At 73.3% G+C, this 53,750-nt stretch carries 55 protein-coding genes; 22 read left to right on the top strand and 33 right to left on the bottom strand.

Translation table 11 applies throughout. The features are described 5' to 3' along the window. Positions 1–83 precede the first annotated feature (83 nt). On the bottom strand, positions 84–1,325 hold the full coding sequence (locus tag ACFRMQ_RS03625; protein WP_380726492.1) for a CynX/NimT family MFS transporter: 1,242 nt from the start codon (positions 1,323–1,325) through the stop codon (positions 84–86). 64 nt (positions 1,326–1,389) lie between these two features. Then, positions 1,390–2,112 carry a FadR/GntR family transcriptional regulator gene (locus tag ACFRMQ_RS03620; RefSeq protein ID WP_380726490.1) on the bottom strand — a complete coding sequence of 241 codons (723 nt, stop codon included), beginning with the start codon at positions 2,110–2,112 and terminating at the stop codon, positions 1,390–1,392. A gap of 298 nt (positions 2,113–2,410) precedes the next feature. Here ACFRMQ_RS03620 and ACFRMQ_RS03615 point away from each other — a divergent pair, with 298 nt between their 5' ends. Genes ACFRMQ_RS03615 through ACFRMQ_RS03595 form a run of 5 tightly spaced genes read left to right on the top strand, consistent with a single transcriptional unit; the run spans position 2,411 to position 7,872 of the window. Beyond that, entirely contained in the window at positions 2,411–4,108 is a 1,698-nt protein-coding gene (locus tag ACFRMQ_RS03615) for a hypothetical protein (RefSeq protein WP_380726488.1), read from the top strand. Next, complete coding sequence (locus ACFRMQ_RS03610) at positions 4,105–4,476, top strand: hypothetical protein (RefSeq protein WP_380726486.1); 372 nt, start codon at positions 4,105–4,107, stop codon at positions 4,474–4,476. The genes ACFRMQ_RS03615 and ACFRMQ_RS03610 overlap by 4 nt, the downstream gene beginning before the upstream one ends. A gap of 50 nt (positions 4,477–4,526) precedes the next feature. After that, a complete protein-coding gene (locus ACFRMQ_RS03605) occupies positions 4,527–5,210 on the top strand; it encodes a hypothetical protein (RefSeq protein WP_380726484.1) in 684 nt (227 codons plus the stop codon). Continuing rightward, on the top strand, positions 5,207–6,136 hold the full coding sequence (locus ACFRMQ_RS03600; RefSeq protein WP_380726482.1) for a protein phosphatase 2C domain-containing protein: 930 nt from the start codon (positions 5,207–5,209) through the stop codon (positions 6,134–6,136). The genes ACFRMQ_RS03605 and ACFRMQ_RS03600 overlap by 4 nt, the downstream gene beginning before the upstream one ends. Next, positions 6,133–7,872: a lipopolysaccharide kinase InaA family protein gene (locus ACFRMQ_RS03595; protein WP_380726480.1), complete on the top strand. Its 1,740-nt coding sequence runs from the start codon at positions 6,133–6,135 to the stop codon at positions 7,870–7,872. Before ACFRMQ_RS03600 ends, ACFRMQ_RS03595 begins: the two co-directional genes overlap by 4 nt. Here the strand turns inward: ACFRMQ_RS03595 and ACFRMQ_RS03590 are convergent. From ACFRMQ_RS03590 to ACFRMQ_RS03550, 9 genes are all read right to left on the bottom strand, one after another. Next, positions 7,860–8,711 carry an HAD family hydrolase gene (locus tag ACFRMQ_RS03590; protein ID WP_380726478.1) on the bottom strand — a complete coding sequence of 284 codons (852 nt, stop codon included), beginning with the start codon at positions 8,709–8,711 and terminating at the stop codon, positions 7,860–7,862. The two genes, ACFRMQ_RS03595 and ACFRMQ_RS03590, sit on opposite strands and share 13 nt — an antisense overlap. A 63-nt stretch (positions 8,712–8,774) precedes the next feature. After that, positions 8,775–10,049 carry a serine--tRNA ligase gene (gene serS / locus ACFRMQ_RS03585; RefSeq protein WP_380726476.1) on the bottom strand — a complete coding sequence of 425 codons (1,275 nt, stop codon included), beginning with the start codon at positions 10,047–10,049 and terminating at the stop codon, positions 8,775–8,777. A 507-nt stretch (positions 10,050–10,556) separates the two neighbouring features. Continuing rightward, entirely contained in the window at positions 10,557–11,492 is a 936-nt protein-coding gene (gene pheA, locus ACFRMQ_RS03580) for a prephenate dehydratase (protein WP_380726474.1), read from the bottom strand. A gap of 116 nt (positions 11,493–11,608) precedes the next feature. Then, positions 11,609–12,892: an iron uptake transporter deferrochelatase/peroxidase subunit gene (gene efeB, locus ACFRMQ_RS03575; protein ID WP_380726472.1), complete on the bottom strand. Its 1,284-nt coding sequence runs from the start codon at positions 12,890–12,892 to the stop codon at positions 11,609–11,611. Positions 12,893–12,906: 14 nt separating this feature from the next. Beyond that, positions 12,907–14,913, bottom strand: a complete 2,007-nt coding sequence (locus tag ACFRMQ_RS03570; RefSeq protein ID WP_380726470.1) for a copper resistance protein CopC — start codon at positions 14,911–14,913, stop codon at positions 12,907–12,909. Between the two features lie 13 nt (positions 14,914–14,926). Next, positions 14,927–15,442, bottom strand: a complete 516-nt coding sequence (locus ACFRMQ_RS03565) for a copper chaperone PCu(A)C (RefSeq protein ID WP_380726468.1) — start codon at positions 15,440–15,442, stop codon at positions 14,927–14,929. After that, on the bottom strand, positions 15,439–16,098 hold the full coding sequence (locus ACFRMQ_RS03560) for an SCO family protein (protein WP_380726466.1): 660 nt from the start codon (positions 16,096–16,098) through the stop codon (positions 15,439–15,441). The genes ACFRMQ_RS03565 and ACFRMQ_RS03560 overlap by 4 nt, the downstream gene beginning before the upstream one ends. Before the next feature lie 78 nt (positions 16,099–16,176). After that, entirely contained in the window at positions 16,177–16,917 is a 741-nt protein-coding gene (locus ACFRMQ_RS03555) for a YcnI family protein (protein WP_380726464.1), read from the bottom strand. 180 nt (positions 16,918–17,097) lie between these two features. Further along, positions 17,098–17,913, bottom strand: a complete 816-nt coding sequence (locus ACFRMQ_RS03550) for a hypothetical protein (RefSeq protein ID WP_380726462.1) — start codon at positions 17,911–17,913, stop codon at positions 17,098–17,100. A 230-nt stretch (positions 17,914–18,143) separates the two neighbouring features. Between ACFRMQ_RS03550 and ACFRMQ_RS03545 the strand changes: the two genes are divergently transcribed. After that, positions 18,144–18,797 (top strand): ATP-binding protein, encoded by a 654-nt coding sequence (locus tag ACFRMQ_RS03545; protein WP_380726460.1) that lies wholly within the window; start codon positions 18,144–18,146, stop codon positions 18,795–18,797. 16 nt (positions 18,798–18,813) lie between these two features. On the opposite strand, the gene ACFRMQ_RS03540 is transcribed toward ACFRMQ_RS03545, so the two are convergent. The 7 genes from ACFRMQ_RS03540 to ACFRMQ_RS03510 all read right to left on the bottom strand — a co-directional run bounded on the left by ACFRMQ_RS03540 (position 18,814) and on the right by ACFRMQ_RS03510 (position 24,589). Beyond that, positions 18,814–20,076 carry an ABC transporter permease gene (locus tag ACFRMQ_RS03540; RefSeq protein WP_380726494.1) on the bottom strand — a complete coding sequence of 421 codons (1,263 nt, stop codon included), beginning with the start codon at positions 20,074–20,076 and terminating at the stop codon, positions 18,814–18,816. 5 nt (positions 20,077–20,081) lie between these two features. After that, entirely contained in the window at positions 20,082–20,804 is a 723-nt protein-coding gene (locus tag ACFRMQ_RS03535) for an ABC transporter ATP-binding protein (protein ID WP_380726458.1), read from the bottom strand. Further along, the gene (locus ACFRMQ_RS03530) at positions 20,801–22,300 is read right to left on the bottom strand and encodes a peptidoglycan-binding protein (RefSeq protein WP_380726456.1); all 1,500 of its coding nucleotides are present in this window, start codon (positions 22,298–22,300) and stop codon (positions 20,801–20,803) included. Before ACFRMQ_RS03530 ends, ACFRMQ_RS03535 begins: the two co-directional genes overlap by 4 nt. A 47-nt stretch (positions 22,301–22,347) precedes the next feature. Next, positions 22,348–22,926 carry a hypothetical protein gene (locus ACFRMQ_RS03525; protein ID WP_380726454.1) on the bottom strand — a complete coding sequence of 193 codons (579 nt, stop codon included), beginning with the start codon at positions 22,924–22,926 and terminating at the stop codon, positions 22,348–22,350. Beyond that, complete coding sequence (locus tag ACFRMQ_RS03520; protein WP_380726452.1) at positions 22,923–23,843, bottom strand: hypothetical protein; 921 nt, start codon at positions 23,841–23,843, stop codon at positions 22,923–22,925. Before ACFRMQ_RS03520 ends, ACFRMQ_RS03525 begins: the two co-directional genes overlap by 4 nt. A gap of 97 nt (positions 23,844–23,940) precedes the next feature. Beyond that, on the bottom strand, positions 23,941–24,267 hold the full coding sequence (locus ACFRMQ_RS03515; RefSeq protein ID WP_380726450.1) for a hypothetical protein: 327 nt from the start codon (positions 24,265–24,267) through the stop codon (positions 23,941–23,943). A gap of 97 nt (positions 24,268–24,364) precedes the next feature. Beyond that, positions 24,365–24,589 carry a LuxR C-terminal-related transcriptional regulator gene (locus tag ACFRMQ_RS03510; RefSeq protein ID WP_380726448.1) on the bottom strand — a complete coding sequence of 75 codons (225 nt, stop codon included), beginning with the start codon at positions 24,587–24,589 and terminating at the stop codon, positions 24,365–24,367. 245 nt (positions 24,590–24,834) lie between these two features. On the opposite strand from ACFRMQ_RS03510, the gene ACFRMQ_RS03505 reads away from it, so the two are divergent. Together ACFRMQ_RS03505 and ACFRMQ_RS03500 are read left to right on the top strand one after the other, a co-directional pair. Beyond that, positions 24,835–25,065: a hypothetical protein gene (locus ACFRMQ_RS03505; protein WP_380726446.1), complete on the top strand. Its 231-nt coding sequence runs from the start codon at positions 24,835–24,837 to the stop codon at positions 25,063–25,065. Between the two features lie 20 nt (positions 25,066–25,085). Next, on the top strand, positions 25,086–26,429 hold the full coding sequence (locus tag ACFRMQ_RS03500; protein WP_380726444.1) for an amidase: 1,344 nt from the start codon (positions 25,086–25,088) through the stop codon (positions 26,427–26,429). Here ACFRMQ_RS03500 and ACFRMQ_RS03495 read toward each other — a convergent pair. Then, positions 26,426–26,587: a hypothetical protein gene (locus ACFRMQ_RS03495; RefSeq protein ID WP_380726442.1), complete on the bottom strand. Its 162-nt coding sequence runs from the start codon at positions 26,585–26,587 to the stop codon at positions 26,426–26,428. The two genes, ACFRMQ_RS03500 and ACFRMQ_RS03495, sit on opposite strands and share 4 nt — an antisense overlap. Positions 26,588–26,788: 201 nt before the next feature. Here ACFRMQ_RS03495 and ACFRMQ_RS03490 point away from each other — a divergent pair, with 201 nt between their 5' ends. Next, positions 26,789–27,610 (top strand): protein phosphatase 2C domain-containing protein, encoded by an 822-nt coding sequence (locus ACFRMQ_RS03490; RefSeq protein WP_380726440.1) that lies wholly within the window; start codon positions 26,789–26,791, stop codon positions 27,608–27,610. A gap of 91 nt (positions 27,611–27,701) precedes the next feature. Here the strand turns inward: ACFRMQ_RS03490 and ACFRMQ_RS03485 are convergent, their stop codons facing one another. Further along, the gene (locus ACFRMQ_RS03485; protein WP_380726438.1) at positions 27,702–28,661 is read right to left on the bottom strand and encodes a pirin family protein; all 960 of its coding nucleotides are present in this window, start codon (positions 28,659–28,661) and stop codon (positions 27,702–27,704) included. Positions 28,662–28,789: 128 nt separating this feature from the next. Beyond that, complete coding sequence (locus tag ACFRMQ_RS03480; protein WP_380694023.1) at positions 28,790–29,293, bottom strand: SseB family protein; 504 nt, start codon at positions 29,291–29,293, stop codon at positions 28,790–28,792. Positions 29,294–29,506: 213 nt separating this feature from the next. On the opposite strand from ACFRMQ_RS03480, the gene ACFRMQ_RS03475 reads away from it, so the two are divergent. Together ACFRMQ_RS03475 and ACFRMQ_RS03470 are read left to right on the top strand one after the other, a co-directional pair. Further along, the gene (locus ACFRMQ_RS03475; protein ID WP_380726436.1) at positions 29,507–31,336 is read left to right on the top strand and encodes an acyl-CoA dehydrogenase; all 1,830 of its coding nucleotides are present in this window, start codon (positions 29,507–29,509) and stop codon (positions 31,334–31,336) included. A 268-nt stretch (positions 31,337–31,604) separates the two neighbouring features. Continuing rightward, on the top strand, positions 31,605–32,912 hold the full coding sequence (locus ACFRMQ_RS03470; protein ID WP_380726434.1) for a M18 family aminopeptidase: 1,308 nt from the start codon (positions 31,605–31,607) through the stop codon (positions 32,910–32,912). Positions 32,913–32,970: 58 nt separating this feature from the next. On the opposite strand, the gene ACFRMQ_RS03465 is transcribed toward ACFRMQ_RS03470, so the two are convergent. Genes ACFRMQ_RS03465 through ACFRMQ_RS03455 form a run of 3 tightly spaced genes read right to left on the bottom strand, consistent with a single transcriptional unit; the run spans position 32,971 to position 36,287 of the window. Further along, a complete protein-coding gene (locus ACFRMQ_RS03465; protein ID WP_380726432.1) occupies positions 32,971–34,800 on the bottom strand; it encodes an NHL domain-containing thioredoxin family protein in 1,830 nt (609 codons plus the stop codon). A 60-nt stretch (positions 34,801–34,860) separates the two neighbouring features. Next, complete coding sequence (locus ACFRMQ_RS03460) at positions 34,861–35,643, bottom strand: hypothetical protein (protein WP_380726430.1); 783 nt, start codon at positions 35,641–35,643, stop codon at positions 34,861–34,863. Further along, positions 35,634–36,287, bottom strand: a complete 654-nt coding sequence (locus tag ACFRMQ_RS03455) for a GNAT family N-acetyltransferase (RefSeq protein ID WP_380726428.1) — start codon at positions 36,285–36,287, stop codon at positions 35,634–35,636. Before ACFRMQ_RS03455 ends, ACFRMQ_RS03460 begins: the two co-directional genes overlap by 10 nt. Before the next feature lie 188 nt (positions 36,288–36,475). On the opposite strand from ACFRMQ_RS03455, the gene ACFRMQ_RS03450 reads away from it, so the two are divergent. Both ACFRMQ_RS03450 and ACFRMQ_RS03445 read left to right on the top strand, forming a co-directional pair. Further along, positions 36,476–36,964, top strand: coding sequence for an LURP-one-related/scramblase family protein (locus tag ACFRMQ_RS03450; protein ID WP_380726426.1), 489 nt, complete (start codon positions 36,476–36,478; stop codon positions 36,962–36,964). A gap of 149 nt (positions 36,965–37,113) precedes the next feature. Next, positions 37,114–37,536 carry a DUF350 domain-containing protein gene (locus tag ACFRMQ_RS03445; protein WP_380726423.1) on the top strand — a complete coding sequence of 141 codons (423 nt, stop codon included), beginning with the start codon at positions 37,114–37,116 and terminating at the stop codon, positions 37,534–37,536. A gap of 32 nt (positions 37,537–37,568) precedes the next feature. Here ACFRMQ_RS03445 and ACFRMQ_RS03440 read toward each other — a convergent pair whose 3' ends face one another. Then, positions 37,569–37,916 (bottom strand): winged helix-turn-helix transcriptional regulator, encoded by a 348-nt coding sequence (locus ACFRMQ_RS03440; protein ID WP_380726421.1) that lies wholly within the window; start codon positions 37,914–37,916, stop codon positions 37,569–37,571. A gap of 105 nt (positions 37,917–38,021) precedes the next feature. Between ACFRMQ_RS03440 and ACFRMQ_RS03435 the strand changes: the two genes are divergently transcribed. Together ACFRMQ_RS03435 and ACFRMQ_RS03430 are read left to right on the top strand one after the other, a co-directional pair. Further along, on the top strand, positions 38,022–38,912 hold the full coding sequence (locus tag ACFRMQ_RS03435) for an NAD(P)-dependent oxidoreductase (RefSeq protein WP_380726419.1): 891 nt from the start codon (positions 38,022–38,024) through the stop codon (positions 38,910–38,912). A 59-nt stretch (positions 38,913–38,971) separates the two neighbouring features. Further along, positions 38,972–39,541 carry a GNAT family N-acetyltransferase gene (locus ACFRMQ_RS03430; RefSeq protein WP_380726417.1) on the top strand — a complete coding sequence of 190 codons (570 nt, stop codon included), beginning with the start codon at positions 38,972–38,974 and terminating at the stop codon, positions 39,539–39,541. A gap of 107 nt (positions 39,542–39,648) precedes the next feature. Here the strand turns inward: ACFRMQ_RS03430 and ACFRMQ_RS03425 are convergent, their stop codons facing one another. Beyond that, positions 39,649–40,704: an aldo/keto reductase gene (locus tag ACFRMQ_RS03425; protein WP_380726415.1), complete on the bottom strand. Its 1,056-nt coding sequence runs from the start codon at positions 40,702–40,704 to the stop codon at positions 39,649–39,651. Positions 40,705–40,915: 211 nt separating this feature from the next. On the opposite strand from ACFRMQ_RS03425, the gene ACFRMQ_RS03420 reads away from it, so the two are divergent. Further along, on the top strand, positions 40,916–41,941 hold the full coding sequence (locus tag ACFRMQ_RS03420) for an NAD(P)/FAD-dependent oxidoreductase (protein WP_380726413.1): 1,026 nt from the start codon (positions 40,916–40,918) through the stop codon (positions 41,939–41,941). A 39-nt stretch (positions 41,942–41,980) separates the two neighbouring features. Then, complete coding sequence (locus ACFRMQ_RS03415; protein WP_380726411.1) at positions 41,981–42,904, top strand: methyltransferase domain-containing protein; 924 nt, start codon at positions 41,981–41,983, stop codon at positions 42,902–42,904. Positions 42,905–42,927: 23 nt separating this feature from the next. On the opposite strand, the gene ACFRMQ_RS03410 is transcribed toward ACFRMQ_RS03415, so the two are convergent. Then, entirely contained in the window at positions 42,928–43,092 is a 165-nt protein-coding gene (locus tag ACFRMQ_RS03410; protein ID WP_380726409.1) for a hypothetical protein, read from the bottom strand. Here ACFRMQ_RS03410 and cutA point away from each other — a divergent pair. Continuing rightward, a complete protein-coding gene (cutA, locus tag ACFRMQ_RS03405) occupies positions 43,091–43,441 on the top strand; it encodes a divalent-cation tolerance protein CutA (protein WP_380726407.1) in 351 nt (116 codons plus the stop codon). The two genes, ACFRMQ_RS03410 and cutA, sit on opposite strands and share 2 nt — an antisense overlap. Before the next feature lie 72 nt (positions 43,442–43,513). On the opposite strand, the gene metG is transcribed toward cutA, so the two are convergent. The 3 genes from metG to ACFRMQ_RS03390 all read right to left on the bottom strand — a co-directional run bounded on the left by metG (position 43,514) and on the right by ACFRMQ_RS03390 (position 46,404). After that, on the bottom strand, positions 43,514–45,247 hold the full coding sequence (gene metG / locus ACFRMQ_RS03400; protein WP_380726405.1) for a methionine--tRNA ligase: 1,734 nt from the start codon (positions 45,245–45,247) through the stop codon (positions 43,514–43,516). Between the two features lie 111 nt (positions 45,248–45,358). Further along, positions 45,359–45,559, bottom strand: a complete 201-nt coding sequence (locus ACFRMQ_RS03395; protein WP_380726403.1) for a DUF397 domain-containing protein — start codon at positions 45,557–45,559, stop codon at positions 45,359–45,361. After that, positions 45,556–46,404 (bottom strand): helix-turn-helix domain-containing protein, encoded by an 849-nt coding sequence (locus ACFRMQ_RS03390; protein ID WP_380726401.1) that lies wholly within the window; start codon positions 46,402–46,404, stop codon positions 45,556–45,558. The genes ACFRMQ_RS03395 and ACFRMQ_RS03390 overlap by 4 nt, the downstream gene beginning before the upstream one ends. 324 nt (positions 46,405–46,728) lie before the next feature. Here ACFRMQ_RS03390 and ACFRMQ_RS03385 point away from each other — a divergent pair, with 324 nt between their 5' ends. Beyond that, positions 46,729–46,884, top strand: coding sequence for a hypothetical protein (locus ACFRMQ_RS03385; RefSeq protein WP_380726399.1), 156 nt, complete (start codon positions 46,729–46,731; stop codon positions 46,882–46,884). A gap of 24 nt (positions 46,885–46,908) precedes the next feature. On the opposite strand, the gene ACFRMQ_RS03380 is transcribed toward ACFRMQ_RS03385, so the two are convergent. Beyond that, positions 46,909–47,511, bottom strand: coding sequence for a GNAT family N-acetyltransferase (locus ACFRMQ_RS03380; protein ID WP_380726397.1), 603 nt, complete (start codon positions 47,509–47,511; stop codon positions 46,909–46,911). A gap of 134 nt (positions 47,512–47,645) precedes the next feature. Further along, on the bottom strand, positions 47,646–48,929 hold the full coding sequence (locus ACFRMQ_RS03375; protein ID WP_380726395.1) for an adenylosuccinate synthase: 1,284 nt from the start codon (positions 48,927–48,929) through the stop codon (positions 47,646–47,648). Between the two features lie 126 nt (positions 48,930–49,055). On the opposite strand from ACFRMQ_RS03375, the gene ACFRMQ_RS03370 reads away from it, so the two are divergent. From ACFRMQ_RS03370 to purM, 3 genes are all read left to right on the top strand, one after another. Continuing rightward, positions 49,056–49,901: a diacylglycerol kinase gene (locus tag ACFRMQ_RS03370; RefSeq protein ID WP_380726393.1), complete on the top strand. Its 846-nt coding sequence runs from the start codon at positions 49,056–49,058 to the stop codon at positions 49,899–49,901. Between the two features lie 315 nt (positions 49,902–50,216). Beyond that, positions 50,217–51,800: an amidophosphoribosyltransferase gene (gene purF, locus ACFRMQ_RS03365; RefSeq protein WP_380694076.1), complete on the top strand. Its 1,584-nt coding sequence runs from the start codon at positions 50,217–50,219 to the stop codon at positions 51,798–51,800. A gap of 79 nt (positions 51,801–51,879) precedes the next feature. Beyond that, positions 51,880–52,965 carry a phosphoribosylformylglycinamidine cyclo-ligase gene (purM, locus tag ACFRMQ_RS03360; protein WP_380726391.1) on the top strand — a complete coding sequence of 362 codons (1,086 nt, stop codon included), beginning with the start codon at positions 51,880–51,882 and terminating at the stop codon, positions 52,963–52,965. Between the two features lie 172 nt (positions 52,966–53,137). Here the strand turns inward: purM and ACFRMQ_RS03355 are convergent, their stop codons facing one another. Continuing rightward, positions 53,138–53,395, bottom strand: a complete 258-nt coding sequence (locus ACFRMQ_RS03355) for a DUF3073 domain-containing protein (RefSeq protein ID WP_380694080.1) — start codon at positions 53,393–53,395, stop codon at positions 53,138–53,140. Positions 53,396–53,750: the final 355 nt, after the last annotated feature.

Raw genomic sequence — 53,750 nt, 5'->3', positions numbered from 1 at the left:
GTGCCCCGGAGCCGTAACGGCCCCGGGGCACCGCGCCTCCGTCGCTTCCGTCGCTTTCCTCGCGAGCGGTTCGGAGGGTGCGTTCAGAGGGTGCGGTTGCGGCCCGCGCCCCAGCCGGCCGCGCCGACCACGACGACCAGCACCAGCATCAGCACCAGGGTGGTCTCCCAGCCGCCGGTCAGCTGGCGCAGCGCACCGCCGCCGACCGGGCCGGCCGCCGCCACCAGGAAGCCGACCGCCTGCGACATCCCGCCCAGCTGCGCGGCTCCGGCCGCGGTACGGGTGCGCAGCACGATGAACGCCAGGCCCAGGCCCAGCGAGCCGCCCTGGGCCACGCCCAGGATGGTCGCCGACACCCACGCGGCGGAGACCGGCGCGGCCAGCAGCAGGGCGATGCCGAGCCCGTTCAGCGAGGCCATGGTCACCGCCAGCGCGCGCTGGTTGGTCATCCGGCCGGCCATCAGCGGCACCAGGAAGGCACCGGCCACCTGCACCAGGTTGGAGAAGGCGAAGACCAGTCCGGCCTGGCCGCGGTCCATGCCGTGCTCGGCCAGCATGGTCGGCATCCAGGCGACCAGGGTGTAGACCAGCAGCGACGAGATGCCCATGAAGAGGCTGATCTGCCAGGCCAGCGGGGCCTTCCAGATGCCCTCGATCGGCTTGCCCGGCTGCTGGACGGCCGCGGCCACCGCCGCCTTCTCCTGCCGGGAGCGCAGCACCTGCGGCAGCCAGGCCACCGCCGCGACCAGCGCGAGCAGCGACCAGGCGCCGAGTGAGGCCTGCCAGCCGCCGCCGAGCGCGTGCTCCAGCGGGACGGAGGTGCCGGCCGCGAGGGTGGCGCCGACCAGCATGGTGGTCGAGTAGACGCCGGTCATGGTGGCCGCGCGGTCCGGGAACTCGCGCTTGACCAGGCCGGGCATCGACACGTTCAGCACCGCGATGGCGACGCCGATCACCACGCAGCCCGCGTACAGGGCCGCCACCGAGGGCAGCACCCGCAGCAGCACGCCCGCGCCCAGTACCAGCACCGCGCCGAGCACCACCCGCTCGACGCCGAAGCGCCGGGTCAGCCGGGGGGTGAGCGGGGCGCCGACGCCCTGGAACAGCACCGGGACGGTGGTGATCAGCCCGGCCGCGGTGGCCGACAGGCCGAAGGTCCGCTGGATCTCGCCGACCATCGGGGAGACCGCTGCCAGACAGGCGCGCATGTTCAGCGAGACCAGCACGATGCCGGCCAGCAGCAGGAGCGGATGGGCCAGCCGGGCGCGGGCGGGGAGCGGGGCAGGAGTGGTGGCGACCGGCTGCTGGGCACGGGTGACGGCCATGGGCGTGCTGTTCTTTCGTGAATGTGCGTGGATGCGGACGGCGGAAGGGGAGGCTCGCGCCGTCCTACTTCCGGGCCGCGATGGCCGCGAGCAGCTGCTCGACGGCCGCGATGGGCTCGGCGAGCAGCGCACGGGACGCCGTCTCGGCCCGGTCCGGGTCGCCGCTCTCGATCGCGTCGACCAGTGCCTCGTGGGTGGCCACGACCGCTTCGGGCATCTCGTGGTCACCGAAGGCGGAGGTCATCGTCTCGCGCACGGAGGCGCTGAAGTAGCGGTACACCTCGGTCAGCGCCGGGTTGTGCGCCGCCTCGACGACGGCGGTGTGGAACTCCAGGTCGTGCTCGACGGTGGCCTCGCGGCTCGCCCGCTCGGGGTGCGTCGCGAACACCTCGGCCTCGCGGGCCAGTGCGGCCCGCATCCGCCGGACGTCCTCGGGGGTGTGTCGCAGCGCGGCCAGCCGGGAGGCCTCGGTCTCCAGCGCCGCGCGGACCTCCAGGACGTCCCGGATGCCCGAGCGCTGGACGCCGCGCAGCACCGACGCCGGGTCGCTGGTGGAGCGGACGAACGTCCCCTCGCCCTGTCGGGAGACCAGCATTCCGGCGTGCACCAGCACCCGGATCGCCTCCCGCACGGTGTTCCGCCCGACCCGCATCCGCTCGGCCAGCTCGTGCTCGGTGGGAATCCGCGACCCGACCGGCCACACCCCGCCCGCGAGCTGTTCCCGCAGCTGCTCGATCGCGGTGTCCACCAGGGAACGCCGCCCGGCCGCCTGCAGACCGCCGCTCATGCCGGACCTCCCTTCCACACCGCGTACGCCATCACCGGTCATCGGTCATCCTACAACCGCTTGCCCGGTCATCCTACAACTGCCTCGGTCCCGCCGGAGGCGGGGTGCGGGGTGCGGGGTGCGGGGTGCGGGGTGCGGGAGGGAGAGGAGGGGCGGGAGGGCTCTCGGTGCCCCGCCGTCCCGGCCGGCGGACTCCCGGATTCCGGCAGTCCGGAAAATCCACAAGCTGATGACAGGTCAGATTTCGCCCCAGGGCGGGTAGTTACGTCACACGAAGATTCACGAAGGGCGATCGACCATGAGCACCTTCGACACCTGGAACTGCCCGAACTGCGGCCTGGTGAACCCCCCGGGCGTGCCCTGCTCCGGCTGCGGGGCCCCCGTCGCCACCACCAAGACCGGCCCCGTCGCCACGACCAGGACCGGCCCCGTCCCGGCCCCCCGCGGCCGGCCCCCCCGGTCCGCGGCGCCGCCGCGCACCACGGACGCCACCCGCTACCTGTGCGCGGCCGTGCAGATGGACAGCACCCTCGCCCGCCGCGCGATCGACTCCGTCCTCGGCGAGCCGCGCCGGGCCGTCGCGTCCTCGCCCGACGTCGACCTGGCCTGCGTGCTGCGCTACGCCGTCTTCGCCCGTACCCGCCACACCACCGCCAGGGTGCTGCTCGCGCTCATCGCGGCCTGCATCGTGGCCTCCTTCTTCCTCCACCCCTTCGAACAGACCGAAGCGCCCGCCCCGCCCACGGGCTACGGCTACCCCGACGCGTCCGCCGCCTCCGCGTCGGAGACCTCGCTGCCCTTCCTCGGCCTGCCGATCGTCGTGCTCCCGCTCCTGGTGGTGGCCTGGGCCGTCGTCCTCATCGAGCAGCTCACCGCCTACTTCGGCGTGATCAAGCCCCGGTTGAGCCGGGGCGTGTTCGACCCCGCCCGGGCGCCGGTCGCCACCCGGCCCGAGGAGGAGGCCCGGCTGCGGGAGCTGGCCGGACTGGACCACACCGGCAACGTCACGGTCTTCTCCGGCTTCGAGCCCTTCCTCGGGTACGGGCGGCTGCTCAACACCTGGAACTTCACCATCCCGGTGGACCGGCCCGGCGAGCACTACGACCGGGTCCTGCCGTTCTCCATCGCCGACCTGACCGCCGAGACCGCCAGGGCGGTGGAGTCGCTGGGGCTGCCCGAGGTGAGCGTCGCCGAGCGGATCTTCGTCAGCGGCGCGGACCTGTCGCTGGGCGTCGATCCGGCCGTCCGGGCCGTCCTGCTGCCCCGGCCGACCGACCGGCCGACCCGCGAGCTGCCCGCCCACATCGTCGACCGGCTGCGCGAGGACGGCACCTCCCGGGCCCGGCCCTACCTGGTCACGACGGTGTCGGGCTGGGGCAGCGAGGTGGTGACCACCAGCACCGTCCGGTTCGGCCTCAGCCCCGCCAAGGACCTGCTCTTCGTCGAGGGCGCCTCCTCGATGCTCCCCCCGGTCAAGGAGGCCTACCACCTGGTCGACCACCTGCTCGACCGGCCGACCTGGCGCCAGCTCGCCACCCTGGCCGGGACGTCCCTCAAGAGCATGCCCGGCCGGTTGGTGCGCGGCGCCGGCTTCCTGCTGGCCCTGCCCTTCGCGCCCGTCGTCGCCTGGTTCACCAAGGGCGACCAGCTGCGCCAGATCCGGTTCAGCGCCTTCAACTACGGGGCCCTGAGCAGCATCCGGCAGCTGGCGGCCGACTCCAAGTTCCACCGTTACTACCAGCAGATCGACCACCAGATGTACACCAAGGTCGTCGAGCGGCGGACCCTGGACACCCTGATCGACTTCCTGGAGGACCACCGGGTCGACGTCTCCGAGGTCCGGGAGCGCCGGAACGTCATCTACAACGGGGGCATCTTCACCTCCGGCAACGCCAGTATCAGCTTCGTCAACTCCCCGGTCGCCGCCGGGGCGGGCAGCCGGGTGCGGAACATGATCCCGTCCCGCGACCCGGAGGGAAGGAAGGCCAGGTCATGAGCGAGGGACGCAACAACTCCGGCGGGTTCCACATCAGCGGCAGCGGGCCGGTCAACTTCACCAACTCGCCCGTGGCCGCGGGCCGGAACTCCTCGGTCACGGTCAACTCCGGTGCGGGGGAGGTGGACGAGGAGGCGATCGCCCGGCGGGTGCTGGCGCTCGCCGAGCAACTGCGCCGGGAGAGCGAGCCGGACAGCCGCCAGGCGCAGGCCGCCGAGGACCTCCAGGCCGAGATCGACTCCCCGGCCCGGCGCTGGGACCAGGTGCTGCGCTTCCTCGGCAGGGCCCGGGCCGGCGTCGTCGCCACCACCGCGGTCGCGGCCGAGATCCAGAACCTGGACGAGGCGGTCCGGTCGATGCTCCAGTAGCCGCACCGTCGGCCGGCCCCAGGGAACCCACACGACAGGAAGGGGGTGCGGTGGCCGAGACCAAGGGTGTCCTGCTGCCCGCCTACGTACTGGCCGACGAGTCGGCCTCGATGGAACCGTACCTGGCCGAACTCTCCGGCGGGCTGGTCTCGTTGTGCGAGGGGCTGCGGGCCGAGCCGATGATCGCCGCCAAACTGCGGCTCGCCGTCCTCGGCTTCTCCGACGACGTGGAGATCCGCCTCGCGGTCACCGACATGCGGACCGAGACCAGACTGCCCCAGGTCGTCATCCGCGCGCTGACCAACTACCGGGCGGTCTTCGATGACCTGCTGGACCGCATCCCCACCGACGTCCAGTGGCTGCGCGGCCAGGGGTACAAGGTGCACCGGCCGGTGGTGTTCCTGCTCAGCGACGGCCAGCCGACCGACGGCGACGACTGGCGGGACGCGCACGCCCTCCTCACCGACCGCCGACGGACCCCGACCGCCCCCAACATCATCGCCTGCGGCATCGGCGAGGCCGATCCCCGGACCATGCTCGCGGTGGCGACCCGCCCGGAGTTCGCCTTCGTGGCCCGGTCCGGCATCGACCTCGGCCGGGCCATCGGCGAGTTCTTCCACGCGCTCACCACCAGCCTGGTCGCCTCCGGCCAGGCCCTGGGCTCCGCCAACCCCCACCTCGTGGTCAACCGTCCGGACCAGTTCGTCCTCGCCATCGACGAGGTCGGGCAGTGACGCGGCACGGTCCCGGCCCCGAGCGGGGCCCCGGGCCGGCCGCCGGCCCCTGGCAGCGGATCGCCGTGGGCACGCCCGGGATCGAGTTCGAACCGAGGCCGCCGCGCCAGCCCGCCTACGACTTCCCCGACACCGAGTGCGACGGCTGGTCCACCGACGCGCTGACCGTGCGCTTCGCCTCCGTCCGCGGGGCCGAGCACCGCTACTACGGCCGCCCGCGTCAGGACGCCGCGCGCGTCGCCCTGCACCAGCCCACCGGCGCGGTCGCCTTCGCCGTCGCGGACGGCGTCTCGGCCGCGACCAGCGCCGAACTCGGTGCCATCGAGGCCTGCCGGGCCGCCCTCGCGCACACGCTCCACCTGCTCTCCGCGAGCCCGGGACCGGTGGACTTCCAGGACGTCGCCCGGCACGCCGCCCGACGGCTGCGGCAGGTCGCCCGCTGGCGGCTGGGCGGCCGGGAACCGGACCCGGCCGAGGTCTCCCGGCTGTACGCGACCACCCTGGTCACCGGGGTGGTCCACCCCGATCCGGCCGGCCCCGTCGTCGAGCTCTGCCGGATCGGGGACTCCGGCGCCTGGGTGCTCGACCTGCCGTACGGCCGCTACCACCCGCTCTTCGGCCCGAAGTCCGCCGACGACACCCCGCTGATCGGCACCGAGGTGACCCCGCTGCCCGCCGTGCCCGACCCGATCGAGCGCACCGGTGTCCGGCTCGCCCCGGGACTCGCCCTGCTGATCGGCACCGACGGCTTCGGCGACCCGCTCGGCGACGGGGACGGCCAGGTCGGCGAGCTGTTCGCGGGCGCCCTCGCCGACCCGCCCACCCCGCTCTGGCTCGCCCACCTGCTCGACTTCTCCCGCGAGACCTTCGACGACGACCGGACCCTCCTGGTCGTCTGGCCGCACCCCGTCCAGGAGACGAGATGACGGACGACCGCGCCGTTCCGACAGTCGACCACGACAGCCTGGTCCTGGTCCGCCGCCTCGGGCAGGGCGGCCAGGGCACCGTCCACGAGGTCGCCCGGCAGACCGACGGCCACGCCCTCGTCTACAAGGAGTACCGCCCGGAGACCCTCTCCGGACTCGACACCGGCGCGCTGGCCGCCATCGTCGCGCTGCTCGCCGAACTCGACGGAGCCGAGGCCCACTGGCTCGACGAGCGGGCCGCCTGGCCCACCGCCCTGGTCCGCCGGCAGGGCCGCGTCAGCGGCTTCCTGATGCGGGCCGCCCCCGAGCGCTTCCACTTCGAGCTGCACGCCCTCGGCGGCGGCACGGCGGCCACCCGGCGGCTGGCCACCCTGGAGTTCCTGCTCAACGACGACGACTACGTGGCCCGGATCGGCCTCACCGTCAGCGACCGCGACCGTCTGGCCCTGCTCGCCGACCTCGCCACCACGCTGTCCCGGCTGCACCGCCTCGGCATCGCGGTGGGCGACCTCTCCCCGAAGAACCTGCTCTTCGCCACCGACGGCGGCAGGGCCCGCTGCTTCCTCATCGACTGCGACGCCGTGCGGCTGCGCGGCGCCACCGTCCTGCCGCAGGTCGAGACCCCGGACTGGCAGCTGCCGCACGGCGAGGAACGCGGGACGGCGGCGGGCGACGCCCACAAGCTGGCGCTGCTGGCCGTGCGGCTCTTCGCCCGGGACCAGAACACCACCGACCCGGCGGCGCTCGCCGCGCTCAGCCCGGCCCTCGGCGAACTGGCCCGCTCCGGACTCGACCCGGACCCGTCGCGCCGGCCCGCCCCGGCGCTCTGGGCGGAGCACCTCACGGCGGCCGCCGCCACCGCCTCCACCGCCCCGGCGGCGGCCCGCCTGTCCGCCCCGTCCGCCCCGTCCGCCCCGTCCGCCCCGGCCGCACCGCGGCCGCCCACCCCGGTCGGCTCGGCGGCCGGTCCGGGCACGTCGACTCCGCCGGCCAGGACGCCGTTCGTGGCCGGAATCGGCATCGCCGCGGTCGTCGCGGCCGTCGTCCTCGCGGTGGTGCTGGGAGTCGCCCACCACAAGTCCGGTTCCTCACCGGAGGCGGATCCGTACACACCCGCGCCCGCCCACACGCCGGCCCACACGCCCGCGTACACCTACACGCCCACGTACCGGCCCGTCCCCACCCCGACGTTCGACCCCGCCTCGCTCGACGACGAACTGACCGACCGCACCCCGCTGACCGCCTCCGCACTGCTCCCCGAGTCGTTCACCGACGCCAAGCAGGTGCGCTACCAACGTGCCAGCGGTGGGCGGCACGACTGCGTGACCTCGGGCATGAGCAACGACGTCCGGACGGCGCTGAGCGACGGCGGCTGCGTGAACCAGGTCGTCGGGACCTACCTGGACGCCAAGAACACGATCATGGTGATCATCCTGGTCAAACCCATGAAGAACGCCCAGGCAGCCGAGACCGCCTACAAGGCGCTCTCCGACGCGAACATCTCCGACTGGGACTTCTGGTGCCCCAGCAGCGGGCCCGGTTCCGAGCTGTGCTCCGGCGGCACGAACACCACCCGGGCCACCCAGACCGGCCGGAAGACCACCGACCACCGGTACCTGATCCACGCCCAGGCCATCTACGTCAACCTGGGCGAGGACGACAGCCTGGAACCGTGGACGGACGCGGCCACCCGCGGCGCGCTCCTGGCCGCGGGCCCGGACAACTACACCCGGTAGAGCCGCTCCAGGACCGCGGCGACGCCGTCCTCGTCGTTGCTGGTGGTGACGGTGTCGGCCACGGCGAGGAGTTCCTCGTGGGCGTTGGCCATGGCGACGCCGTGGGCGGCCCAGCCGAACATCGGGACGTCGTTGGGCATGTCGCCGAAGGCGATGGTGTCGGCGGCGCGCACGCCCAGGCGGCGGGCGGCGACGGCCAGGCCGGTGGCCTTGGAGAGGCCGAGCGGGAGCAGCTCGACCACGCCGGCGCCGGCCATCACCACGCCGACCAGGTCGCCGGCGGCGCGCCGGGCGGCCTCGGCGAGGGCGTCGTCGGTGAGGGCGTGGTGCTGGATGTAGAGCTTGCTGAGCGGGGCGTCGAGCAGTCCGCCGCGCTCGACCCGGACGACCGGCAGGTCGGAGCCGATCAGCAGCTCGTACCCGGGGCCGGCCAGCACCTGGCCGTCGAGGCCGTCCTGGTTGGCGGCGATGGCCAGCGGGCCGGTCTCGGCCTCGATCTTCTCGATCGCGAGCGCGGCCAGCCGCCGGTCCAGGGTGAGCGAGGTGAGCAGTTTGTGCGCGCCGGCGTCGTACACCTGGGCGCCCTGGCCGCAGACGGCTATCCCGGTGTAGCCGATCTCGTCGAAGACCGGGCGGGCCCAGACCGCCGAGCGCCCGGTGACGATGATGTGCAGCGCGCCCGCGCCGGTGGCCGCGGCCAGGGCGGCGCGGGTGCGCTCGGAGACGGTCTCCTCGGTGGTGAGCAGGGTGCCGTCGAGGTCGGTGGCGACCAGCCGGTAGGGCAGGTCGCCACCTCCGGTGGCTCCGGGGGAGGCGGGGCTGGGGCTGATGGTGCTCATGGGCCGTACGTCTCCCGGGAGTCGCGGGTGGTGCTGGGTGGTGCGGGCCGGTCGCGGGACCGGCTACTTGACCGGTTCGAGGACCGTCCGCCCGCCGAGGTACGGCCGCAGCGCCTCGGGAACGACGACCGAGCCGTCGGCCTGCTGGTGGTTCTCCAGGATCGCCACGATGGTGCGCGGGATGGCGACCAGGGTGCCGTTCAGGGTGGCGAGCGGGCGGGTCTTGCCCTCCTCGCGCATCCGGATCGACAGCCGGCGGGCCTGGTACTCGGTGGTGTTGGAGGTCGAGGTGACCTCGCGGTACTTGCCCTGGGTGGGGATCCACGCCTCGATGTCGAACTTGCGCGCGGCCGAGGCGCCGAGGTCGCCGGAGGCGACGTCGATCACCCGGTAGGGCAGCTCCAGGGCGTTGAGGAAGTCCTTCTCCCACTGGAGCAGCCGGCGGTGCTCGTTCTCCGCGTCCTCGGGAGTGGTGTAGACGAACATCTCCACCTTCTCGAACTGGTGGACGCGGATGATGCCGCGGGTGTCCTTGCCGTAGGTGCCGGCCTCGCGGCGGAAGCAGGAGGAGTACCCGGCGTAGCGCAGCGGCAGCTTGTCGGCGTCGAGGATCTCGTCCATGTGGTACGCCGCGAGCGGGACCTCGCTGGTGCCGACCAGGTACCGGTCGTCCTCGGCGAGGTGGTACACGTTCTCGGCCGCCTGGCCGAGGAAGCCGGTGCCGTCCATGGCGGCCGGGCGGACCAGGGTCGGGGTGATCATCGGGATGAAGCCGGCCGCGGTGGCCTGGGCGATCGCCATGTTGACCAGGGCGAGCTCCAGCAGCGCGCCGACGCCGGTCAGGTAGTACGAGCGAGCACCGGCGACCTTGGCGCCGCGCTCGGTGTCGATGGCGCCCAGGATCTGGCCGAGCTCGACGTGGTCGCGCGGCTCGAAGCCCTCGGCGGAGAAGTCGCGCGGGGTGCCGATCTCCTCCAGGGTGACGAAGTCCTCCTCGCCGCCGACCGGGGCGGCCGGGTCGATGAGGTTCGCCAGCGAGCGGAGCAGGCGGTCGGCCTCCTCCTTGGCAGCGCCCTGTTCGGCGTCCGCGGCCTTGACCTCGGCGGCCAGGTCCTTGGTGCGCTGGAGCAGGGCGGCCTTCTCCTCGCCCTTGGCCTGGGCGACCTGCTTCCCGAGCACCCGCTGCTCGCTGCGCAGTTCGTCGAAGCGGCTGCCCGAGGACCGGCGCCGCTCGTCGGCGGAGAGGAGGGCGTCGACCAGGTCGACGTCCTCGCCACGGACGCGCTGCGAGGCGCGCACTCGGTCAGGGTCCTCACGGAGCAGGCGAAGGTCAATCACAGGGCCAAGCGTACCGGGCGACCGTTCCTCCGCCGGTACGGCTTTTTCCCTGGGGATAACTCGGCCCGGCCTGTGGATAACTCCCGTGGGGAACTCTCCGCCGTCGAGTTATCCACAGGCTGGGGCCTGGGCCTGTGGATCAAAGGGGAGGATCGTCTTCCGCGTGAACGAACCAGGGAATTGAGGTTTCAAACCTCAATGAACCTTCTCGAGTGAGGGAATTGAAGCACTCGGACGGGTGATTTGCTGGCAACCGGGTGACTCTGGTCCGATTGGTCATCTCTGCGACGCAAACCGATGGTCCGACCAGGTCTGGGCAATGGCTATACCGGTTTGTCGACTCATCCCCAGGCCTGTGGATAACTCCGGGCTGTGGACAGCCGTCGGGCCTGTGGACAGCGGGCACGGCCCCGGACCGCCTGTGGATGACGGGTGGGGCCGCCCGACCTCGCCTGATCGGACCGGTCCGAAACGGTCGGAAAAGGTCCGAAGGACAAAAAGTGGATCTCAGATGTCGCCGCGGCCGTCGAGCGCGCGGGAGAGCCAGTCCGCCGCCGAGGTGAAATCCCCGTCCGAGGTGCCCGGCCGCCGGTGGGTCGACTCCTGCCGGTCGGCGCGCGGATAGGAGCCGAGGTACCGCACCTGCGGGCAGATCCGCTTGAGCCCCATCATCGCCTCGCCCACCCGGCGGTCGGAGAGGTGGCCCTCGCAGTCGATCAGGAAGCAGTAGCTGCCCATGCCCTCGCCGGTCGGCCGGGACTCGATCCGCATCAGGTTGACCCCGCGCACCGCGAACTCCTGGAGCAGCTCCAGCAGCGCACCCGGGTGGTCCGCCGGCAGCCAGACCACCATCGAGGTCTTGTCCGCGCCGGTCGGCGAGGAGACCCGCCCGGGCCGGCCGACCAGGACGAACCGGGTGGCCGCGCTCTTCGCGTCCGCGATCTCCTTGACCAGCGGTTCCAGCCCGTAGATCGGCGCCGCGAACTCCCCGGCGAAGGCGCCGTCGTAACGGCCCTCGGCGACCAGCCGGGCGCCGTCCGCGTTGGAGGCGGCCGACTCCCACTTCGCCTCCGGCAGGTTGGCCGCCAGCCAGCGCCGCACCTGGGGCTGGGCCACCGGGTGGCTGGTCACCGTCTTGATCCCGGACAGTTCGGTGCCGGGCCGCACCAGCAGCGCGAAGGTGATCGGCAGCAGCACCTCACGGTAGATCATCAGCGGTGCGCCGGCGGCCAGTTCGTCGTTGGTCGCGGTGACCGCGCCCTCCACCGAGTTCTCGATCGGGACGAACGCCCCGGCCGCCTCCCCGCCGCGCACCGCGTCCAGCGCCAGCGCCACCGAGGACAGTGGCACCAGCTCCCGGGTCGCCGCCTCGGGCAGGGTGTGCAGGGCCGCCTCGGTGAACGTGCCGGCCGGTCCGAGGTAGGTGTAGCGGGTGGCCGACATGACGCCTCCGTGAGGTCTCGGTGGTGCGGGCGGGTGTGCCGAAGCAGTCACCCTAACGACTCCGCGGTCCCGGCCGGACCGTGTTCCGGTGGCCGGGACCGCGCTGGGCCGGACCGTCAGCGCGCTTCCAGCAACTGCTGTCCGAGGTAGCCGCCGAGCGGCGCCGACGGCGGCACCGCGTACATGCCGCTCGCCTCGTGCCGCAGGAACCGGGCGAGGCTGTCGGCCCGGGAGAGGTTGCGCTGCACCGGGATGAAGCCCTCGCGGGGGTCGCCCTGGAAGGCGATGAAGAGCAGCCCGGCGTCCGGCGAACCGTCCGGCAGCAGCCCGTCGTGGTACGAGAAGCTCCGCCGCAGCATCGCCGCGCCGCTGTTGGAGGCGGGGGCGGCGACCCGGATGTGCGCGTCGGCGGGGATCTTCAGGCTGCCGTCCGGGTTCTGCGCGGCGAGGTCGACCTTGGTCCGCTCGCCGGAGTCGGCGGCCGCGCTGAGCGGGGAGCCGGTCGACTTGCGCCGCCCGATCACCCGCTCCTGCCGGTCCACCGGCAGCGCCTCCCAGTTGTCCAGCAGCATCCGGATCCGGCGGTACACCAGGAACGAGCCGCCGCCCAGCCAGGGCTGCGGGTCGTTGCTGCCGCCGCCGTAGTAGACCTTGTTGAAGTTCTCCTCGCCCGGCCTGGGGTTGTTGGTCCCGTCGACCTGGCCCATCAGGTTGCGCGCGGTGATCTTCCGCGAGGCGGCCCCGGGGGTGCGGGAGAAGCCCGCCGCCTGCCAGCGCAGCGTCGCCGTGCCCGTCGCCAGCCGCTGGAGCACCCGCAGGGCGTGCACCGTGACCAGGGCGTCGTCCGCGCATATCTGGACGATCAGGTCGCCGTCACCGCGGGCCGGGTCGAGCGCGTCGCCGGGGAAGGCGGGCAGCGGTTCGAGCGCCGCCGGCCGGCGGTCGGCCAGCCCGGCCTTGTCGAACATCGTGGCGCCGAACCCGACGGTGACGGTGAGCGAGCAGGGCCCGAGGTCCAGCGCGATCTGGTTGTCGGACTCCTCGGCCGGCTGCCCGGCGGTCAGCCGCTCGGCCGCCCACGTCCAGCGCTGCAACAGGCTGCGCAGCCCGTCCCGGCCGACGCCCCCGGCCAGGTCGAAGGCGGCCAGCTGGACCCTGGCCTGCGGCGGGTCGGTGATCCCGGACTGGTGATCGCCGCGGAACGGCAGCCGGGTCGAGCCCAGCACGCCGGTCACGGGCCGGTCGTCGCCGCCGGCCCCGGCGTAGGCGACGCCCGCACCGGCGACGCCCACACCGGCGCCGACCAGCAGCCCGGCCCCGGCGGTGCCGAGCAGCGTCCGCCGGGTGAAGTTCCCGGCGTCGGCCGGGCCCTGGTCCGTCGAGTCCTGACTCGTCGACATCTCCGTCATCTCGCTCATCCGATCTTGAACTGCTGGGTCGGGGTGGTCTGGTCAATGTCGGAGGAGCGGATCTGCACCGACACCACCCAGGTCCCCGCCAGCGGGAGCTGGGCCGTGCCGCTCCAGCGGCCGACGCCCTCCGGGGTCAGCGCGACCGGCAGGGGGCCGAGGTCGCGGTCCGGCAGGGTGAAGGCTAGCTGTACTTCGGGAACGTCCACCGGTTGCCCGTCCACACCGTCCAGTGCGAGCTTCACCTCGTTCGGTCCGGTCCCGGCCGGGTTGAGGGTGACGGTCGCGGTGCCCTTGGCGTTCGGCGTCCGGCCCTTGGTGTCGTACGGGAGCTTGAGGGCGACGGTGCGGCCCGGCTCGGTCCGCGGCGCCGCCGCGGCCCCGTCGGCGACCGGAGCGGCGGCCCCGGCCCTGACCTCGCCCGCCACCCGCCCGGGCGGGGAGTTGGTCAGCATCGTGGTGACCACCAGCACCGCCACCGCGACCAGCGCCTCGACCAGCACCGAGCGGCGCAGCCCGGCCCGGGTCGGGGTCAGCCCGCGGTCGCGTCCGGCGCTGCGCAGGGCGGCCCGCTGGCGCTCCAGCTGCGCCCGCCGGACCGGGTCCTCGCCGTGCGCCGCGACCGCGACCGGCTCCGGCAGCTCGACCGGTGCGGCCTCGGCCGGCTCGACCTCCGCCGCCTCGGCCGGGGTCGAGCGCAGCTTGGCCAGCCAGGCGCGGGACATCCAGGCGACGCCGAGCATCACGAGCACGCAGCCGCTCTTCACCAGCAGCAGCCGCCCGTACTCGGTGCCGGTCAGCGCCCCCCAGCCGCCCAGGCCCCGCCAGGACTGGTAGACCCCGGTCACGGCCAGCACGGCCACCGACCCGAACGCGATCTTCGAGAAGCGGTCCACCACCCCGGCCCCGACGCCCTCGCGCAGCGCGACCAGCAGCGCGGCCAGCCCGCCCAGCCAGAGCGCCATCGCGATCAGGTGCAGCACGCCGAGCGGCAGCGCCAGCCAGACCTGGATGCCCACCGAGGCGTGGTCGGCGCCGACCCAGGTCGCCGAGAGGGCGACCGCCAGCACCAGCCCGGCCACCCCGAGGCCGAGCCGGACCTCGCGCTGCGGCCGCGTGGCGGCCCGCCGCTCCAGCTCGCGCAGTTCGACGGCCTCGGCGTCGTCCCCGTCCGGCTCCGCCGCCGCGGGGAGCGGCTTCGGCGGCTGCCCCAGCTGCCCGACCAGCAGCGACAGGAACACCCCGCTCGCCGCGAGCAGCAGCAGCCGGGCGGCCAGCGCGGTGCCGATCCGCTCGTCCAGCGTCGCCCGTACCAGTGACAGGTCGAAGGCCTGTCCGATGCCCGAACCGCGCTCGTACGGGCCGCGCAGCATCAGCACCGCGACGGTGGAGACCAGCAGCGCCGTCCAGCCGGTCATCAGCAGCCGCTGCACCCGGCGCCGGGCGGTGCCGGCCGGCCAGCACACCAGCACGAAGGCGGCGACGCCGACCAGCAGCGCGAAGGCCGCGTAGGCGACGGTGCGCCCGGTGCCGTACAGGGCGGCGACCAGGCCGTCGGCCTTGGCGCCCTGGAGCGCGGTGGCCGACACCGAGGTGTCCGAGGGCGCGCCGATGGAGAAGGTGAACGCCCCGCCGACCGGGTGCGAGTCATCCGACACGGCCCGCCACGCCACCGTGTACGTGCCGTTGGCGAGGCCTCCCTTCAGCCCGACCCGGGCGGTGTTGCCCTTGCCGTCGGCGTGCGCCGGGTCGCCGGTGTCCACCGGCTTGCCGGCCGGGTCGAGCACCCGGACGGAGTCGCCGGAGAGCGAGACGGACTCGCTGAAGGTCAGCGTGACCGCTTGCGGGGCGGTGGCGACCACCGAGTTCTGCCGGGGGTCGGTGGAATCCAGGGTGGCGTGCGCGGAGGCCGGCCCGGCGCCCGCGAGCATCAGCGCGAGCAACGCGCCGAGTACCGCGAACACCCCGGCGATCCGACGGTGGGTGGCCTTCTCCAGGCCGGCCGACTGCATGGTGGCGGGTTCCCTAACTCTGGCCGGGGCGGTAGGTGAGCTCCTTGACCGGCACCTTCACGGAGATGGTGCCGGACTTGGCGAAGGTGAGGTCGAGCTCCAGCTCGTCACCGAGGGCGGGGGCCTTCTGCCACCCCATGATCATGAGGTGGTTGCCGCCGCGGGCGAGCCGCAGGTCGCCGTGCGCGGGGACGTCCAGGCTGTCCACCTGCTCCATCGTCGACTCGGTCGAGCGGTGCATGGTGACCGACCGGGCGGCCGGGCTGCTCACCTTGAGCAGTTCGTCGTGGCCGCCGTCGTTGCGGACGGTCAGGTAGCCGGCCGCCATGCCGCCGGCCGGGGGCAGCGGGATGTAGGAGTCGGCGACGCTGATCCTGGCCGGGCCGCTGGAGGCGGCGTCCGGGCCGGCGGTGCCGTCGCCGCTCCCGCAGGCCGCCAGGACGGCGCTGCCGCCCAGCGCCGTGGCGACGACGGCGCCGAGCAGGGCGGTGCGGCGGAAGCGGCGGGTTCCGGTGGTCACCGAGGTCACGCCGCGACCCCCTTGGCGAGCAGCGGCAGGTCGTGCTCGTAGGTCTTCTCCTCGGTGCCGCTCATGTAGAGCACGTGCGCCTTGTCGTCCGAGGGGAGGAAGGCCAGCACCTGCGCGCCGTGGGTCGAGGTGACCGTGCCGTCGGCGTTGACCACCGGGTCCTCGATCATGATGCCGAGCGACCTGGCCGCGGTCTTCACCTTGGCCAGGTCCCCGGTGAGGCCTATGAAGTCGCTGCCCATCGAGTCCAGCCAGGTGCGCAGCACCTTCGGGTTGTCGCGCTCCGGGTCGGTGGAGACGAAGACGACGTTGATCTTCTGCCGTTCGGCCTCGGGGAGCGCCTTCATCGCGACGCCGATGTCGCCCATGGTGGTCGGGCAGACGTCCGGGCAGCTGGTGTAGCCGAAGAACAGCAGGGTGGCCTTGCCGTTGGTCTGCTGACGCAGGTCGAAGGGCTGCCCGGAGGTGTCGGTCAGCTGGAGGTCCGGCTTCTCGAAGTTCTTGGCGAGCTTGGTGCCCTGGTACGGGGTGTTCTCCTTCTGCTGGGTGACCTTGGCGGCGGAGGAGCCGCTGCCGGAGGAGCCGCAGGCGGAGAGGGTCAGGGCGGCGGCCAGCGCGAGGGCGGCGGCGCCGGCCAGACGGGTGGTGCGGTGCATGGGAGTTCCGATCGTGCGCGGTGGACCGCCGGCGGGGCCGCACCGGTGGGTGGGGTACGGCCCCGCCGGCGCGGGGGGTCAGGAAGCGGAGCCGCTCTTGCGGCGCAGACCGAGCACGCCGACGGCGGTGCCGATCACGCCGACCACGATGCCGACCACGCCCAGGGTGCGGGCGGTGGAGTCGCTGGACCCGGCGTCGCCGGAGGCCGCGGCGTGGTCCGAGCTGCCCGCGGTCGCGGCCGGGGAGGCGGTGACGCCGTGGCCGTCGCCCTCGGCGGCCTTGGTGAGCTTCAGGACGGGCGCGGGCTTGGCCGGCTCGGGCTGGCCGTCCTTGGTCTCGTCGATCCAGCGGGAGATGTCGCCGTTGTCGTAGGTCTGGAGGGTCTTGAAGACCAGGTTGTCGGTGTCGGTCGGCAGCGGGCCGAGCGAGACCCGGAACTCCTGGAACTGGCCGGGGGCGATCTTGGCGCCGGCGTCGGCGGTCCAGGTGATCTTGGAGACGGCCTCGGTCACGTCGTTGCCGTGCACCTTGATCGGCTTGTCGAGCTTGGCCTTCTCGACCGCGGCGGTCCAGCCCGGCAGCGGCAGGGTCCGGACCGAGGCCAGCGGGTGGTCCAGCGGGAGGTTGACCTCCAGCTTCACCGTGCTCGCCGTGTCGCTCTCGTTCGGCACCCGGAAGTCGACGGCCGTGTAACCGCCCTGGGCGGCCGCGCCCGGGTTCACGGTGACGTGCGCGAACGCGGGGCCGGCCAGCGCCACCACGGAGGCGGCGGCGGTGAGGGCGACGGCGGCGATGCGACGGGTGGGAAGGGAACGCATGATGCGGGTCTCCGATCGGAGCTCGGCGGCACCGGGACCGGGCGACGGACGTGAACCGTGCCTCGGCGGGCCGCGCGTGGGGACGTGGGGGCTGTGCCTCGGACCGCCCCGGTACACGGGGAACGGCCGGACGGTGCGCACACCGCGAACCCGGGTCCGCACGGGCACCAGGAACGTCGGTCAGTACGCGAGGGCCCCGCACGGCGGGCCGCGCCGCACCACGCTGTGCCGCAGCACCGCACCCGCCGGGAGCAGGTCCTCGCCGTCCCGGGCCCCGAACCGGCGGGCCGGACCGGCCGCGCCGAACAGACCGCGCAGCAGCGCGGCCACCAGCGCGAACACCGTCCGCAACGGCGCCGTCCAGTGCTCCCGGGCCGCCGCGGCGGCCACCCGCAGCAGCCGCCACAGCGCCGCCTCGCCGCGCCGCAGCCACCAGCCCGCGACCAGCGCGGCGGCCAGGTGCCCGGCCAGCATCGACGGCGTCATCCCGAACACGCCGGCCTGCCACCAGGACACGGTGGCGTACGCCTGCGGGTCCAGACCCGCGGAGGAGACCAGCTGCTCCGGGGACGGGCCGCCGGGCAGGCCGAGCAGCGTGCCGGGCCGGGCCTCGTTGCAGATCAGCCGGCCGGCCACCTGCGGCACCGTCAGCGGGCCGGAGCCGCCGTGGTGCATGCCGGGCATGGCGGAGTGGAAACCGTGGAAGAGGCAGTGCAGCACGAGCTGCCCGGCCCCCAGCGCCCCGGCGATGGCCGGCAGCGAACGCTCCCGTCCGCCGCAGACCGACGCGAAGGCGAGGATCACGGCGAAGCCCGCCGCCAGCGCGGTCGGCGGCACGTTCCCGCCGCCCGCCAGGGCGTGCCCGGCGGCCGCTATCAGGGTGCACACCAGCGCGAACGGGACCGCCCGGGCAAGCCGCAGGTCCCAGGCGGCGGCCCCCACCGGCTGGGCCGGTCCGGAGGCGCCCGGGCGGGGGGCGGCGGCGAGGGCAGTCATGGCCGGGCCATCCTCTCATTGCGTACGCCGCTGAGACGGGCAGGGTGGGAAATCCCTACGAATGCCCCTTTCGGCCGCGGCGTGCGAGGGGGCGTACGCCCCGCCCGGCACAGACCCCGGCCCCCAGTCCATCCGCCGAACGGGCGGTAGCCGGCCTCGGGCACGGTTCACCCGGGAATCGTTCGGAGATACCTAGTTGTATGTGGAGCCGCAGCCAGGAGGGACCTCCCGTGGACATCTGGTGGACTCTGCACCTCAAGCGCGACCCGGCCAGCGTCCCGCTGGCCCGGCGCATCCTGCTCGGTGCGATGGCGACGGCGGGCGTCGACCCGCAGATCGCGGACGACCTCGGCGTCGCCCTCAGCGAGGCCTGCGCCAACGCCGTCGAGCACGGCGCCACCGGGCGGCCGGACGACGGGTTCCAGGTCACCGCCTCGATCAGCGGGGACCGGCTGCGGATCGAGGTCACCGACTCCGGCCCCGGCCTGCCCGGACCCGCGGCGCCCGTGTCACCCGCCGTGCCCGCCCGCCGTCCGGTCGGCTCCGCCCCGGTCGGCTCCGCCCCGGTCCGGCCGGCCGCGCGCGGCCGCTCCCGCCGCGGCCGCGCCACCGTTCCGGCCCGCGTGCTCGCCGCCCACCGGCCCCGCCACGACGGCCACCCGTACGACACCCACGTCCTGCCCGGCCGCCCCACCGCCCCCACGCTGCGCCCGGTCGACCTGGACACCCTCCCCGACCTCACCGCCGAGTCCGGGCGCGGGCTGTTCCTCATCCACGCCCTCACCGACCACGTGCAGCTGCGCAACCATCCGCTGCGGGGGGCGATCGTGAGCTTCGACAAGATCCTCAAGTGGCAGGACGGGGCGCTGCTGCGGGCTTCCTGAGGGCGGGCGGGGCGGGTCAGCGGCGGAGGGCTTCGGCGGGTTCCACGGTGGCGGCGCGCAGCGCCGGGTAGAGGCCGGCCAGCAGGCCGACGAGGCTGCCGGCGAGCGGAGCGGGCAGCACCGTCCAGGGCTGGAGCAGCGCGGTCCAGTCCCGGGCCAGGGCGACCAGGACGACGACGGCGACGCCGACGGCCGTGCCGATCAGTCCGCCGAGCGTGCCGAGGACGGTGGACTCGGTGAGGAACTGCGCGGCGATGTGCCGGGGGCGGGCGCCGAGGGCGCGGCGCAGGCCGATCTCGCCGGTGCGTTCCAGGACCGCCACCAGGGTGGTGTTGGCGATGCCGACGGCGCCGATCACCAGGCAGATGGCGGCCAGCAGCAGGAACAGCCCGGTCAGGTCGGTGGAGACGGAGTCCCGCAGGGTGTGCGGGTCGGGCGGGGCGAGGGCCTCGAAGCTCCTGGGCGTCTCGGGCCGCAGCGCGGTCGGGGCCTGGGAGGCGACCAGGCCGGCCGCGCCGGTCCGGGTGCGGACCACCATCCGGGCGCGGCCGTTCTCCCCGCTCTGCGGGTTGCCCCAGAGCGTCCGGGCGGTGGTGGCGGGCACCATGACGTCGAGTGCCGTCTCGGGCAGCCGTTCGCTGCCGTCGATGACGCCGATGACGGTGAACCCGACGCCGTTGACGAACACCGCCGGGTGGGCGTCGAGGCGGCTGATGCCGAGCCGTCCGGCGGCGGCCGAGCCCAGGACGGCGACGCGCAGGCCGCGTTCGCTGTGGAAGGCGTTGTAGACGGTGCCGGCGGAGACCCGGGCCTCGATCGCCTCGAACCCGCCGGGGGAGAGCGCCAGGACGTTCAGTCCGCTGCCGGAGCCGGGGCCGGGCACCGGGGAGGTGGAGATCCTCGGCTCGGTGAGCGGCGCGTTCCAGTAGACCCCGGCCGCGATCGCGCCGTTGAGCCGGCCCACCCGCTGGTCGGCGTCCTCGGGGAAGTCCATGGGGGCCCGGTGCTGCCCGTTGGCGAGGACCACGTCCGGTCCGCTGCCGACCAGGGTGACGGTGGTGTTCTGCAGGGACGAGAACCGCTTGCCGATCTGGCCGGTGGCACTGGAGGTCAACCCGAGGACGGCGACGAAGGCGCCGACGCCGAGGACGGTGCCCAGCAGGGTGAGCACCGAGCGGCCCGGGCGCTGCACCATGCCGGACAGCGCTTCGCTCAGCAGGTCGAGCGACTTCAGCCGGGAGAGCGGTACGTCGGCGTCGCCGGGGCCGCGTCGGGGCAGCAGTCTCACCGCTCGACCGCCGCCGTGGACGCGGTGAGCCGGCCGTCCCGGATGGTGATGGTCCGCCGGGCCCGGTCGGCGACCTCGCGGTCGTGGGTGATCACCAGCAGGGTCAGCCCGCCCTCGTGCAGTTCCTCGAACAGCTCCATGACCCGCAGGGCGGTGGCCGAGTCCAGGTTGCCGGTCGGTTCGTCGCACAGCAGCAGCGACGGCCGGTTCACCAGGGCGCGGGCGACGGCGACCCGCTGCCGTTCGCCGCCGGACATCCGGGAGGGCAGCGCCTCGGTCCGGTGGCCGAGGCCGACCCGGTCCAGCACCCGCCGGGCGGCGTCGGCCCGGCCCGCGCGGGGCGAGCCGGTGTAGACCTGGGCGAGCATCACGTTCTCCATGGCGGTGCGGTACGGCAGCAGGTGGAAGGACTGGAAGACGAAGCCGATCCGCAGGCCGCGCAGCGCGGTGCGGCGGGCTTCGGAGAGGGCGCCGGTGTCGATGCCGTCGAGTTCGTAGGTGCCGCCGCTGGGGCGGTCGAGCAGCCCGAGCAGGTTGAGGAAGGTGGACTTGCCGGAACCCGAGGGGCCGACCACGGCGACGTACTCGCCGGCGGCGATCTCCAGGTCGTGCGGGTGCAGGGCGGTGACCGGCGGCGGACCGGGGAAGGTGCGGGAGACCCCGCGCAGCCGGATGACCGGCGGGGTTCCGGGCTCCGGGGCCGGACGGTCCTCGCTCACCGGCCCACCACGACCTGCTCGCCGGGCTTGAGTTCGGCCCCGGCGGCGGCCTTGACCTCGACGAACCCGTCCGCGGCGACGCCCGCCGTCACCTCCACGGTGCGCCGGGTGCCGTCGGCGCCCGCGACGGACACCGAGGTGCGGCCGTCGACACCCGAGCTGATGGCCGAGGAGGGCACGGCCAGCACCTCGCCCTGGGTGGAGGCGGCGACGACGGTGATCCGGACGTCCTGGCCCTCCAGCGCCGGATCCCAGGGCGCGTCCGGCGTGACGACCAGCGGGACGTACGGGTCGGTGCCGGCCCCCGGTGCCGCCGCCGGCGCGCTGGCGCCGCCGCCTGCGGCGGGGCTTCCGGGGGTGACGAGCGCGCCCACCGAGCCGACCTTGGCGGGCAGTTGGACACCCGTGGTCTCGGACAGCACGGTGACGGCCATGCCGGGCTTGACCAGCGGGGCGTCGCCGGGGAGCAGGTGGCCGGTGAGGTTGAGGCCGCCGGCGGTGAGGGTGAGGACCGGGGCGGTCACCTTGTCGCCGACCTTGGCGCCGACGGAGCCCACCCGGGCCGGCAGCGCGGGCAGGAACACCACTTCGGCGGCGGGCAGTTGGGGGCCGTCCTTGGCCTGGGCGCGGGCCAGTTCCTGCTGCTTGGCGGTGAGGTCGGCGCGGGCGCGGCCGAGCGCGGCGGCACCACCGGCGGGCGCGCCGGCCGCCGCGGTTCCCGTGGCCGGCGCGCCGGGCTTGCCGGCCGCCGCGGTCGGCTCGCTGCCGCGGGCGGGCTGGCTCTCCAGGTCCTGGACGGCCTGCTTGGCCTGGTCCACGGCCTGCTGGGCGGTCCGGACGGCGGTGGCGGTCTGGTCGCCGGTGGTCGGCACCGGGTAGCCGAGCTTCTGGTAGAGCTTGGTCACGGCCGTCTTGGTGGCGGCGCCGAAGTAGCCCTTCTCGTCGCCGCCGGAGTAGTGCCCCATGCCCCGGAGCACGTCCTGCAACTGGCCTATGTCGCCGCCGCTCTCGCCCGGTGCCATGTCGCGGTAGGCGGGCGTCGCGCCGGGCAGGGCGATCACCGGGCGCCCCGACACCTCGGCCAGCACCTGCCCGGAGTCCACGGAGGCCCCGCCGTCGACCTTCAGCGCCGTGACGATCGGAGGGCTGCCGCCCGGGCCGCCGGCACTGGCCGAGACCGCGCCCGGCTGTACCGGGAAGGACTGGCCGGCCGTGAACACCCCGCGCAGCACGGTGGTGTTGGACAGCACCCGCTGCACCACCGGCGCCGTGAGCACCGAGGCGGGCGGCGCCTTGGTGTCGGCGGCCGCCTGCTCCGGCGAGCGGATCAGGGTGGCGGCCCACATCCCGCCCCCGGCGGTGACCGCCGCGACCAGGGCGATCACGACGATCAGTCGCCGGCGCCGACGCGCGGTGGACCCGGCCGGGACGGCGGGTTCCGCTGCGGCGGCCGCTGCGGGTTCGGTCGCGGCGGTCTCGGGATCGGGTGTCTCCACGGCTTCCAACTCCGGTGCTTCGTTCGATGCTTCGCGCTCGGGCAAGGTCAGCTGCGGGGCGAGGGTCCGGTGGTGGCGCCCGGGCACGGCAGCGGGTTCTGGATGTCCGTGACCTTCCAGACCCCATTGATCTGACGCATCGTCATGACGCTGAGTTGCTCAGGTCGTTCACCGACTTGTTCGATCTCCTGTCCGGTGCCCGTGTCGACGATCTTCCAGGCGTTCAGGTCCACGCAGTCGTAGATCCGGCGGGCCTCGCCGTCGACCCGCATGCCGAGCAGCCGGTGCTTCACCTCACCGGCCATGCGGCGGTTGTCCTGGTGCATCTGGCCGACCGAGGCGCGCAGGATCGAGAGGTTGGGTTCGTCGGCGTGGGCGTCGAGCGGGGCGGCCCGGTCGTCGGCGGCTCGGGCGACCTTCGTCCACTCGTCCCAGTAGCTGAGGTACGGCTGCCGGAGGTCGGTGTCGACCGCGATCAGCGGTTCGCCGTACGGGCCGGTGGCGGTCGCGCCGTCCGGGGAGGCCGAGGAGGTGCCGGAGCAGCCCGTGGCGGCCAGGAGGGCGGCGCCGGCGGCCAGGGCGGCGACCGACGCCCGTAGCGGGCGGGCGGGCCGGTGGCGGCTCACTGGCCGTGCTCCCGCAGCACCGCCGCCGCCTTGTCGATCTGGGCCTGGATGGCGGCGCGGTAGGCCTTCAACTCGCTGTCGTGCTGCTCGATCAGCTGCTTCTGGATGGCGCTCTGCACGCCGAAGGCGATGCCGGAGAGGTTGGTCTGCTTGGTGCAGGCGACGTCGGCCTTGGCGGTGTCGATCTCCCGCTGGGTCACCGTGGGCCCCCAGGACTCGGTGCTGAGGCTCTCCGGGGTGCTGTAGGCGTAGCCCTTCTGCTTCATGCAGGTGGCCCACTCGGCGATGGCGGCGGTGACCCGGGCGTCCGACTTGGTGCGGTTCATGGACTGGCCGGTGAGGTCACCGTAGACGTCGCCGCTGGGCGCCTTGTCGTTCTTGAGCTTGCGGTCGGCCTCGCCCGTGCAGCCGCCGGGCGGGGTGTCGCCGCCGGCGGGCTCGCCCCCGGTCGGGGACTTCAGCCCGGACAGCGCGGTGAACTCGGCCGGGTTCAGCGTGCCGCCTCCGGCCTTGGTCGCCCCGGCGGCGCCGGGTGCGTGGAAGCCGTACTGGGCGGCCTGTGCCTCGTTGAGGAACCCGTACGGGGTGGGCATGTCGTCCTTGCCGACCTTGGTGAGGTCGGCGTTGTTCGGCTGCCAGGAGCCGAAGCCGAGCCGCTTCATGCAGTCCTGGGTGAGCAGGCCCTGCGCCCTCGCGATGCCGGTCAGCTCCTGGGGGGTCGCCGAGAAGGCCCGCAGCGGGAGCTGCTGGGTGTCGGCCACGGTCGTCGGGGTCGGCGTCGCGGTCAGGGCCGGTGCCGCGGCCTGGCCGCCGGAGCCGCCGGGGGCCGGGCTGGCGCTCTTGCCGGAGGAGCAGCCGGTGATCAGGGCGAGCCCGGCGGCAGCGACGAGCAGGGCGGTGCGGCGGTGGGACCTCAAGAGTGGACCTCGTTGCTCGGGCGGGCCGGTAGTCTCGGACGGTGCCCTCTTCGCCCCATTAGCGGTGGGGCGAAGAGGGCGTGACGCGGTGGTGCGATCAGCAGTGGGTCAGCTGGTTCGCGCGGGCGCCGGCGATGTAGTCCTCGTGGGTGTAGCCCCAGACGTTGGTGGACCTGTCGGTGTTGCTGTCCCAGGCGTAGTAGCCGTTGACCGCCGAACCGGGGGTCCAGCACCAGTCGTTGGTGCCGTGGCCCGGGTAGCCGACGCCGTTGATGGTGGCGCCCGTGTCGGCGGCGCCCCGGATGTTGGCGGCGGTGGTGTAGTCGGTGACGTAGAGGGCGTTGGCGGCGCCGGTGCCGAGCGTCAGCGTGGCGACGGCGGCGACCGCCACGGAGGCCACACGGCTCACACGGGACTTGAGCATGGTGATTTCCCATCTCTCGTGACACGGAAGGTGGTTGTCGATGCCCCGATCGGGGCAAGGCCATCTCAGCACCGGGCCCCAAGGCCCACCAGTGTCCTCAGGTACAGTCCTCCAAGCGGACCAGCAGCGCCGCCTGGGCCAGTTGGATGCGTGAGTGGACGCCGAGCTGTTCGAACAGCGCGGCGGTGTGTGCCTTGACCGTCCGTTCCTCGATCCGCAGTGCGGCGGCGATCTCCTGGTTGGAGCAGTCGGTTCCGATGAGTGCGAGGACTTCGGCGCGGCGCCGGGACAGTCCCCTGACCCGGACGGCAGCCGCTCGCATTCTGGACAGATGATCAGGCGTCAACTGCGTTGCTTCGCCCATCGGTTCCCCCCGTAGGCTGAGTCTGGAGCGTACGCACCGTCAGTTTCGACCGGCCGATTGGTCCAGTCAACCTGGATGTCACAGTGCGAGAAGGTTCGTATGTGCACGGTGAGGTGGGCGGGACTGGTGGTACGGGCCATCGGCCGGATCGGCCGGTTCCGGTTCCGGTTGCCGGGTGCGCGGGGCCGCCGGACGATGGGGGCATGATGCACCAGATGCGAGCCGAGTACGGCGCCGGCGACGCGGCCGGCGGGGTACGGCTGTGGCACGTGGTCCGGGGTGAGGAGAGCGTCGCGATGTGCGGGCGGGAGCTCGACCCGGCGGCGGCGGTGCGGTCGGCGGTGGACTGGGGGAAGACCCCCGAGCTGTGCTGCCACACCTGCGGGGCGTACTTCCTGCGCGAGGCTCCGTACCTGGCGGCCGAGCACCCGTAAGCGGCACTACCGTGCTCGGTATGGAGGAACCTCTGGTCCGGCCGCGGTCGCTGACCCGGGAGGCGGCCGGGCTGCGTGCCGGTGTGCCCGAACTGCCCGAGTACGTCGACCGGTTGTGCGCGCTGGTCGAGCGGGTGGATCCACTGGTCCACGCGTTCGTGCCCGAGCCCGGGCGGCACGACAGGCTGCACGCGCGGGCACGGGAACTGGCCGCGAGGTACCCGGAGCCGGGCGGCCGGCCGCCGCTGTACGGGGTGGCGGTGGGCGTCAAGGACATCGTGCACGTGGACGGCCTTCCCACGCACGGTGGTTCGGCGCTGCCGCCCGGGGTGCTGGCCGGACCGCAGGCCGTGGTGGTGGACCGGCTGCTGGCGGCGGGGGCGCTGGTCGCGGGCAAGACGGTGACCGCCGAGTTCGCCGCGAGCGCCCCGGGCCCGACCCGCAATCCGCACCATCCGGGGCACACCCCGGGAGGCTCCAGCAGCGGTTCGGCGGCGGCGGTCGCGGCCGGGCTGGTGCCGCTGGCGATCGGCACCCAGACGGTGGGCTCGGTGATCCGCCCGGCCGCGTACTGCGGGGTGGTGGGCTTCCGGCCGACCCACGGGCGCATTCCGATGGCGGGGGTGATCCCGAACGCGCCGAGCTTCGACACCCTCGGGGTGTTCACCGCGGACCTGGCGGGCGCGGCGCTGGCGGCCTCGCTGCTCTGCGACGACTGGTGGGGCGGTGCCGGGGAACAGCCGTCCGGCGGGCCGGCCGCACCGGTGCTCGGGGTGCCGGACGGGACGTACCTGGAGTGCGCCGAGCCGGGCGCGCTGCGGGCCTTCGAGGACCGGCTGGACCGGCTGGCGAGGGCCGGGCTGGCCGTGCGACGGGTCGAGCTGTTCCCGGAGTTCGCCGAGGTGAGGCGGCAGTCACAGCTGATCAACCGGTTCGAACTGGCCCGTGGCCACGCCGACTGGTTCGCTCGTTTCGGCGGGCTCTACCGGCCGGAGACGGCGGCGAGCATCCGGGCCGGCCGGGGCGTCGAGGCCGGGGACCGGGCGGCCGCCCTGCGGTTCCGCGAGCGGCTGCGCGAGCGGGTGGCCGCGGCGGAGGCGGCGGCCGGGGTGGACCTGTGGCTGGCGCCCTCGGCGACCGGTGGGGCGCCGGAGGGCCTGCACGGCACGGGGGACGCGGTGATGTCGCTGCCGTGGAGCTTCCTCGGGCGGCCCGCGCTGAGCCTGCCGGCCGGGCGGACCCCGCAGGGGCTGCCGCTGGGGCTCCAGGTGATCGGCGCGGCGGGCGAGGACGAGCACCTGCTGGCCCGATCGGCCCTGCTGGAAGCGGTGTCGGCGGAGGTCCAGGAGGTCCGGAAACCCTAGGACAGCCTGGAGGCCCCGGCGCCGCGGGCCCCGGTACCGGGGCGCCGCTCGGGCCCGCGCCGCTCGTCGGGGAAGCGCGGCCCGCCGATCAGGAAGAACAGTGCGGCGGTCGGGAAGCCGAGCGAGGCGGCCAGCACCACGATGAACTGCCAGAACATCTCCCGCTCCTCGTCACTCGAGGGCCGCCCGGACACCCGGATGTGTCCCAAACCCGACCCGCTCCGATTGGCCGAATCCTCCGGTCACTGTCCGACGGTATGGCCGAATCACCTCGGCTGCCACCGGGCACCGCGCCCCGGCCCGCGCCACACCGGCGCACGGGTCTGGGCGTGGGCCGGTGTGGCGGCCACACTGTCGGGATGCAGCTACAGCTCGCAGGGGAAGCGCGGCGGCCCGACCGCGAGAGCGAGGACTTCGCCGCGGCCTCGCCGGAGGCGCTGGTCCTGCTGGACGGCGCGGGTTCGCCGGCCGGCCTGGAGTCCGGATGCCGGCACGGAACGGCCTGGTACGTGCGCCGGCTGGGCGTCCACCTGCTCGCCCGGCTCACCGACCGGGCGGACCGCTCGATCGCCGAGTGCCTGGCCGACGCCATCGTGGAGACGGCCGCGCTGCACGGCGGCCGCTGCGACCTGGCCCACCCCAACACCCCCGCCGCGATGGTCGTCGCGGCCCGGCGGCACGGCCGGTCGCTGGAGTACCTGGTGCTCGGCGACTCGCTGCTGGTGCTGGACTTCAAGGACGGCCCGCCGAAGGTGATCGGGGACAACCAGCGCTTCCCCGGCGGGGAGGAACTGCGCCGCCAGGTCTGGGAGACCGTCCCCGGCTCGGCCGAACGGGTCGCGCTGCACCTGGAGTACGCGCTGGCCGTGCGCGCCGCCCGCAACCGGGGCAACGGCCCGTGGATCGCCGCCGCCAGCCCGCGCGCGGCCGAGCACGCCGAGACCGGCTTCGTCCCGCTGGACCGGCTGTACGCGCTGGCCGCCTTCACCGACGGTGCCTCGCGCTACACCGAGCGCTTCGGGCTGGGCAGTTGGGGCGACGTGTTGCGGCTGCTCGCCGAGTCCGGCCCGGCCGAGCTGATCTCCCAGGTCCGGGCGGCGGAGCGGGCCGACGCCACCTGCGAGCGCTGGCCGCGCGGCAAGATCCACGACGACGCCTCGGCGCTCTACGCGCTGCTGTGACCACGTGACGGAGCGCCGCGCATGACGGAGCGCCGCACGTGACGGAGCGGCGGACCGGAGACCGGTCCGCCGCTCCGCCGTGCGGGCGGGCTCAGTGGCCGTCGGCGGGGATGGTGCCGAGGCGGCCGGCCTGGAAGTCCTCCATGGCCTGCTGGAGTTCGCGGTGGCTGTTCATGACGAACGGGCCGTAGTGGGCGACGGGTTCGCGGATCGGGAGGCCGCCGAGGAGGACGACCTCGAAGTTGTTGTCGCGGGAGTCCTGCTTCTCGTCGGCGCGCAGGGTGATGGAGTCGCCGTCGCCGAAGACGACGGCCTGGCCCCGGTGGAAGGGGCGGTGCTCGGTGCCGGCCGAGCCGTTGCCGGCGAGGCCGTAGGCGAGGGCGTTGAAGTCGGCGCGCCAGGGCAGGGTGATCTGGGCGCCGGGGTTGATCGACGCGTGGATCATGGTGATCGGGGTGTGGGTGGCGCCGGGGCCCTGGTGGCCGTCCAGCTCGCCGGCGATGACGCGCAGGAGCGCGCCGCCGTCCTCGGTGCTGAGCAGCTTGACGCTGCCGCCGCGGATGTCCTGGTACTTCGGGGTGATCATCTTGTCCGAGGCGGGCAGGTTCACCCAGAGCTGGAGGCCGTGGAAGAGGCCGCCGGACTGCACCAGGGACTCCGGCGGGGTCTCGATGTGCAGGAGGCCGGAGCCGGCGGTCATCCACTGGGTGTCGCCGTCGGTGATGGTGCCGCCACCGCCGTGCGAGTCCCGGTGGATGAACGTTCCGTCAATGATGTACGTGACGGTCTCGAAGCCGCGGTGCGGGTGCCAGGGGGTGCCCTTGGGCTCGCCGGCCGCGTAATCCACCTCGCCCATCTGGTCCATCATGATGAACGGGTCGAGGTACTTCTGGTTGATCCTGGCGAAGGCGCGGCGGACGGGGAAGCCCTCGCCCTCGTAGCCCTCGGGGGCGGTGGCCACGGTCAGGACCGGCCGGGCGCTCGTGACGGCGGGGTCCGGCGTGGTGACGCGCGGAAGGGTCAGCGGGTTGTCGACGGTCACGGCGGGCATGTCGGCCTCCTTCTGGGGAGTGGCTTCGGCCTGATGTCCCTCAGGTTAGTTCAATTCTCAACAACAAGCAAGTTGAAAGTTGAACTATGTAGTGACGGAGGAGCGCGGGGCTCCTCTTCCAGGATGGGTCAGCCGTACATCCGGCGCATCGTGAAATCGACCATCTGCTCGACGGCCTTGGCGTCGAACACCATCCGGTGCTCGCCCTCCATGTCCAGCGCGAAGCCGTAGCCGGTCGGCAGCAGGTCCAGGACCTCGGCGCCGGTGACGGTGAAGTGCTTGGAGTCCTTGCCGGCGTAGCGGCGCAACTCCTTCAGCGAGCTGAACATCGGGATCACCGGCGTCGGGGTGTTGTGCAGCGCCAGGAAGCCGGGGCGGTCGCCGCGGGGGCAGTGCACCTTCGAGGTGATGAAGATCGCCTGGAAGTCCTCGACCGCCATCGAGCCGGTGGTGAAGGCCCGGACCGCGTCCGCGAGTGAGGGAGGCGAGGGTTCCGGGTAGAGGGACTGCTGGGGGGTCTGCGACTGCCCGCCGTAGGCGTCGGGTCCGGGCATGCCGTTCATGCCCGGCTGCGGCCCCGCCTGCTGCTGGTAGGGATCGCCCGGGTATGTGTTCTGGTCATATCCGTACACACGGACAGGCTAGCGGGAGCGCACCCTCCTGTGCTGGCATCGATCCTGACAAGGAGTGGCCGTTCCGGCTGTGGGACGTGACCACGTTCATAGCGGTGGATCGGCCGGCGGGGGCTTGCCCAAGTTACCGCTGGGTAGCATCATGATGCCTACTGGTGGGTACGGGGCGCCGGAAGGCGGTCTCCCGGAAGCGACGAACCGGAGATAACGGCGATGGGTCACTACAAGTCCAACCTGCGGGACGTGGAGTTCAACCTCTTCGAGGTGTTCGGCCGCGAGCAGGTGTACGGCACCGGACCGTTCGCGGACATGGACGTCGAGACCGCGAAGAACATCCTGAGCGAGATCTCGCGCCTCGCCGAGAACGACCTCGCGGCGTCCTTCGCCGACACCGACCGCAACCCGCCGGTCTTCGACCCGGAGACCAGCACCGCGCCGGTCCCGGCCACCTTCAAGAAGAGCTACCAGACCTTCATGGACGCCGAGTGGTGGCGCCTGGGCATCCCGGAGTCGATCGGCGGCCAGGTCACCCCGAACTCGCTGATCTGGGCCTTCGCCGAGCAGATCCTGGGCTCCAACCCGGCCATCTGGATGTACTCCTCCGGCCCGGCCTTCGCCGGCGTCATCGCCGACGAGGGCACCGAGGAGCAGCTGGAGATCGCCAAGCGGATGACCGACCGCCTGTGGGGCTCCACCATGGTCCTCACCGAGCCCGACGCGGGCTCCGACGTCGGCGCCGGCCGCACCAAGGCGATCCAGCAGGAGGACGGCTCCTGGCACATCGAGGGCGTGAAGCGCTTCATCACCTCGGGTGAGCACGACATGTCCGAGAACATCGTCCACATGGTGCTGGCCCGCCCCGAGGGCGGCAAGCCGGGCACCAAGGGCCTGGGCCTGTTCATCGTCCCCAAGTTCGACTTCGACTGGGAGACCGGCGAGCTGGGCGAGCGCAACGGCGTCTACGCCACCAACGTCGAGCACAAGATGGGCCTCAAGGCCTCGAACACCTGCGAGATGACCTTCGGTGCCAAGCACCCGGCCAAGGGCTGGCTGCTCGGCGAGAAGGTCGACGGCATCCGCCAGATGTTCAAGATCATCGAGTTCGCCCGCATGATGGTCGGCACGAAGGCCATCGCCACCCTCTCCACCGGCTACCTGAACGCCCTGGAGTACGCCAAGGAGCGCGTGCAGGGCGCCGACATCTCGCAGTTCCTGGACAAGACCGCCCCGCGCGTCACCATCACCCACCACCCGGACGTGCGCCGCTCGCTGCTGACCCAGAAGGCCTACGCCGAGGGCATGCGCGCGCTGGTCCTGTTCACCGCCTCCGTCCAGGACGACATGACGGCCGCCAAGCTGCGCGGCGAGCACGACGAGGCCGCCGAGCGCCTGAACGACCTGCTGCTGCCGATCGTCAAGGGCTACGGCTCGGAGAAGTCCTACGAGCAGCTCGCCCAGTCGCTCCAGACCTTCGGCGGCTCCGGGTACCTCCAGGAGTACCCGATCGAGCAGTACATCCGGGACGCCAAGATCGACACCCTGTACGAGGGCACCACGGCGATCCAGGGCCAGGACTTCTTCTTCCGCAAGATCGTCAAGGACGGCGGCCAGGCGCTCACCGTGCTGTCCGAGCAGATCCGGAAGTTCGTCGACTCCGCCGAGGGCGGCGAGGCCCTGGCCGCCGAGCGCACCCTGCTCGGCAAGGCCGCCGACGACCTGGCGGCCATCGTCGGCAAGCTGATCGCCGACCTGACCTCGGTCGAGCAGGACGTCAAGAACATGTACAAGGTGGGCCTCAACACCACCCGCCTGCTGATGGTCTCCGGCGACGTCGTGGTCGGCTGGCTGCTGCTGCGCCAGGCCGCGGTGGCCCTGGCCAAGCTGGAGGCCGGCGCCTCGGAGAAGGACGTCCCCTTCTACCAGGGCAAGGTCGCGGCGGCCCGCTTCTTCGCCAAGAACGTCCTGCCGACCATCGCCCCGCAGCGCGCGATCGCCGAGGGCATCGACAACGAGATCATGGAGCTGGCGGAGGAGGCCTTCTAGGCCCACCCCCACGACTGCCTGACACCCACCCTCACACCGAAGGGCCCGGCTGCCACCGGGCCCTTCGGTGTGTCCGGAGCCGGAACGGTCCCGGCGCGTGGGGCCGGGAACGGCCGCGGAACCCGCCGGTCGGGCGGGGCGGACACGGTTGTGTCCTGGTTGCGCATCGGATGGGATGCTCCGAGTGCCCTGTCCGTGTACCGGCATATGCTCGGGTGCGAAGCCGCTTCCCCATCCGGCTTCGGCCCTCACTCGACCCAGGAGCAGCATGTCGACCGCCGCCCGCCAGGCATTCTTCGACCGGACGCACAGCGACGATCTGATCGCGTTCCTCGGCACCTCGCCGTCCCCGTACCACGCGGTGGCGAGCGCCGCCGAGCGGCTGGAGAAGGCGGGCTTCCGGCAGGTCGCCGAGACCGAGGCGTGGGACGGCGCGGCGGGCGGGCGCTACCTGATCCGCGGCGGCGCGCTGATCGCCTGGTACCTGCCGGAGGGCGCGGGCCCCGAGACCCCGTTCCGGATCGTCGGCACCCACACCGACTCGCCCAACCTGCGGGTCAAGCCGGTGCCGGACACCGGCTCGGAGGGCTGGCGGCAGGTCGCGGTGGAGATCTACGGGGGCGTCCCGCTGAACACCTGGCTGGACCGCGACCTCGGCCTCTCCGGCCGGCTCGCGCTCAAGGACGGCACCTCCCGGCTGGTCCAGCTGGACGAGCCGCTGCTGCGGGTGCCGCAGCTGGCCATCCACCTGGACCGCCAGGTCAACGAGGGCATGAAGCTCGACAAGCAGCGCCACCTCACCCCGATCTGGGGCCTCGGCCCGGTCGACGAGGGCTCGCTGATCTCCTACGTCGCCCGGCGGGCCGGTCTGGACGCCGCCGACGTGGCCGGCTGGGACCTCATGACGCACGACGTCCAGCCCGCCTCCTACCTGGGCCGCGACCGCGAGCTGCTGGCCGGCCCGCGCCTGGACAACCTGCTCTCGGTGCACGCGGCCACCGCCGCGCTCGCCGCCGTCGCCACCGGCGAGGGCGCCGCCCGTCTGCCGTACATCCCGGTGCTGGCCGCCTTCGACCACGAGGAGACCGGCAGCGAGTCCGACACCGGCGCGCAGAGCCCGCTGCTCGGCAACGTGCTGGACCGGACGATCCACGCGCGCGGCGGCCACACCGAGGACCGGGCCCGGGCGCTCGCCGGCACCGTCTGCCTCTCCTCGGACATGGGCCACGCCGTCCACCCGAACTACAGCGAGCGGCACGAGCCGGGCCACCACCCGATGCCGAACGGCGGGCCGATCCTCAAGGTCAACGTCAACAACCGCTACGCGACCGACGGCATCGGGCGGGCGGTGTTCGCGGCCGCCTGTGAGAAGGCGGGCGTGCCGTGGCAGACCTTCGTGTCCAACAACGCCATGCCCTGCGGTACGACGATCGGCCCGATCACGGCGGCGCGGCTGGGCATCAAGACGGTGGACTGCGGCATCGCGGCGCTGTCCATGCACTCGGCGCGCGAGCTGTGCGGCGCGGAGGACCCGTACCTGCTGGCGAGCGCGATCAAGGCCTTCCTGGAGGGCTGAGGACGGTGGCGGACGGGGCCCGGCGACCGTTCGCCGGGCCCCGTCGCGTTCGCCCGTCCTACTCCATCCCGGCGAGGACCAGCGGAAGGCGGCGAGCGCCGTCGGCGACCAGCTTCACCGGCACGCCCCAGTCCTGCTGGTGCACGTGGCAGGCCGGGTACTCGATCTCCGGGTCGTCGTCGCAGGAGGCGGCCATCGCCGAGACGTGCAGCACGCCCTCGGCGACGTCGTCGGAGAGCACCAGCTCGCGGGAGAGGTCGCTGTCCGCGCCCGCGCCGGAGACCAGCAGCTCGGGCGGGGTCGCGCTGACCAGCAGCCGGGTGGACGGACCGTAGCGCTCGTCCAGCTTCTGGCCGTTCGGCGCCTCGAAGACGACGTCCAGCCGGAAGGCGCCCGGGGCGACCTCGGTGGCCGCGCGCCGGGTGCGGTGCGCCACCGCCTCGACCCGCACCGCCTCCTCGGGCAGCCGCAGCCTGGTCAGCCGGTGCCGGGCCGACTCGACCACCACGATGTCGCCGTCCGCCAGCACCGCCCCGGAGGGCTCGCGCAGGTCGGTGGCCAGCGTGCTGACCTCGCCGCTCGCCGGGTCGTAGCGGCGCAGCGCGTGGTTGTAGGTGTCGGCGACGGCCACCGAGCCGTCCGGCAGCACGGTGACGCCCAGCGGGTGCTGGAACAGGGCCTGCCCGGCGGCGCCGTCGCGGTGTCCGAAGTCGAACAGGCCGGTGCCGACGGCGGTCCGGACCGTCTTGGTTTCACGTGAAACCGAACGCAGTGCCGAGGTCTCGGAGTCGGCGACCCAGAGCCGCTCGCCGTCCGCCGAGACCGCGAGGCCGGACGGCTGGGCGAACCAGGCCTCGGCGGCAGGCCCGTCCACCAGGCCCTCGTTGGTGGTGCCGGCCGCGACCGCGACCGTGCCGGCCGCCGGGTCGTACGACCACAGCTGGTGCACGCCGGCCATCGCGATCCACACCTCGCCGTCGAACCAGGCGACGTCCCACGGCGAGGACAGGTCCACCTCGCGGGCCGGGCCCTCGGTGGCCGAGCCCTGCCACCACTGGCGGCCGGTGCCGGCCAGGGTGGTCACGCTGCCGTCGGCGAGGCGGACGCCGCGCAGGGCGTGGTTGACGGTGTCGGCGACCACCACGTCGTACGCGTGGCCCTCCGGGAGCAGCGCGAGGCCCTGCGGCTCACTGAACCGCGGGCCGACGCCGTCCGCGCCGTCGCCGTCCACCAGGCCGCGCTGCCCGTCGCCGATCCGGCGCACCACCGTCTCGCCGTCCTCGGCCAGCTCGACCAGCGAGTGGTGGCCGGAGTCGGCGACCAGGAAGTTGCCGTTCGGCAGCCGGACCGCCTTGCCGGGGAACGAGAGGACCCCGGCGCTCGGCTCCGGCGCCACGTACGGGCCGTCGCCGCGGCGCAGCGTGCCCTTCGCGGCGTGCTCGGCCTCCAGCTCCTCGACCAGCCGGGCCAGCGCGTGGGCGTGCCCCTCACCGGCGTGCTGGGCGACCACGTACCCCTCCGGGTCGATCACCACCAGCGTCGGCCAGGCCCGCACGGCGTACTGCTTCCAGGTGGCCAGCGCCGGGTCGTCCAGCACCGGGTGGTGCACCTCGTAGCGGGCCACGGCGTCGACCACGGCCTGGTGGTCGGCCTCGTGCACGAACTTCGGCGAGTGCACCCCGACGATCACCACGGTGTCGCGGTGCTTCTCCTCCAACTCCCGCAGCTCGTCCAGGACGTGCAGGCAGTTGATACAGCAGAAGGTCCAGAAGTCCAGGATGGTGATCTTGCCCCGGAAGTCGGCGAGCGCGAGCTCCTTGCCGCCGGTGTTCAGCCAACCGCCTGCCCCGACCAGCTCGGGGGCGCGTACACGTGCACGAGATGCCATGCCTGTATCCAACCGCATGGCCCGCGGGAGGAATTCCGGGCGGACGTGCCGTGACGGCGGTCAGCAGACCCGGAGGTCGGTCACGGGCTGGACGGCGACCTCGTGGCGGCACAGCCGGCCGTCGACCCACAGGGCCACGTCGATCCGCTCGCCGGGCCTGGTCAGTTCGGCGACGAGGCGGTCGGAGAAGGCGTCGAGCTCCCCGGGGTCGCCCGGCCGGCCGGTGAACCGGGCCGTGTGCCGGACGGGCAGTTCCTCGGCGCGGTAGGCGAGGGCCCACAGGAGGCCGGTGGCCTCGGCGAGCGGGGGGACGAGCCGGGTGGTCCGGGCCGGGTCGGCGGGGGCCCGGCGCAGGTTCGGGGTGGGGGCGGCCGGGAGCTCGGCGGCGGTGGGGGCTTCGGCGGCCCACCAGACGTCCAGCTCGACGGCCGCGGGCGACGCGGGGCCGAGGGCCGACCGGATGTCGGTCCAGAAGCCGGCCGGGCCGTCGGCGTCGATGTCGAAGGCGCCCTCCACCAGCCCGGTGCGGCGCAGCCGGGCGATGAGCTCCCGGCACTGGGCGCGGAGCACGGCGAAGGTGTCCTCGGGGTGGGGCGGGGACTTGGCGGGGGAGAGGTGGAGCCAGTGGTCGTAGGCGTGCCCCGGTGCGGGGGAGGGGTCGACGCGGTCGCCCGGGGCGGTGGCGACGCGGATCCACATCCGGCTGCGGCCGTCGGCCGAGACGGTCGCCCCCCAGGGACCCGACCCGTCCCGGTACGTGATGCCGAGCAGGGCGGCCAGCTCCTCGGCGGACGGCGCCCGGCCTTCGGGCCAGCGCAGGTACAGGCCGGCGTCTACGGACACGAGGTGTTCCTCGGGGGTTCGGGGCGGTGTCGGGCGGCGCTCGGTTCGACGGTCTCGCGGGCGGTCGGCCGGGTGGGCGGGGTGGCCCGGGTGGCCCGCTCGGCCGTGAGGCCGTGGAGGTCCGGGCGGGGGCGGGGCCGGGTGAGGTCGGCGTGCCAGCGGGTCTCGCCGTCCAGGGTGTGGGCGGTGGGGCACAGGCCGAGGGCGCGGGCGATCGCGGCGGAGGCGCGGTGGTCGGGGTGGATGTGGGCGACGGCCTCGGTGACGCCGGCGGCGGTGAGGTGGGCGAGCAGGGTGCGGGCGGCCTCGGTGGCCAGGCCGCGGCGCTGCCAGGGGGTGCCGATCACCCAGGCGAGTTCGGCGGCCCCGGTGCGGACGGTGGTCTGCACGTAGCCGACGAGGGCGCCGTCGGCGCGCAGCCGCAGCACCCAGTTGCCCCAGGCCTCGGCGGGGTCGGGGGAGCCGGCGGCGAGCCGGGCGCAGCGGGCGCGCGTCTCCTCGACGGTGGCCGGGCGGCCGCCGGTGAAGGCGTGCAGGGCCGGGTCGGCGAGGGCGGCGGCCAGCTCGTCGGCGTGCGCGGGGGAGATCGGCAGCAGGTCGAGGCGTTCGCCGCGCAGCTCGGCGGTGGTGAGGTCGGGGCGCATGGCGGTATTGAAGGCGATCGGGGGCCGCCACGCGACGGGTTTTGGCGCCGGTGCTTTCCCCGCGGCCGGGAACCCGGGGTCGAATGGGCGGCGTCACCGACGTCGACCGGCGTCGAACGGACGACAGGCCGGCGTCGAACCGGCGACAGAGCGGCGCCGAGCGGCGTCAACACGGAGGAGGTCCCACGGTGCGGTACCTGGTCAGGGAGAAGCTGTTCGCGGTCGGCGACGACTACTGGATCGAGGACGACCGCGGCCACAAGGCGTACCTGGTGGACGGCAAGGTCCTGCGGCTGCGCCACACCTTCGAACTGAAGGACGCCCACGGGCGGGTGGTCGCGGTGGTCAAGGAGAAGATGCTCACCGTCCGCGACGCGATGAAGATCGAGGACGCCGACGGCGAGGTGGTCGCGACCGTCCGGGAGAAGCTGTTCACCCCGTTCCGGGACAAGTACCTGGTGGAGCTGGCCTCCGGCGGCGAGCTGAAGATCCACGGCGACCTGATCGACAAGGACTACCGGATCGAGAACCACCACGGCGACGACCTGGCCCGGATCAGCCGCAAGTGGTTCCGCGTCCGGGACACCTACGGGGTGGAGATCGCCGACGGCGCGGACACGGGGCTGCTGCTGGCCGTGGCGGCCTGCGTCGACCACCTGGTGCGCGAGGAGGACTGACCGTCCCCGGTTCACCGGTCCCCGGTTCACCGGTCCCCGGTCCGCCCCGCACCGGGGTGGGGTATCTTTGCCAGCCCTTGACCCTGCCGGTCAGGGCCCCGGCCGGCCGGTCGGGGGAGGGCGAGAGCGGGCCGGGGGCCGGGACCACGATGGACGACATTCTGCACGGGCTCGGCGCGGCGGCGGCCTACGGCGCCCTCGGTGTGGTGCTGCTGCTCCTCGGCATCGGCCTGGTGGACCTGCTGACGCCCGGCAGGCTCGGCGAGCAGATCTGGGTCGAGCGCAACCGCAACGCCGCCGTCCTGCTCAGCTCCGCGCTGCTCGGCATCGGCGGCATCGTCTTCACCGCGATCGTGTACACCTACGCCGACTTCGCCAAGGGCCTGGTCTCGACGGCCTGTTACGGCCTGCTCGGGCTGGTGCTGATGGCCGTCGCGTTCTGGCTGGTGGACGTGCTGACGCCGGGCAAGCTCGGTGCGATCCTGGTCGAGCCGGAGCCGCACCCGGCGGTGTGGGTGTCGGCCGCCTGCAACATCGCGGTGGCGGCGGTGGTGTCGGCGGCGATCGCCTGACCCCCCGGCGGCCGGCACCTCCGGGAAGGCCGCTACGCCGGGTGCGGGGCCTCGCCCAGGACGTGCTCCCGCCCCCAGTCGCCCAGCGGCCCCAGCGCCGTGTTGAGGCGCCGTCCGGCCTCGGTCAGCGCGTACTCGACCCGGGGCGGCACCTCGTCGTACGCCTCCCGGTGCACGATGCCGTCCGCCTCCAGCTCGCGCAGGTGCGTGGTCAGCACCTTCTCGGTGATCCCCGGGAGCAGCCGGCGCAGCTCGCCGAAGCGGCAGCTCGGGCGCTCGCCGAGGGCCCAGAGGATCGACACCTTCCACTTGCCGCCGATCACGTCCATCGCGGCGTCGGTCCCGCAGACGTACGCCCCCGGCCTCGGCACGGTCGCCATGCCCACCCCTCCCGGCCTTCCGACCTCGATGCTCACCCCAGGGTAACCACCCACTTCCAAGTGCGTACTTGATCGTTTCCGGGCGGGCGGCGGAGGCTGATCGCCATGGCAACCAACCCCGTTGAGAACGATTCCAAGAGCCCGCTCACCCTGCTCGGCCTCGGCGCGATGGGCGCCGCGCTGGCCGATGCCTGGCTCGCCGCCGGGCACCCGCTGACCGTCTGGAACCGCACCGCCGCCCGCGCCGACGGCCTCGCCGCGCGTGGCGCCGCCGTCGCCGCCACCGCCGCGGACGCCGTCGCGGCGAACCGGCTGGTCGTCGTCTGCCTGCTCGACGACGCCTCCGTGGAGGAGGCGCTGGAGGGCCTCGACCTGGCCGGCAAGGACCTCGTCAACCTGGTCACCAGCACCCCCGGGCAGGCCAGGGTCCGCGCCGCCTGGGCCGAGGAGCGCGGCGCCCGCTACCTGGACGGCGGGATCATGGCCGTCCCGCCGATGATCGGCGTCCCGGAGGCCGGGGCGTACGTGTTCTACAGCGGCTCGGCCGAGCTGTTCGAGGAGCACGCGGGCGTCCTCGCCGCCCCGGCCGGCACCCGGTACGTGGGCGCGGACGCCGGGCACGCGGCGCTGCACGACGTGGCGCTGCTCAGCGCGATGTACGGGATGTTCGCCGGGGTCGCCCACGCGTTCGCGCTGTTCCGCGGCGAGTCCGTGGCGCCGAGCGAGCTGGCTCCGCTGCTGGGGAGCTGGCTGACCGCGATGTCCGGCTCGGTGGCCGGGACGGCGGCGCAGCTGGAGGGCGGCGACTACACCAAGGGCGTGGTGTCCAACCTGGCGATGCAGGTGGCCGGGCAGGAGACGCTGCGGCGCACCGCCGAGGAGCAGCGGGTGAGCGCCGAACTGCTGGAGCCGTACTTCCGGCTGATGGCGCGTCGTCTGGAGGCCGGCAGCGGCGCGGAGGACCTGACCGGGGTCGTCGACCTGCTGCGGCGGTGAGGGCGGGCGGACGCAGTCGACCCGCTGCGACGGCGGGGGCGGGCCGGTAACGTACCGGCATGGCAGACCTCGAAGAACGCGCCACCGTCGTCGCGTCCGACTCACGGCAGGCCGGGGCGGGGGTGGTGGTCCGACCGCGCCGCGCCGACGACCTCGCCGACTGCGTCCGGGTGTTGGGCGACGTCCACGCCGCCGACGGCTACCCCGCCGAGTGGCCCGACCACCCCGCCGACTGGCTCACCCCGGACGGCCTGCTCGCCGCCTGGATCGCCGAGTGGGACGGCCGGCTCACCGGACACGTCGGCCTCGCCCGCAGTGCCCCGGGCGACGTGGCCCCCGCCCTGTGGAGCCACCACACCGGCGGCCCCCCGGAACTCACCACCGTGATCGCCCGCTTCTACGTCGCCCCGACGGCGCGCGGCCACCTCATCGGCGCCCGGCTGCTGTCCTGCGCCGTGGCGCACGCGCGGGCGCTCGGCCTGCATCCGGTCCTGGACGTCCTCGCGACCGACACCGCCGCCCTGGCCCTCTACCGCCGGCTCGGCTGGACCCACCTCGGCGGCGACGACCGGCGGTGGGCCTCCGGCCGCACCGTCTCCGTCCACTGCTTCGCGGCCCCCCGGGGGTGAGTCCGGGCCCACCCGGCCGCGCCGGCCGGGTGGGCGTTCCTCGCCGGCCGGGTGGGCGTGCCTCGTCGGCCGGGTGGGCGTTCCGCGTCGACGTCCCGCGCCGGGGCTCAGGCCGCGGAGCGGTCCGCTTCGGGCCGGCGGCGGAGGGCGGGGGTGGTGAGGGTCGGGGGCTGCCAGGCGCCGTCGGCCCGGTAGAGGTCGGTGCCGGGCGGCACGATCTCGTCGATGCGGTCGAGGGTGGCGTCGTCCAGGGCCAGGTCGGCGGCCTTGAGGGCGGATTCGAGCTGCTCCATGGTGCGCGGGCCGATGATCACCGAGGTGACGGCCGGGTGGGCCGACGGGAAGGCGGTGGCCAGCTCGGGGAGGGTGCGGCCGAGCTCCTCGGCGAGGGCGGTGAGGGCCTCGACGGCCTCCAGCTTGGCGGCGGTGCCGGGCAGTTCCGGGTCGAAGCGGCTCGGGTTGAGGGCGGCCCGCCCCCGGCCGAGGTCGATCGGGGCGCCCTTGCGGTAGCGGCCGGTCAGGAAGCCGCCGGCCAGCGGGCCCCAGGTCAGCGCGCCCATGCCGAGCCGCTGGACGACCGGCAGCACGTCGCGCTCCACGCCCCGGGCGAGCAGCGAGTACGGCGGCTGCTCGGTGCGGAAGCGCGGCAGTGCGCGGCGCTCGGCGACGTGGTGGGCGTCCACGATCTGCTCGGCGGGGAAGGTGGAGCAGCCGAAGGCGAGGATCTTGCCGGCCCGGACGAGGTCGCCGAGGACGGCGAGGGTCTCCTCGATGTCCGTGGTGTGGTCCGGCCGGTGGATCTGGTAGAGGTCGATCCGGTCGGTGCGCAGCCGGCGCAGGCTCTCCTCGACCTCCCGGACGATCCAGCGCCGCCCGTTGCCGCTCCGGTTGCGGCCCTCGCCCATCGGGAAGTGCGCCTTGGTGGCGAGCACGATGTCGTCGCGGTCGCCGCGGGCGGCCAGCGCCTTGCCGACGATCTCCTCGGACTCGCCGGCCGAGTAGATGTCGGCGGTGTCGATGAAGTTGATGCCCCGGTCGATCGCGGTGCCGATGATCCGGGCGCAGTCGTCGTGGTCGGGGTTGCCGATGGCGCCGAACATCATCGTGCCGAGGCAGTAGGTGCTCACCTCGATGCCGGTGCCGCCGAGGGCTCGGTAGCGCATGGTGCTTCTCCCCTGGTGGTGAGTCAGTGACTGTTCAGAGGTTATGAGTTGGAGTGTGCTCCATGGCAAGGGGTGGCCGTTCCCGTCGGCTCTTCCGGGAGGGGAGGCCGGGGCGCCGCGCCGGGGGAGCGGGCGCGTGGTTTGCTGAGCCGGCAACAAAGCTTGCTGATCCGGTGAGGCCGGCCGCAGCCTGGCGGTGGAGGTGAGCGCCATGGGCGAGACGACACGGACGATGACCGGGAGCAGGGACGACGAGCGCTACGACGTGGTGGTGGTCGGCGCCGGAGCGGCGGGACTGAACGCCGCGCTGGTGCTGGGCCGGGCCCGGCGCCGCGTCGCCGTGGTGGACGCCGGAGAGCCGCGCAACGCGCCCGCCGCCCACATGCACGGCTACCTGAGCCGGGACGGCATGCCCCCGGCCGCCCTGCTGGCGGTCGGGCGGGAGGAGGTCGCCCGGTACGGGGTGGACCTGATCGACGCCCGGGTCGAGCACATCGAGGGCGCCGAGCGCATCGAGGCCGCCGAGGGTGCCGAGAACGCCGACCGGCTCGCCGCGGGCTTCCTGGTCCACCTGGCCGGCGGCCCGGTGCTGCGCGCCCGCCGGGTGGTCGTCGCCACCGGCCTGCGCGACGGGCTGCCGGAACTGCCGGGCCTGGCCGAGCGCTGGGGCCGGGACGTGCTGCACTGCCCGTACTGCCACGCCTGGGAGGTCCGCGACCGGCCGCTCGGGGTGCTCGGCACCGGCCCGGGGGCGGTCGATCAGGCGCTGCTGCTGCGGCAGTGGTCGGCGGACGTGGTGCTGCTCGCGCACACCCTCACGCTGACCGACGCCGAGCGGGAACGGCTCGCCGCCCGGCAGGTCCGGGTGGTCGAGGGCCGGATCGTCCGCCTGGTGTCCGATGACGGGCGGCTGCGCGGCGTCGAGCTCGCGAACGGGCGGGTGGTGCCGCGCGAGGCGGTGTTCGTCTTCCCCCAGCCGGTGCCCCGGGACGCCCTGCTCTTCGGTCTCGACTGCGCGCGCGACGACGACGGCTGGGTCGCCACCGACCGGACCGGCCGTACCAGCCTCCCCGGGGTCTGGGCGGTCGGCAACGTCGCCGACCCGCGCGCCAAGGTGGTCACCGCCGCCGGGATGGGCGCGGCGGCGGCCTTCGCGCTCGACCACGACCTCGTGGCGGAGGAGATCGACCAGGCGGTCGAGCACCACCGCGCGTCCGGCGCCGCCCTGCCCGCCTGAGCCGGGAAGCTTTCGTCAACCCACGATCGGAGAATCCGGATGTCAGCGCACCAGCACCACAGTCACTCCCACGGCCACTCCCACGGGCACTCCCACGGGCACGGCCACGGGAACGGTCACGGGAACGTCCCCGCCGCCGACCTCGACTGGGACGCGCTCGCCGCCCACCTGGAGCTGGAGGCCGATCTGCGGGCCGGCGCCGTCACCGAGGCCGGCCGGTGGCTGCTCGGCCTGCACGGCGAGGGCGAGGTGCGGCGGGTCCTGGACGTCGGCAGCGGGCCCGGCGTGATCGCCGGACTGCTGGCGGAGGTGTTCCCGGCGGCCGAGGTGGTGGCCGTCGACCAGTCGGCCGCCCTGCTGGAGCGAGCCCGGACCCGCTCGGGCGGTCGGCTCGGCATCCAACAGGCCGACCTGCCCGCCGAGTTCGACAAGCTCGGCGAGGCCGACCTGATCTGGTCCGGCAACGCCATCCACCACCTGGGCGACCAGCAGGCCGCGCTCGCCTCGCTCGCCCGAGTGCTGCGCCCCGGCGGGCTGCTGGCGGTCGCCGAGAGCGGCCTGCCGGCCCGCTACCTGCCGCGCGACTTCGGTCTCGGCCGGCCTGGCTTCCAGGCCCGGATGGACGCCGCCCACGAGGACGGCTTCAGTGCCATGCGGGCCGAACTGCCGGGCAGCACGCCGGAGATCGAGGACTGGCCGGCCATGCTCGGCCGGGCCGGACTGACCCCGGTCGGCACCCGCACCTTCCTGGTCGATCACCCGGCCCCGTTGGCCGGCCCCGTCCGCGGTTACCTGCACACTCAGCTGGCCCGCCGGCACGACCAGCTCGCCGAGCAGCTCGACGCCGAGGACCGGGCGACGCTGGAGGCCCTGCTCGACGAGGACGCCCCCACCGGCATCCTGCGCCGCCCGGACGCCTTCTACCTCTCGGCGATGACCGTCCACACGGCCCGCCGCGACTGACCGGGCCGGCCCGCCAACGCCGGTCAGGAAGCGAAGAGGCCCGCCGTCACGCGGCGGCGGGCGGTCGGGTCGTCCAGCCACGGGTAGTGCCCGGCGGCCGGGCGGGTGCCCGGACTGCCCCAGGCCCCCGGGCCGCCCCGGCCGCCGTGGGGGCGCTCGCCGCACGGCTCCCGGTACCGTCGGGGCATGACAGCGAGCGAGCGGCGTTTCGTCGTGGTGACCACCACCCACGAGAGCGAGGAGCGGGCCCGGGCCCTGGCGTCCGCCGTGGTGCGGGAGCGGCTGGCGGCCTGCGCCCAGGTGTACCCGGTGCGGTCGGTGTACTGGTGGGACGGTGAGGTGCGGGACGCCGAGGAGTGGCGGATCGACCTCAAGACCCGGGCCGAACTGGCCGACCGGCTGGGCGCGTTCGTGGCGGAGCGGCACTCCTACGAGACGCCCGAGGTGATCGCCGTGCCGGTGGCGGGCGGCAGCCGGGACTACCTGGCCTGGGTGGTCGAGGAGACGGCCGCGCCCGGGCGGGGCGTGGCGGAGTAGCCCAGCCGCGCCGCCCGCGCCGCCCGCGCCGCCCGCGCCGCCCGCATCAGCCGTACCGGCCGATCGGGCCGGTCAGGCCGCCGAGCCGCCGAAGCGCTCCGTCCAGGCCGCCAGCTCCTCGTCCGTGATCTTGGCGAACAGCACCGGCGGCACCGTGAACGCCGTCCCGGCCGGCACCAGGTCCAGTGCCCGAGCCCGCTCCGGGCCGACCCAGGCGGGGGTGGCCGTCGGAGCGTCCCCGGGCAGCGCGAAGGCCGCGCGCATCGCCGCCGCCGCGGTCGGGATGAACGGCTCGGAGACCACCGCGTACAGCTGGATCAGGTTCATCGCCGTGCGCAGGGTCAGCGCCGCCGCGTCCGGGTCCGTCTTCACCTGGAGCCAGGGCGCCTTCTCGTCCAGGTAGGCGTTGCCGGCGCTCCACAGCGCGCGCAGCGCCTGCGCCGCCTTGCGGAAGTTGAGCGCGTCCAACTGGGCCTCGTACTCGGCGAGCAGGCCCGCGACCTGCTCGCCGAGGCGCCGCTCGGGCTCGCCCGCCGGGTGGCCGCCCGGGACGTCGTCGCCGAAGCGCTTGCGGCTGAAGGAGAGCACCCGGTTGACGAAGTTGCCGAGGGTGTCGGCGAGGTCCTTGTTGACCACCGAGGCGAACAGGTCCCAGGTGAAACTGGAGTCGTCCGACTCGGGGGCGTGCGCCATCAGGAAGTAGCGCCAGTAGTCGGCGGGCAGCAGCTCCAGCGCGACGTCGGTGAAGACGCCGCGCTTCTGGCTGGTGGAGAACTTCCCGCCGTAGTACGTCAGCCAGTTGAAGGCCTTGACGTAGTCGACCTTCTTCCACGGGCGGCGCGAGCCGAGCAGGGTGGCCGGGAACATCACGGTGTGGAACGGGACGTTGTCCTTGGCCATGAACTCGGTGTACCGGACGGTCTCGTCGACGTCGTACCACCAGGACTCCCAGTCCCGGGGCTGCCCGGCCGGAGCCGCGTCCGCCCACTCCTTGGTGGCGCCGATGTACTCGATCGGGGCGTCGAACCAGACGTAGAACACCTTGCCCTCGGCGGCCAGTTCGGGCCACACATCGGCCGGCACCGGGACGCCCCACTCCAGGTCGCGGGTGATCGAGCGGTCCTGGAGGCCCTCGGTCAGCCACTTGCGGGCGATCGAGGAGGCCAGCACCGGCCAGTCGTCGCCGTGGGCGGCGATCCAGCCCTCGACCTCCTCGGTGAGCTCGGACTGGAGCAGGAACAGGTGGCGGGTCTCCCGGACCTCCAGGTCGGAGCTGCCGCTGATGGCCGAGCGCGGCTCCAGCAGGTCGGTCGGGTCCAGCACCCGGGTGCAGTTCTCGCACTGGTCGCCGCGCGCCTTGTCGTAGCCGCAGTGCGGGCAGGTGCCGACGATGTAGCGGTCCGGCAGGAAGCGGCCGTCGGCGTTGGAGTACACCTGGCGGACGGCGCGCTCCTCGATGAAGCCGTTGCGCTGGAGCTCGCGGGCGATCTCCTGGGTGATCTCCCGGTTCTGCGGCGAGGAGCTGCGGCCGAAGTGGTCGAAGGAGAGCCCGAAGCCGTCGTACACCGCCCTCTGCGCCTCGTGCGCCCGCGCGCAGAACTCCGCGACCGGCAACCCGGCTTCCTGGGCGGCCAGTTCGGCGGGGGTGCCGTGCTCGTCGGTGGCGCAGACGAAGAGCACCTCGTGGCCGCGGCGGCGCAGGTACCGGGCGTAGACGTCCGCCGGGAGCATCGACCCGACCATGTTGCCCAGGTGCTTGATCCCGTTGATGTACGGAAGGGCGCTGGTGATCAGGTGCCGAGCCATCCTCGGGTGCTCCGATTCTCCCGCACGCGCACCCCACCCGGAGGGCCGTGCCAGGCGCAGGGGTCACTGTGGGCCGCCAGCCTAGCGCCGTGGGGAGCGTGGGGCCGGACGTCAGGGCCGGGTGAAGTCGCCGTATCCGTCGAACTCCCCGGACTTCACCCCGCGGACGAAGGCGGCCCACTTGCGCGGCGTGGTGCGCACGACGATCTCGGGCCGGTCCGACTCGCGGATCTCCACCAGCTCGCCCGCCGCCCGGACTTCGACGCAGTCGGTGCTCTCCCCGCTGGCCGTCGCCTTGCGCCAGGTACTCATGCGAAGTCTTTCAGCAGGGTCCGGATGAAGTCCCTGGACTCGTCCGCCCCGAGTGCGATCCCCGCGGTCTCCTCCTTGATCCGGCGGTAGGAGGCCAGTTCGGCCTGGGTGTGGACGAACTTCGGTCCGTGGGAGAGGTCGATCTGGACGGTGTCGAGTTCCGGGACGGGCCCGCGGGCGAGGTACAGGCTCTCCCCGGAGCCGGTGTAGGTGGGCACGCTGAACGGGATCACCCGGATCTCCACCCCGGGCCGCTCGGAGTTCTCCAGCAGGCCCCGCAGCTGTTCGCGCAGCACGTCCGGACCGCCGAACTGCATGCGCAGCGCCGACTCGTGGAGGAACGCGCTGTACGGCTTCGGCTGGTCGACGAAGATCTGCTGGCGCCGGATCCGGAACGCCTTCCGGACGTCCGCCTCCTGCCGGTACTGCGGGGGGAGCCGCTCGAAGACCGCGGCGGCGTACTCCGGGGTCTGGAGCAGGCCGGGGATGAAGGTGCTGTTCAGGATGGACAGGGAGGCCGCGTGGTGTTCCATCTCCGCGATGTCGATGATCGCGTTCGGCAGCCGGCCGCGGAAGCCGTCCCACCAGTACTTGCGCCGGTCCTGCGTCATCGCCAACAGCGCGTCCAGATAGGGGCCTTCCTCGCAGCCGCAGGTGCCCGCCCAGATCCGGAGCCGCTCGGCGCTGATGCCCGACTTGCCGTTCTCCATCTGGGAGATCTTGGGCAGGTCGGTGCCGATGGTGGCGGCCAGGCTCTTGGGCGTGACGCCCACGCGTTCGCGCATCCTGCGCAACTCGATCCCGAGGCGCTGCTGGCGCACGGTCGGCGACAAGCGGGGTGGCATGACTATCTTCTCCGGGTCGCGGCTGCGTCGATGCTTCCGGTGAAGTGTGCCGCGCACACCTGGCCCTAGCTACCGAAACGGGGGATACCCCACGATGGAGTGAACGTCTTCCTGCTCGGTAGCAACTCTGGCACCTTGACCCTATGGTCGTCCGTGTCACTCGCTGACTTGTTTCTGCCTAAACAGTCGTCAATCAGCCGTCAACACCCACCAGATGCATGGTCGCGGCGCCCGAAATCACCGACCGGAGACAGCCATGCCCTTCCCCCCGCCCCCCGGCCTCCTCCGCCGGCCGCTTCCTCACCAGCGCACTTCCGCGGCCCGGTGAACACCCTCCTCGTCGCCGGACTGTCGGCGCTCCTGCTCGCCGTCCTGTTCGTCGGCTGGCTGGTCTGGCTGGTGAACATCCAGGCCTGTGAACCCCACCCCGCCAAGCCCGAGTTCGCCGCCGGCGGTTCCGCCTCCGGCGAGCGGACGTAGCGCCAGCCCGGCTCCCGCCCCGCCTCAGCCTCGGGAAAGCCGTTCCGCCAGACGGGACTTGGCGGCCGGCCACTCGTCGGCGAGCATCGAGAAGTAGGCGCTGTCGCGCCAGGTGCCGTCGGGGCGCAGACGGTCGCGGCGGTGGGTGCCCTCGTACTGGGCGCCGAGGCGCCGGATGGCGGTGCGGGAGCGCTCGTTGCGGGCGTCGGTCTTCCAGAAGACGCGGCCCATGCCGAGGTCCTCGAAGGCGTGGGCGAGCAGCAGCAGCTTGGCCTCGGTGTTGACCGCCGTGCGCCAGACGGAGCGAGCGTACCAGGTGCCGCCGATCTCCAGGTACTCGTCCCGGGCGCTGAAGTCGTGGTAGCCGGTGGCGCCGACGGCCCGGCCGCTGCCGAGGTCGACGACGGCGAAGTTCACCGATTCGCCGGCGGCCTCCTCCGCGACGCGGAGGTCGAGGACCGCGCCGAACTCCCGCTCCGAAGCCGGCGGCAGGTGCGTGGTCCAGCGCCAGACCTCGGGTTCGGAGCCGACGGTGGCCCAGAGGTCGGCGAGGTGGCGGCGCTCCAGCGGCTCCAGGCGGATGTGGCGGCCGGTGAGGGTGACGGGGGTGGGCGGCTTCGCGGTCATGATCCAAAAGTAGCCCCGTTTTGCACTAGAGGCAATGGATGTCTGCACTAGTGCAAATGGCGGGAGGGGGAACGCGAAGGGCCCCGCAGGACGGGTGTCCTGCGGGGCCCTCGGTGGAACGCGGGGGCGGACGATCAGAGGAAGGAGTTGATCTGGATCGTCTCGGTCCGGCCCGGGCCGACGCCGATGGCCGAGATCGGCGCGCCCGACATCTCCTCCAGCGCCTTCACGTACGCCTGGGCGTTCTTCGGCAGCTCGGCGAAGGTCTTCGCCTTGCTGATGTCCTCGGTCCAGCCCGGCAGCGTCTCGTAGATCGGCTTGGCGTGGTGGAAGTCCGACTGGTTGTAGGGGAGCTCCTCGACCCGCTTGCCGTCGATCTCGTACGCGACGCAGACCGGGATCTGCTCCCAGCCGGTCAGCACGTCGAGCTTGGTGAGGAAGAAGTCGGTGAGGCCGTTGACCCTGGTCGCGTAGCGCGCGATGACGGCGTCGAACCAGCCGCAGCGGCGGTCACGGCCGGTGGTGACACCGCGCTCGCCGCCGATCCGGCGCAGCGCCTCGCCGTCCTCGTCGAGCAGCTCGGTCGGGAACGGGCCCGAGCCGACGCGGGTGGTGTAGGCCTTGAGGATGCCGATGACCCGGTCGATCTTGGTCGGGCCGATGCCGGCGCCGGTGCAGGCGCCGCCCGCGGTCGGGTTCGACGAGGTCACGAAGGGGTACGTGCCGTGGTCGACGTCGAGCAGGGTGCCCTGGCCGCCCTCCAGCAGGACGACCTTGTCCGCCTTCAGCGCCTCGTCCAGGACGAGGGTGGTGTCGGCGAGGAACGGCTTGATCTGCTCCGCGTAGCCCAGGTACTCCTCGACCACCAGGTCGGCCGGGATGGTGCGGCGGTTGTACAGCTTGACCAGGATCTGGTTCTTGTCGTGCAGCGCCGCCTCGATCTTCTGGCGCAGGATCGACTCGTCGAACAGGTCCTGGACCCGGATGCCGACGCGGTTGATCTTGTCCGCGTAGGTCGGGCCGATGCCGCGGCCGGTGGTGCCGATCCGGCGCTTGCCGAGGAAGCGCTCGGTGACCTTGTCCAGGGTCCGGTGGTACGGGGTGATCAGGTGGGCGTTGCCCGAGATCAGCAGCTTCGAGGTGTCGATGCCGCGGTCGTTCAGGCCGGCCAGCTCGGAGAGCAGCACGGCCGGGTCGATCACGACGCCGTTGCCGATCACCGGCGTCACGTTCGGGCTGAGGATTCCGGAAGGGAGCAGGTGCAGGGCGTACTTCTGGTCGCCGATGACCACCGTGTGACCGGCGTTGTTGCCGCCCTGGTAGCGGACCACGTAGTCGACGGAGCCGCCGAGGAGGTCGGTGGCCTTCCCCTTGCCCTCGTCTCCCCACTGAGCGCCAACGAGCACGAGTGCCGGCACAGGCGTACACCCCTTCCGGTTGGGGCATCCTGCGTAGGCCGCAGTCTGCCCCGAGATAGACGAAGCCCCTGGCGCAATGGCGCAAGGGGCTCTTGCACCGAGAGATTACCTGAGGAAGGACCGGTCGTGTCGTCCCTGTCCACGCCTGCCACCGGCGGCCCGGAGCCGCTCCTGCTGCTCCTCGACCCGGTGGCCCGGCAGACCGACGGCGAGTCGGTGCGGATCGCGAAGGACGTGCTCTGCGGGGGCGCGGACGCCAAGGTGGTCTTCCCGGAGAGCCCTTCCGAGCTCGACCGGGTGCTTTCGCACCGGGGTCGGAGGCGACCGGTGGTGATCGGTTCCGACCTCGCGCTCCAGCGGGTGCTCCAGGCGCTGCATCGCCAGCGTGAGCTGGGCACCGAACCGGTGGGGATGGTTCCGGTCGGCCGCGCGGAGGAGCTGCTGGCGGCCCGCGCGCTCGGCGTGCCGGAGGAGCCGGTCCGGGCGGCGCGGGCGGTGCTGTCGGGAGCCCCGCGCCGGCTCGACCTGCTGGTGGACGACGGCGGCGGGGTGGCGCTGGGCGGGGTGCGGATCGCCGGCGGGAGCACCCGCCGGCCGGTGGGCCGCGCGGGTGGCTGGCGTTCGCTATGGGCGAAACTGGCTGCGGCCGAGCAGGCGAACGTACTCACTCCGGACGACTCCGACCACGGCTCCCGGGTCCGGGTCGAGGCCGACGGCCGGCTGCTCGCGGACGTCCACCGGCCGGTCCGGCTGGTCCAGGTCACGCTCCGGTCGGGCACCGCGGACGGAACGGGCGAGCTGGAGGTGGTGGTCGCCGCCGCCGGAGCCCTGGTGCGGGCCCGGGCGGCGAGCGTCTCGGTGGTCGGCCGGGGCTTCGACTACGAGGCCGACGGCCACCCGGTCGGCCCGGTCCGCGCCCGGACCTGGACGGTGCACCCGGCCGCCTGGGGGCTGCTGCTGCCCGCGGCCTGAGTCCGGGACGCCCGCGGGCCCGGGCCTCGGGCGTCCCGACGGGTGCCGGGACCGGCGGGCGACGGCCGGGCGACGGGCGGAAGAACCCCGGGTGAGCAGGCTCACGTTCCACCGCCCCCCGACAGCCGCCGCCGGCCGCGCGGAACTCCCCAACAGGCGCGAACCGCAAGGCCAACCGCCACCCGCGGGAATTGCCCCCACCCGAAATCCCCGCCCGGTAAGGGGTTTTGTCTACGCGCGTTAACCCGCCGTCACCGGACGAAGCGGCAGTCCCGGGTTCCGGAAGCCCTGGTCAACTGCCCTAGACTCGAAGGCGTGCCACGTGGTGACGGAAGACTCAACCACGATCTTCTTCCCGGTGAGAAAGGCCCCCAGGACGCTTGCGGCGTCTTCGGTGTCTGGGCTCCCGGCGAGGAGGTCGCCAAGCTCACGTTCTTCGGCCTTTACGCCCTGCAGCACCGCGGTCAGGAATCCGCGGGCATCGCAGTGAGCAACGGCTCCCAGATTCTCGTCTTCAAGGACATGGGACTCGTCTCCCAGGTCTTCGACGAGGCCTCGCTGGGGTCGTTGCACGGGCATATCGCCGTCGGACACGCCCGCTACTCGACCACCGGTTCCTCGGTCTGGGAGAACGCCCAGCCGACCTTCCGGGCGACCGTGCACGGTTCGCTGGCCCTCGGGCACAACGGAAACCTGGTGAACACCGCCGAACTGGCGGCCATGGTCGCCGAGCTGCCCGGCGAGGAGCACATCTCGCGCTCCGGCCGGACCGCCGCGACCAACGACACCGACCTGGTGACGGCCCTGCTGGCCGGCCACCCGGACCTCTCCATCGAGGAGACGGCCAAGGTCGTGCTGCCCAAGGTCAAGGGCGCCTTCTCGCTCGTCTTCATGGACGAGCACACCCTCTACGCCGCCCGCGACCCCCAGGGCATCCGCCCGCTGGTGCTCGGCCGGCTGGAGCGCGGCTGGGTGGTCGCCTCCGAGACGGCGGCGCTGGACATCTGCGGCGCCTCCTTCATCCGCGAGGTCGAGCCCGGCGAGCTCATCGCCATCGACGAGAACGGCATGCGCAGCTCCCGGTTCGCCGAGGCCAAGCCCAAGGGCTGCGTGTTCGAGTACGTCTACCTGGCCCGCCCCGACACCTCCATCGCCGGCCGCAACGTGCACCTCTCCCGCGTGGAGATGGGCCGTCGGCTCGCGAAGGAGGCCCCCGTCGAGGCCGACCTGGTGATAGCCACGCCCGAGTCCGGCACCCCCGCCGCGATCGGCTACGCCGAGGCGAGCGGCATCCCGTACGGCTCCGGCCTGGTGAAGAACGCCTACGTGGGCCGCACCTTCATCCAGCCCAGCCAGACGATCCGCCAGCTCGGCATCCGGCTCAAGCTCAACCCGCTGCGCGAGGTCATCGCCGGCAAGCGCCTGGTGGTCGTGGACGACTCGATCGTCCGCGGCAACACCCAGCGCGCGCTGGTGAAGATGCTGCGCGAGGCGGGCGCCGCCGAGGTCCACATCCGGATCTCCTCGCCGCCGGTGAAGTGGCCCTGCTTCTTCGGCATCGACTTCGCCACCCGCGCGGAGCTGATCGCCAACGGCATGACCATCGAGGAGATCGGCCGCACGCTCGGCGCCGACTCGCTCTCCTACATCTCGATCGACGGCATGATCGAGGCCACCAAGCAGCCCAAGGACAGGCTCTGCCGGGCCTGCTTCGACGGCGAGTACCCGATGGAGCTGCCGGACCCGGCGCTGCTCGGCAAGCTCCTGCTGGAGGCCGAGATCAAGGGCAGCCAGCAGCCGCCGGCCGTCCGCGGCAAGCCGACCAGCGGCAGCGACCTGGACGGCGTCCAGTCGCTGCTCGGCGGGGCGGGCGCGGCCGACGCGCTGCGCCGCCCGTAAGAACCCACGGTGGGGTCCCGAGAACCGGGACCCCACCGCTGTTCCAACCCCCCACCCTGACCCGAGAGGGCCGCACGCAGTGACCAGGAACCAGAACGGCGCCACCTACGCCGCCGCCGGTGTCGACATCGAGGCGGGCGACCGCGCCGTCGAGCTCATGAAGCAGTGGGTGAAGAAGGCCGGCCGCCCCGAGGTGGTCGGCGGTCTCGGCGGCTTCGCCGGCCTCTTCGACGCGTCCGCCTTCAAGAACTACGAGCGGCCGCTGCTGGCCTCGGCCACCGACGGCGTGGGGACCAAGGTGGCCATCGCGGCCGCCATGGACAAGCACGACACCATCGGCCACGACCTGGTCGGCATGGTCGTCGACGACCTGGTGGTGTGCGGCGCCGAGCCGCTGTTCATGACCGACTACATCTGCGTCGGCAAGGTCGTCCCGGAGCGGGTCGCCTCGATCGTCAAGGGCATCGCCGAGGGCTGCGCCCTGGCCGGCTGCGCCCTGGTCGGCGGCGAGACCGCCGAGCACCCGGGCCTGCTGGGTCCGGACGAGTACGACGTCGCGGGCGCCGGCACCGGTGTGGTGGAGGCCGACGCGCTGCTCGGCGCGGAGCGCGTCCGGGCCGGCGACGTGGTGATCGCGATGGCCGCCTCCGGCCTGCACTCCAACGGCTACTCGCTGGTCCGTCACGTGCTGCTGAACGAGGCCGGCTGGAACCTGGACCGCAAGGTCGAGGAGTTCGGCCGCACCCTCGGCGAGGAGCTGCTGGAGCCGACCCGGATCTACTCGCTGGACTGCCTGGCGCTCACCCGCGCCACCGAGGTGCACGCCTTCTCGCACGTCACCGGCGGCGGTCTGGCGGCGAACCTGGCCCGGGTCATCCCGGAGGGCCTGCACGCCCGCCTGGACCGCGGCACCTGGACCCCGCTGCCGGTCTTCCAGACCGTGGCCGAGGTCGGCCAGGTGGCCACCCTGGAGATCGAGAAGACGCTGAACATGGGCGTCGGCATGGTCGCGGTCGTCCCGCCGCACTCGGTGGACGCCGTGCTGTCGATCCTGGAGGACCGCGGCGTGGAGTCCTGGCTGCTGGGCGACATCGTCGAGCGCGCCGACGAGCACGAGGGCGGCGCGGCCCTCTACAACGCCTACGAGGGCTTCCGGGCGAGCTGATCGTCCGGTGCCGACGGGAGGGCCCCTCCGGTGCGCCGGAGGGGCCCTCCCGCGTACCGGAACGGTCCTGGGGCGGCCGGGGGCGCTCCCGGGCTACCGAACCCGGCCGAGGGAACGCCGAAGACCGGCCCGGCGCCCTGGGCGCCCGGACCGGTCCGGCGGGACTGCTCGGTTACGAGCGGCGGGAGGCCTGCGAGGCCCCGGGGCCCGACCCGCTGTCGTCCTCGTCGTCGAGGTCGGCGTAGCGGGCGGCGTACTCCGCATAGGGGTCGTCGTCCTCCACTTCCTCGATCGGCTCTGGCTCGATCGCAGGAGTGGACGGCGATACGCCCAGCTCGTTGGACAGACGGTTAGCGTCGAACCCGCCGCTGTTGTACTTCAGCTCGCGGGCGACCTTCGTCTGCTTGGCCTTGGCCCGGCCGCGCCCCATGGGTCGACCCCCTCAACGATGGGGCTCACGGCCCCGCTGACACGTGTTCATGATCAGGACCGGCGCCTGCCCGAATGGGAGAGGCCGTCCCTTGGAGCATTAACGGTACCTGTTTCCGCCGCTGGACGGTACGTCGTCGGTGTGACGTGGCGCGCACCGACCGCACCCGAGGCCAGGTCTTTCCAGGTCAAGGGAGGTTTTGCGGCGATTTTCGCGCTGTCCGGAGGTGTCTGAGGTCCGTCGTTCCAGGACCGATTATCCCCCCTAGGGGGACCTCGGATCACCCGTTCGGGCGGAGAAGTGAGAATCCGGTTCCACATTGTGATGCGCGGGGGGCCTCGGTGGAGGCCCCCCG

It is taken from the genome of Kitasatospora sp. NPDC056783 (assembly GCF_042789895.1).
Classification (GTDB): Bacteria; Actinomycetota; Actinomycetes; order Streptomycetales; family Streptomycetaceae; genus Kitasatospora.
The sequence above is the reverse complement of the archived record's forward strand: the minus strand, read 5'-3'. Positions and strand labels throughout refer to the sequence as shown.

Excerpts from the sequence above, each read along its gene's own strand:
- ACFRMQ_RS03625 (WP_380726492.1), bottom strand. The coding sequence starts at position 1,325 with ATGGCCGTCACCCGTGCCCAGCAGCCGGTCGCCACCACTCCTGCCCCG.
- ACFRMQ_RS03620 (WP_380726490.1), bottom strand. The coding sequence starts at position 2,112 with ATGAGCGGCGGTCTGCAGGCGGCCGGGCGGCGTTCCCTGGTGGACACC.
- ACFRMQ_RS03615 (WP_380726488.1), top strand. The coding sequence starts at position 2,411 with ATGAGCACCTTCGACACCTGGAACTGCCCGAACTGCGGCCTGGTGAAC.
- ACFRMQ_RS03610 (WP_380726486.1), top strand. The coding sequence starts at position 4,105 with ATGAGCGAGGGACGCAACAACTCCGGCGGGTTCCACATCAGCGGCAGC.
- ACFRMQ_RS03595 (WP_380726480.1), top strand. The coding sequence starts at position 6,133 with ATGACGGACGACCGCGCCGTTCCGACAGTCGACCACGACAGCCTGGTC.
- ACFRMQ_RS03590 (WP_380726478.1), bottom strand. The coding sequence starts at position 8,711 with ATGAGCACCATCAGCCCCAGCCCCGCCTCCCCCGGAGCCACCGGAGGT.
- pheA (WP_380726474.1), bottom strand. The coding sequence starts at position 11,492 with ATGTCGGCCACCCGCTACACCTACCTCGGACCGGCCGGCACGTTCACC.
- efeB (WP_380726472.1), bottom strand. The coding sequence starts at position 12,892 with ATGTCGACGAGTCAGGACTCGACGGACCAGGGCCCGGCCGACGCCGGG.
- ACFRMQ_RS03570 (WP_380726470.1), bottom strand. The coding sequence starts at position 14,913 with ATGCAGTCGGCCGGCCTGGAGAAGGCCACCCACCGTCGGATCGCCGGG.
- ACFRMQ_RS03560 (WP_380726466.1), bottom strand. The coding sequence starts at position 16,098 with ATGCACCGCACCACCCGTCTGGCCGGCGCCGCCGCCCTCGCGCTGGCC.
- ACFRMQ_RS03555 (WP_380726464.1), bottom strand. The coding sequence starts at position 16,917 with ATGCGTTCCCTTCCCACCCGTCGCATCGCCGCCGTCGCCCTCACCGCC.
- ACFRMQ_RS03550 (WP_380726462.1), bottom strand. The coding sequence starts at position 17,913 with ATGACTGCCCTCGCCGCCGCCCCCCGCCCGGGCGCCTCCGGACCGGCC.
- ACFRMQ_RS03515 (WP_380726450.1), bottom strand. The coding sequence starts at position 24,267 with ATGCTCAAGTCCCGTGTGAGCCGTGTGGCCTCCGTGGCGGTCGCCGCC.
- ACFRMQ_RS03510 (WP_380726448.1), bottom strand. The coding sequence starts at position 24,589 with ATGCGAGCGGCTGCCGTCCGGGTCAGGGGACTGTCCCGGCGCCGCGCC.
- ACFRMQ_RS03505 (WP_380726446.1), top strand. The coding sequence starts at position 24,835 with ATGATGCACCAGATGCGAGCCGAGTACGGCGCCGGCGACGCGGCCGGC.
- ACFRMQ_RS03500 (WP_380726444.1), top strand. The coding sequence starts at position 25,086 with ATGGAGGAACCTCTGGTCCGGCCGCGGTCGCTGACCCGGGAGGCGGCC.
- ACFRMQ_RS03495 (WP_380726442.1), bottom strand. The coding sequence starts at position 26,587 with ATGTTCTGGCAGTTCATCGTGGTGCTGGCCGCCTCGCTCGGCTTCCCG.
- ACFRMQ_RS03490 (WP_380726440.1), top strand. The coding sequence starts at position 26,789 with ATGCAGCTACAGCTCGCAGGGGAAGCGCGGCGGCCCGACCGCGAGAGC.
- ACFRMQ_RS03485 (WP_380726438.1), bottom strand. The coding sequence starts at position 28,661 with ATGCCCGCCGTGACCGTCGACAACCCGCTGACCCTTCCGCGCGTCACC.
- ACFRMQ_RS03475 (WP_380726436.1), top strand. The coding sequence starts at position 29,507 with ATGGGTCACTACAAGTCCAACCTGCGGGACGTGGAGTTCAACCTCTTC.
- ACFRMQ_RS03470 (WP_380726434.1), top strand. The coding sequence starts at position 31,605 with ATGTCGACCGCCGCCCGCCAGGCATTCTTCGACCGGACGCACAGCGAC.
- ACFRMQ_RS03465 (WP_380726432.1), bottom strand. The coding sequence starts at position 34,800 with ATGGCATCTCGTGCACGTGTACGCGCCCCCGAGCTGGTCGGGGCAGGC.
- ACFRMQ_RS03455 (WP_380726428.1), bottom strand. The coding sequence starts at position 36,287 with ATGCGCCCCGACCTCACCACCGCCGAGCTGCGCGGCGAACGCCTCGAC.
- ACFRMQ_RS03445 (WP_380726423.1), top strand. The coding sequence starts at position 37,114 with ATGGACGACATTCTGCACGGGCTCGGCGCGGCGGCGGCCTACGGCGCC.
- ACFRMQ_RS03440 (WP_380726421.1), bottom strand. The coding sequence starts at position 37,916 with ATGGCGACCGTGCCGAGGCCGGGGGCGTACGTCTGCGGGACCGACGCC.
- ACFRMQ_RS03435 (WP_380726419.1), top strand. The coding sequence starts at position 38,022 with ATGGCAACCAACCCCGTTGAGAACGATTCCAAGAGCCCGCTCACCCTG.
- ACFRMQ_RS03430 (WP_380726417.1), top strand. The coding sequence starts at position 38,972 with ATGGCAGACCTCGAAGAACGCGCCACCGTCGTCGCGTCCGACTCACGG.
- ACFRMQ_RS03425 (WP_380726415.1), bottom strand. The coding sequence starts at position 40,704 with ATGCGCTACCGAGCCCTCGGCGGCACCGGCATCGAGGTGAGCACCTAC.
- ACFRMQ_RS03420 (WP_380726413.1), top strand. The coding sequence starts at position 40,916 with ATGGGCGAGACGACACGGACGATGACCGGGAGCAGGGACGACGAGCGC.
- ACFRMQ_RS03415 (WP_380726411.1), top strand. The coding sequence starts at position 41,981 with ATGTCAGCGCACCAGCACCACAGTCACTCCCACGGCCACTCCCACGGG.
- cutA (WP_380726407.1), top strand. The coding sequence starts at position 43,091 with ATGACAGCGAGCGAGCGGCGTTTCGTCGTGGTGACCACCACCCACGAG.
- ACFRMQ_RS03410 (WP_380726409.1), bottom strand. The coding sequence starts at position 43,092 with ATGCCCCGACGGTACCGGGAGCCGTGCGGCGAGCGCCCCCACGGCGGC.
- metG (WP_380726405.1), bottom strand. The coding sequence starts at position 45,247 with ATGGCTCGGCACCTGATCACCAGCGCCCTTCCGTACATCAACGGGATC.
- ACFRMQ_RS03395 (WP_380726403.1), bottom strand. The coding sequence starts at position 45,559 with ATGAGTACCTGGCGCAAGGCGACGGCCAGCGGGGAGAGCACCGACTGC.
- ACFRMQ_RS03390 (WP_380726401.1), bottom strand. The coding sequence starts at position 46,404 with ATGCCACCCCGCTTGTCGCCGACCGTGCGCCAGCAGCGCCTCGGGATC.
- ACFRMQ_RS03380 (WP_380726397.1), bottom strand. The coding sequence starts at position 47,511 with ATGACCGCGAAGCCGCCCACCCCCGTCACCCTCACCGGCCGCCACATC.
- ACFRMQ_RS03355 (WP_380694080.1), bottom strand. The coding sequence starts at position 53,395 with ATGGGGCGCGGCCGGGCCAAGGCCAAGCAGACGAAGGTCGCCCGCGAG.